At 60.4% G+C, this 57218-nt stretch carries 50 protein-coding genes, 1 tRNA gene, 1 pseudogene and 1 riboswitch (1 of these 53 running past the window's edge); of the genes and pseudogenes, 21 read left to right on the top strand and 31 right to left on the bottom strand.

Annotated features, from left to right (window positions below; genetic code table 11):
• Positions 1-46: 46 nt before the first annotated feature.
• Positions 47-739 (bottom strand): uracil-DNA glycosylase, encoded by a 693-nt coding sequence (gene ung / locus AC4IHP_RS03725; protein WP_460124890.1) that lies wholly within the window; start codon positions 737-739, stop codon positions 47-49.
• Positions 740-871: 132 nt separating this feature from the next.
• On the opposite strand from ung, the gene dspII reads away from it, so the two are divergent.
• Positions 872-1984 carry an enoyl-CoA hydratase/isomerase DspII gene (gene dspII / locus AC4IHP_RS03720; RefSeq protein WP_460124887.1) on the top strand — a complete coding sequence of 371 codons (1113 nt, stop codon included), beginning with the start codon at positions 872-874 and terminating at the stop codon, positions 1982-1984.
• 68 nt (positions 1985-2052) lie between these two features.
• Here the strand turns inward: dspII and AC4IHP_RS03715 are convergent, their stop codons facing one another.
• The 4 genes from AC4IHP_RS03715 to AC4IHP_RS03700 all read right to left on the bottom strand — a co-directional run bounded on the left by AC4IHP_RS03715 (position 2053) and on the right by AC4IHP_RS03700 (position 10287).
• Positions 2053-7584, bottom strand: coding sequence for a calcium-binding protein (locus tag AC4IHP_RS03715; RefSeq protein WP_490830905.1), 5532 nt, complete (start codon positions 7582-7584; stop codon positions 2053-2055).
• A 2-nt stretch (positions 7585-7586) separates the two neighbouring features.
• A complete protein-coding gene (locus AC4IHP_RS03710; protein ID WP_490830904.1) occupies positions 7587-8441 on the bottom strand; it encodes a hypothetical protein in 855 nt (284 codons plus the stop codon).
• 1 nt (position 8442) lies between these two features.
• A complete protein-coding gene (locus AC4IHP_RS03705; protein ID WP_490830903.1) occupies positions 8443-9687 on the bottom strand; it encodes a glycosyltransferase family 4 protein in 1245 nt (414 codons plus the stop codon).
• A 195-nt stretch (positions 9688-9882) separates the two neighbouring features.
• Entirely contained in the window at positions 9883-10287 is a 405-nt protein-coding gene (locus AC4IHP_RS03700; protein ID WP_039760873.1) for a hypothetical protein, read from the bottom strand.
• A 349-nt stretch (positions 10288-10636) separates the two neighbouring features.
• A riboswitch (guanidine-I (ykkC/yxkD leader) is annotated at positions 10637-10737 on the top strand.
• A 63-nt stretch (positions 10738-10800) separates the two neighbouring features.
• Between AC4IHP_RS03700 and AC4IHP_RS03695 the strand changes: the two genes are divergently transcribed.
• The 12 genes from AC4IHP_RS03695 (at position 10801) to AC4IHP_RS03640 (ending at position 24694) form a co-directional block, all read left to right on the top strand.
• The gene (locus tag AC4IHP_RS03695) at positions 10801-11868 is read left to right on the top strand and encodes a putative urea ABC transporter substrate-binding protein (protein WP_490830902.1); all 1068 of its coding nucleotides are present in this window, start codon (positions 10801-10803) and stop codon (positions 11866-11868) included.
• An 18-nt stretch (positions 11869-11886) separates the two neighbouring features.
• On the top strand, positions 11887-12702 hold the full coding sequence (locus AC4IHP_RS03690; RefSeq protein WP_490830901.1) for an ABC transporter permease: 816 nt from the start codon (positions 11887-11889) through the stop codon (positions 12700-12702).
• Entirely contained in the window at positions 12699-13487 is a 789-nt protein-coding gene (locus AC4IHP_RS03685) for an ABC transporter ATP-binding protein (RefSeq protein ID WP_490830900.1), read from the top strand. Before AC4IHP_RS03690 ends, AC4IHP_RS03685 begins: the two co-directional genes overlap by 4 nt.
• 13 nt (positions 13488-13500) lie before the next feature.
• Positions 13501-14226, top strand: a complete 726-nt coding sequence (locus AC4IHP_RS03680; protein WP_490830899.1) for an urea amidolyase associated protein UAAP1 — start codon at positions 13501-13503, stop codon at positions 14224-14226.
• An 11-nt stretch (positions 14227-14237) separates the two neighbouring features.
• The gene (locus tag AC4IHP_RS03675; protein ID WP_130910876.1) at positions 14238-14879 is read left to right on the top strand and encodes an urea amidolyase associated protein UAAP2; all 642 of its coding nucleotides are present in this window, start codon (positions 14238-14240) and stop codon (positions 14877-14879) included.
• Positions 14880-15162: 283 nt separating this feature from the next.
• The gene (gene uca / locus AC4IHP_RS03670) at positions 15163-18810 is read left to right on the top strand and encodes an urea carboxylase (protein WP_490830898.1); all 3648 of its coding nucleotides are present in this window, start codon (positions 15163-15165) and stop codon (positions 18808-18810) included.
• A 25-nt stretch (positions 18811-18835) separates the two neighbouring features.
• A complete protein-coding gene (gene atzF, locus AC4IHP_RS03665) occupies positions 18836-20608 on the top strand; it encodes an allophanate hydrolase (RefSeq protein WP_490830897.1) in 1773 nt (590 codons plus the stop codon).
• A gap of 217 nt (positions 20609-20825) precedes the next feature.
• Positions 20826-22313, top strand: a complete 1488-nt coding sequence (locus AC4IHP_RS03660) for a sensor domain-containing diguanylate cyclase (protein ID WP_490830896.1) — start codon at positions 20826-20828, stop codon at positions 22311-22313.
• Entirely contained in the window at positions 22306-22536 is a 231-nt protein-coding gene (locus tag AC4IHP_RS03655; RefSeq protein ID WP_460124853.1) for a cysteine-rich CWC family protein, read from the top strand. The genes AC4IHP_RS03660 and AC4IHP_RS03655 overlap by 8 nt, the downstream gene beginning before the upstream one ends.
• Positions 22537-22569: 33 nt before the next feature.
• Positions 22570-23262, top strand: a complete 693-nt coding sequence (locus AC4IHP_RS03650) for a pseudouridine synthase (RefSeq protein ID WP_490830895.1) — start codon at positions 22570-22572, stop codon at positions 23260-23262.
• A 316-nt stretch (positions 23263-23578) separates the two neighbouring features.
• Positions 23579-24463 (top strand): alpha/beta fold hydrolase, encoded by an 885-nt coding sequence (locus tag AC4IHP_RS03645; protein ID WP_460124847.1) that lies wholly within the window; start codon positions 23579-23581, stop codon positions 24461-24463.
• A 157-nt stretch (positions 24464-24620) separates the two neighbouring features.
• A tRNA-Gly gene (locus AC4IHP_RS03640) sits at positions 24621-24694 on the top strand.
• Between the two features lie 145 nt (positions 24695-24839).
• On the opposite strand, the gene AC4IHP_RS03635 is transcribed toward AC4IHP_RS03640, so the two are convergent.
• The 3 genes from AC4IHP_RS03635 to tam all read right to left on the bottom strand — a co-directional run bounded on the left by AC4IHP_RS03635 (position 24840) and on the right by tam (position 27637).
• On the bottom strand, positions 24840-26123 hold the full coding sequence (locus tag AC4IHP_RS03635) for a type II toxin-antitoxin system HipA family toxin (RefSeq protein ID WP_490830894.1): 1284 nt from the start codon (positions 26121-26123) through the stop codon (positions 24840-24842).
• Positions 26123-26419, bottom strand: coding sequence for a helix-turn-helix domain-containing protein (locus AC4IHP_RS03630; protein WP_110602078.1), 297 nt, complete (start codon positions 26417-26419; stop codon positions 26123-26125). Before AC4IHP_RS03630 ends, AC4IHP_RS03635 begins: the two co-directional genes overlap by 1 nt.
• Before the next feature lie 387 nt (positions 26420-26806).
• On the bottom strand, positions 26807-27637 hold the full coding sequence (gene tam, locus AC4IHP_RS03625) for a trans-aconitate 2-methyltransferase (protein WP_490830893.1): 831 nt from the start codon (positions 27635-27637) through the stop codon (positions 26807-26809).
• Positions 27638-27733: 96 nt separating this feature from the next.
• On the opposite strand from tam, the gene AC4IHP_RS03620 reads away from it, so the two are divergent.
• Positions 27734-28144: a low affinity iron permease family protein gene (locus AC4IHP_RS03620; RefSeq protein WP_016771301.1), complete on the top strand. Its 411-nt coding sequence runs from the start codon at positions 27734-27736 to the stop codon at positions 28142-28144.
• A 161-nt stretch (positions 28145-28305) separates the two neighbouring features.
• Here the strand turns inward: AC4IHP_RS03620 and AC4IHP_RS03615 are convergent, their stop codons facing one another.
• The 10 genes and pseudogenes from AC4IHP_RS03615 to AC4IHP_RS03570 all read right to left on the bottom strand — a co-directional run bounded on the left by AC4IHP_RS03615 (position 28306) and on the right by AC4IHP_RS03570 (position 38301).
• Positions 28306-28809 carry a DUF4142 domain-containing protein gene (locus AC4IHP_RS03615; RefSeq protein ID WP_122691681.1) on the bottom strand — a complete coding sequence of 168 codons (504 nt, stop codon included), beginning with the start codon at positions 28807-28809 and terminating at the stop codon, positions 28306-28308.
• A gap of 153 nt (positions 28810-28962) precedes the next feature.
• The gene (locus tag AC4IHP_RS03610) at positions 28963-30312 is read right to left on the bottom strand and encodes a sensor domain-containing protein (RefSeq protein WP_490830892.1); all 1350 of its coding nucleotides are present in this window, start codon (positions 30310-30312) and stop codon (positions 28963-28965) included.
• A gap of 76 nt (positions 30313-30388) precedes the next feature.
• Complete coding sequence (locus AC4IHP_RS03605; RefSeq protein WP_490830891.1) at positions 30389-31027, bottom strand: LysE family translocator; 639 nt, start codon at positions 31025-31027, stop codon at positions 30389-30391.
• A 60-nt stretch (positions 31028-31087) separates the two neighbouring features.
• Positions 31088-31219: pseudogene (locus AC4IHP_RS03600) on the bottom strand (glutathione transferase); the annotation flags it as partial.
• Positions 31218-31952 (bottom strand): PA3715 family protein, encoded by a 735-nt coding sequence (locus AC4IHP_RS03595; RefSeq protein ID WP_490830890.1) that lies wholly within the window; start codon positions 31950-31952, stop codon positions 31218-31220. The pseudogene AC4IHP_RS03600 and the gene AC4IHP_RS03595, both read right to left, overlap by 2 nt.
• Before the next feature lie 194 nt (positions 31953-32146).
• Positions 32147-33478, bottom strand: a complete 1332-nt coding sequence (locus tag AC4IHP_RS03590; protein ID WP_083353383.1) for an MFS transporter — start codon at positions 33476-33478, stop codon at positions 32147-32149.
• A 180-nt stretch (positions 33479-33658) separates the two neighbouring features.
• A complete protein-coding gene (locus AC4IHP_RS03585; protein WP_460124811.1) occupies positions 33659-34585 on the bottom strand; it encodes a hydroxymethylglutaryl-CoA lyase in 927 nt (308 codons plus the stop codon).
• Positions 34582-35775 carry a CaiB/BaiF CoA transferase family protein gene (locus AC4IHP_RS03580; protein ID WP_490830889.1) on the bottom strand — a complete coding sequence of 398 codons (1194 nt, stop codon included), beginning with the start codon at positions 35773-35775 and terminating at the stop codon, positions 34582-34584. The genes AC4IHP_RS03585 and AC4IHP_RS03580 overlap by 4 nt, the downstream gene beginning before the upstream one ends.
• 253 nt (positions 35776-36028) lie before the next feature.
• Positions 36029-36934, bottom strand: coding sequence for a LysR family transcriptional regulator (locus AC4IHP_RS03575; protein ID WP_490830888.1), 906 nt, complete (start codon positions 36932-36934; stop codon positions 36029-36031).
• A gap of 62 nt (positions 36935-36996) precedes the next feature.
• Complete coding sequence (locus AC4IHP_RS03570; RefSeq protein WP_490830887.1) at positions 36997-38301, bottom strand: NHL repeat-containing protein; 1305 nt, start codon at positions 38299-38301, stop codon at positions 36997-36999.
• Positions 38302-38520: 219 nt separating this feature from the next.
• Here AC4IHP_RS03570 and AC4IHP_RS03565 point away from each other — a divergent pair, with 219 nt between their 5' ends.
• The gene (locus AC4IHP_RS03565) at positions 38521-39192 is read left to right on the top strand and encodes a hypothetical protein (protein WP_490830886.1); all 672 of its coding nucleotides are present in this window, start codon (positions 38521-38523) and stop codon (positions 39190-39192) included.
• Here the strand turns inward: AC4IHP_RS03565 and yiaY are convergent.
• Positions 39153-40301, bottom strand: coding sequence for an L-threonine dehydrogenase (yiaY, locus tag AC4IHP_RS03560; RefSeq protein WP_460124796.1), 1149 nt, complete (start codon positions 40299-40301; stop codon positions 39153-39155). The two genes, AC4IHP_RS03565 and yiaY, sit on opposite strands and share 40 nt — an antisense overlap.
• 153 nt (positions 40302-40454) lie before the next feature.
• On the opposite strand from yiaY, the gene AC4IHP_RS03555 reads away from it, so the two are divergent.
• The gene (locus tag AC4IHP_RS03555) at positions 40455-41474 is read left to right on the top strand and encodes a DUF4917 family protein (RefSeq protein WP_490830885.1); all 1020 of its coding nucleotides are present in this window, start codon (positions 40455-40457) and stop codon (positions 41472-41474) included.
• A gap of 111 nt (positions 41475-41585) precedes the next feature.
• On the opposite strand, the gene AC4IHP_RS03550 is transcribed toward AC4IHP_RS03555, so the two are convergent.
• The 6 genes from AC4IHP_RS03550 to AC4IHP_RS03525 form a co-directional block, all read right to left on the bottom strand.
• Positions 41586-41930, bottom strand: coding sequence for a YegP family protein (locus tag AC4IHP_RS03550; RefSeq protein ID WP_071174640.1), 345 nt, complete (start codon positions 41928-41930; stop codon positions 41586-41588).
• 80 nt (positions 41931-42010) lie between these two features.
• Positions 42011-42592 carry a DJ-1/PfpI family protein gene (locus AC4IHP_RS03545; RefSeq protein ID WP_490830884.1) on the bottom strand — a complete coding sequence of 194 codons (582 nt, stop codon included), beginning with the start codon at positions 42590-42592 and terminating at the stop codon, positions 42011-42013.
• Between the two features lie 200 nt (positions 42593-42792).
• Complete coding sequence (locus AC4IHP_RS03540) at positions 42793-44019, bottom strand: class I SAM-dependent methyltransferase (protein WP_460124786.1); 1227 nt, start codon at positions 44017-44019, stop codon at positions 42793-42795.
• A gap of 177 nt (positions 44020-44196) precedes the next feature.
• The gene (locus tag AC4IHP_RS03535) at positions 44197-44814 is read right to left on the bottom strand and encodes a TPM domain-containing protein (protein ID WP_056783438.1); all 618 of its coding nucleotides are present in this window, start codon (positions 44812-44814) and stop codon (positions 44197-44199) included.
• 33 nt (positions 44815-44847) lie between these two features.
• Positions 44848-45600: a TPM domain-containing protein gene (locus AC4IHP_RS03530; protein WP_400500187.1), complete on the bottom strand. Its 753-nt coding sequence runs from the start codon at positions 45598-45600 to the stop codon at positions 44848-44850.
• A 13-nt stretch (positions 45601-45613) separates the two neighbouring features.
• Complete coding sequence (locus AC4IHP_RS03525; RefSeq protein ID WP_024011957.1) at positions 45614-46222, bottom strand: LemA family protein; 609 nt, start codon at positions 46220-46222, stop codon at positions 45614-45616.
• 257 nt (positions 46223-46479) lie between these two features.
• On the opposite strand from AC4IHP_RS03525, the gene bglX reads away from it, so the two are divergent.
• Positions 46480-48771, top strand: a complete 2292-nt coding sequence (bglX, locus tag AC4IHP_RS03520; protein WP_490830883.1) for a beta-glucosidase BglX — start codon at positions 46480-46482, stop codon at positions 48769-48771.
• A 140-nt stretch (positions 48772-48911) separates the two neighbouring features.
• Here bglX and AC4IHP_RS03515 read toward each other — a convergent pair whose 3' ends face one another.
• From AC4IHP_RS03515 to AC4IHP_RS03495, 5 genes are all read right to left on the bottom strand, one after another.
• On the bottom strand, positions 48912-50069 hold the full coding sequence (locus AC4IHP_RS03515; RefSeq protein WP_490830882.1) for a phospholipase D-like domain-containing protein: 1158 nt from the start codon (positions 50067-50069) through the stop codon (positions 48912-48914).
• A 1-nt stretch (position 50070) separates the two neighbouring features.
• Positions 50071-50661 (bottom strand): YceI family protein, encoded by a 591-nt coding sequence (locus tag AC4IHP_RS03510; protein ID WP_490830881.1) that lies wholly within the window; start codon positions 50659-50661, stop codon positions 50071-50073.
• 144 nt (positions 50662-50805) lie between these two features.
• Positions 50806-51102 carry an amidase gene (locus AC4IHP_RS03505; RefSeq protein ID WP_490830880.1) on the bottom strand — a complete coding sequence of 99 codons (297 nt, stop codon included), beginning with the start codon at positions 51100-51102 and terminating at the stop codon, positions 50806-50808.
• On the bottom strand, positions 51099-52178 hold the full coding sequence (locus AC4IHP_RS03500) for a serine hydrolase domain-containing protein (RefSeq protein WP_490830879.1): 1080 nt from the start codon (positions 52176-52178) through the stop codon (positions 51099-51101). Before AC4IHP_RS03500 ends, AC4IHP_RS03505 begins: the two co-directional genes overlap by 4 nt.
• Positions 52179-52343: 165 nt before the next feature.
• Complete coding sequence (locus AC4IHP_RS03495) at positions 52344-53222, bottom strand: acyl-CoA dehydrogenase middle domain-containing protein (protein ID WP_490830878.1); 879 nt, start codon at positions 53220-53222, stop codon at positions 52344-52346.
• A gap of 153 nt (positions 53223-53375) precedes the next feature.
• Here AC4IHP_RS03495 and olsB point away from each other — a divergent pair, with 153 nt between their 5' ends.
• On the top strand, positions 53376-54131 hold the full coding sequence (olsB, locus tag AC4IHP_RS03490) for an L-ornithine N(alpha)-acyltransferase (RefSeq protein WP_016771324.1): 756 nt from the start codon (positions 53376-53378) through the stop codon (positions 54129-54131).
• Entirely contained in the window at positions 54131-54925 is a 795-nt protein-coding gene (locus tag AC4IHP_RS03485; RefSeq protein ID WP_460124756.1) for a lysophospholipid acyltransferase family protein, read from the top strand. Before olsB ends, AC4IHP_RS03485 begins: the two co-directional genes overlap by 1 nt.
• A 107-nt stretch (positions 54926-55032) precedes the next feature.
• Here AC4IHP_RS03485 and AC4IHP_RS03480 read toward each other — a convergent pair whose 3' ends face one another.
• Positions 55033-55617, bottom strand: coding sequence for an acyl carrier protein phosphodiesterase (locus AC4IHP_RS03480; protein ID WP_490830877.1), 585 nt, complete (start codon positions 55615-55617; stop codon positions 55033-55035).
• Between the two features lie 168 nt (positions 55618-55785).
• Here AC4IHP_RS03480 and AC4IHP_RS03475 point away from each other — a divergent pair, with 168 nt between their 5' ends.
• Together AC4IHP_RS03475 and AC4IHP_RS03470 are read left to right on the top strand one after the other, a co-directional pair.
• Positions 55786-56088, top strand: coding sequence for an ArsR/SmtB family transcription factor (locus AC4IHP_RS03475; protein WP_016771327.1), 303 nt, complete (start codon positions 55786-55788; stop codon positions 56086-56088).
• Positions 56089-56122: 34 nt separating this feature from the next.
• On the top strand, positions 56123-57218 hold the 5' portion of the coding sequence (locus AC4IHP_RS03470) for an MFS transporter (RefSeq protein ID WP_490830876.1). 71 nt of this gene lie beyond the right edge of the window; only the first 1096 of its 1167 coding nucleotides appear in the window; it begins with the start codon at positions 56123-56125; its stop codon lies off the right edge, out of view.

The raw sequence follows: 57218 nt of genomic DNA, 5'->3' as shown, positions 1-57218 counted from the left end.
CTGTGGGAGCGAGCCTGCTCGCGAAGAAGCCAACCCGGTCGACACATCAAATCGGTGGCAAGCGCCAGTCGATCGGGGTTTCGCCATTCTGTTCGAGAAACTTGTTGGTCCGGCTGAAATGCCCACAGCCCAAAAACCCGCGATAGGCCGACAACGGCGACGGATGCACCGAGGTCAGCACCAGGTGCTTGGTCGCGTCTATCAGTTTCTGCTTACTCTGCGCATGGGCGCCCCAGAGCATGAACACCAGATGCGGCTGCCGTTCGCTGACCACCTCAATGATGCGGTCGGTGAAGTGTTGCCAGCCCTTGTCCTTGTGCGCGTTGGCGTTGGCGCGCTCGACGGTCATGGTGGTGTTGAGCAGCAGCACGCCCTGTTCGGCCCAGCTCTGCAGGTAGCCGTGGTTGGGAATGTCGATATTGAGGTCGCGTTTCAACTCTTTATAGATGTTGACCAGCGACGGCGGCGCCGGCACGCCCGGTTGCACCGAGAAGCACAAACCGTGGGCCTGGCCCGGACCGTGGTACGGGTCCTGGCCGAGGATCACCACTTTCACCTGGTCCAGCGGTGTCGAATTCAGCGCATTGAAAATCATCGGTCCCGGCGGATAGATCTCCTTGCCGGCCGCCCGCTCCTGCTGCAGAAAGCTGCGCAACTCTGCCATGTAAGGCTGGTCGAACTCAGCACGCAGTGCCTCCTTCCAGCTCGGTTCGAGTTTGATACGGTCGTCAGCAGTCATGGTCATTTCCGGCAAAAACAATGGGGCGAACCCTAGGAAAGCCGACCACGCTTGTCAATTGATCTGACGCAGATCCGGCACTTTCCCCCACAGCGATCATACTGATCGCTCAAATTCCTGATCGAGGTCACGATGAATCTGCACTTCGAAGAACTCACCGGCACCGACGGCGCCCGCATCGGCATCGCCAGCCTGGATGCCGAAAAATCGCTGAACGCACTCTCCCTACCGATGATCAATGCGCTCAGCGACAAATTGAACGCCTGGGCCAATGACCCGCAAATCGTCTGCGTACTGCTACGCGGCAACGGCGGCAAAGCCTTCTGCGCCGGTGGCGAGGTGCGCAGCCTGGTCGAAGCCTGCCGCGCTCACCCCGGCGAAGTGCCGCCGTTGGCCGCGCAATTTTTCAGCGCGGAATATCGCCTCGATTACAGTCTGCATACCTATCCGAAACCGCTGATCTGCTGGGGTCACGGTTACGTGCTTGGCGGCGGCATGGGCCTGTTGCAGGGCGCGAGCACGCGGATCGTCACGCCGAGTAGCCGTCTGGCGATGCCGGAAATCACTATTGGACTGTATCCGGACGTCGGCGCCAGTTGGTTTCTCGCCCGATTGCCGGGCAAGCTTGGCTTGTTTCTCGGCCTGACCGGCGCGCACATCAACGGCCGGGATGCGCTGGATCTGGATCTGGCCGACCGTTTCCTGCTCGACGAACAGCAACCGCAATTGATCGAAGGCCTGATGCAATTGAACTGGCAGGAACAGACCGCGATGCAGCTCAACAGCTTGCTCAAGGCCCTGCAGCAGGAGGCTCTTGAACAAATGCCCGAAGCGCAGTGGCTGCCGCGTCGCCAGCAGATCGACGAATTGCTCGACGTCAGCGACGTCACCTGTGCGTGGAAAGCCATCAGCCTGCACCGCGACAGCAGCGATCCGTTGATTGCCCGTGCGGCGAAAACCATGACCGAGGGCTCGCCGCTGACCGCGCATCTGGTCTGGGAACAGATCAGCCGCGCGCGGCACATGTCGCTGGCCGAAGTATTCCAGATGGAATACACCCTGAGCCTCAATTGCTGCCGCCACCCGGAATTCAGCGAAGGCGTGCGCGCGCGTTTGATCGACAAGGATCAGAAGCCGCACTGGCACTGGCCGGATATCAATAACGTGCCGGATGCGGTGGTCGAGGCGCACTTTCATAAAGTCTGGGAGGGGCGGCATCCCTTGGCGGATCTGACCCAGTATTGAGGTGACGCGTGGCCCGCGATGGCAACAGGATTTCCATCGCGGGCCGGCTCAATCGGTCGTCTTGTTACTCAGACATTCAGTTCGTAGAACTCGATTATTTCCATCATCGCCCGCTGCGCTTCATCGTCGCCCTTTATCAAAATATCCTCGACATCCCTCAGTGGCGGAAGCGGGTGCAGACGTTCGGCAATTTGCGTCGCGCTGTAGTCTTGAGTGGTTGTTCCTTCGCTGACTCTTATGAAGCCGATAGCGTTTTTGCCTGCGGCAAAATGCCTGGAAACCCTGATTTTCGGTGCCATGCCGTAATCGACCACGATCACCAGATCATCGCGCTCACGATGAAACTTGAGGTTGTCGATCGTCAGCATGCGCTCGGAAAAATCGATCCCGTCCAGGCCGCCTCCGTTGTTGATGATCACGTCTCTGCCGAGGCCCTCGTATCGGTAGAGATCATTTCCATCCCCGCCCGCCAGCGTGTCATTGCCTGGCCCACCCAGCAGCAGATCATCACCGGGGCCGCCCATGAGCACGTCGTCGCCGTGCATGCCTCGGATCTCCCCCGCGCCGCTTATGGTGTCGTTGCCACGACCGCCTACGATTGGCAGCGCTCGTCCGTCTCGCGAGGAAGTTGAACGGATGGGATGGTTGACGATGACACCCGTACGAAAAGTCTCGGGCGCAGGTCCCAACTGACTCGATTCCAGGAGCTGCTTCAAACTTGCGACCGACCCATCGGCGAACTTTACGAGCTCAATACCTGCGCCCGCAAGTTCACCGTTATGGGGCAAGACGATGCGGACTTTCTGCGTCCCACCCCATTGGATATCGAGCGTCGAATGGAGCATTTTCGCTCTCGGCGGATTGCGGTAAGCCCCGCGATCCGGGTTGGGCTCCAGCTCGACATGGGTGGTCTCTATCAGCGCAGCACCCCAGCTCAATTGCAGTGCATCGCGCCGCGCGCCTGCTGGAAGGACGACCGTGTCCTGATCAATCAATCCGTACTCATCTTTCCAACCCGCTACGCCAATTTCTGCTCGGTGGAAAACAGGATTCAGCACGTCCGCAATCGTGGTGGTTGCTCCGGCATGCGCTTGCACGATGTAGGTGTCGGCGCCGTCTTCGCCGTAGAGCCAGTCATCACCCGAGCCGCTGAGCAGATAGTCGGCGCCCTCGGAGCCCAGCAAGGTATCGTCACCCGCACCTGCGGATAAAAACGCGCCCGGCGTTCTGTCACCGACAGTACCGTAGTCAAGTGGGGAGCCTGCATAAGCGACGATCAGATCGTCTCCCGCGCCGCCGTGGAAAACGTTTTCCACTTCAACGTTGACTCGCCCGCCGGCATCATTGCCATGGACGATTTTGCGTTTGATCGTTTCAGTTGTGACATCCCAGCGAAACGCCTTGGGCACTGTTGCGCCCGAACTGAAGCTTGCCGCCGGATAGACGTACCAGCCTTCAAGCGCGCCGGATTCCTTTCGGTCTTCAACCAATACATCGCTCGTATTGAATGAAAACCCGTTGGCCGAGCCGGATCGATAATAGCGAGGCGCCAAGCCTGAGGAGGCTATCGCTCCCTGGGCTTTCACCTGTTTGTGTTCGACACGGGTTGTGGTGTTCGACTGCCTTTCACTGAACACGGCTTGCCCTGCATCCGCCTTCATCCATGGCGGCGTTTCAAACAGTGCTCCCGCTCCGACGCTGTCCTCGCTCAGCTCGGTGTGAGTGGTGTAACCGGTGTCGGTGGTAGTGATATGACTGCGAACCCAGACGCCTTGCTCATTCAAGGTAAAACCTGTGGCGTGTCTGCGGGCGGAGCGCTTTGACTTGATTTGCGCGAGGAATTCACCGGTCCAGTCGTGCGCTTGAACAGATGCCAACGGGCCTTGCGCCGCAGCGGTTACCTCGTCTGGTTTAACCGGATCCTCAACTTTGCTTTCAGGGGTTGCCGGGGCGGTGACACGTTCTGGTACGGGCGACTCGGGCATCTCTATCAGTGGCAGAGTTTTGCGCAGGACATCTGCGTAATCCAGTACCCCGCCGTCGCTGAAACTGAATGTGGAGTCCTTCCACTTCTCGTGATTCTTTATGAGTATCGCGTCGCCCGTGCCATTGGCCAGTCGCAACACCGTGCCGACGGTAACTTCGATGACGTCGGCCTTCAGGCTTTGCGCGGAAAACCCTGCACCGAACCTGATGATGTTGCGGCCGCCGGCATCGGTGACGATATCCAGGCCGTCGCCAGCGCCGAAATAGTAGATGTCGGCGCCATCCATGCCATCCAGCACGTCAGCACCGGGACCGCCATCAAACACGTTGTCACCGGAATCGCCGCGCAGGTAGTCCGTTCCCTCTCCACCCAGCAATGTGTCGTTGCCGACGCCACCGAGCAACGTGTCGTTACCTGAGCCACCGTCCAGATAATCGGCATTCTGCTCGGCCTCAGCGCTGTTTTCGTAATCGCCGGCCAATATGTCGTCACCCGCGCCGCCGTACAGTGTGTCGGCACCGAAGCCACCCTGTAGCGTATCGTTTCCTTCACCGCCCTGTAGCACGTCATTGTTGCTTCCGCCCGGTTGCAGGTCAGATACGTCGCCATCCAGGAAATCAGCGCCTGCACCCCCCAACAGCGTATCCGCGCCACCCATGCCTCGCAGGGTGTCATCCCCCGCACCGCCATCAAGGAAGTCGTTACCGTGATAGCGAACCGGATGCTCAGAGCTATCGCCAATCAGATCGTCATGGCCTTCGCCGCCGAAGAGCAAGTCATCGCCACCGCCGCCCCGGAGCGTGTCATCGCCGAGGCCACCGTCCAGCAGATCATCGCCAAAAAAATGCGCGGCATCGCCTTCGACGCCGTCCAGTACGCCGTCATCACCCTGCAAAATGTCGTTGCCAGGGCCGCCATACAAAGCGTCGCTGCCACCGTTACCGGCGAGTGAATCATCACCAGTGCCGCCGTCCAGCACATCGTTGCCATGGTGTCTGCTGGGCAGGCCACCGCCCCAATCGAGGTTGTCACCAAGTATCACGTCGTCGCCGCTGCCACCGGCCAGGGTGTCGTTACCTTGATCGCCTTTGAGAAAATCGTCGTCAGCGCCGCCGTCAAGCAGGTCCTCACCCCAGCCGCCGTTGATAATGTCCTTGCCGCCCTGCCCATACAGCACGTCACTACCGCCCTCGGGCGCACTGTTTATCGAGGCCTTTGAATAGACCGCTCGGTGACTGGTCACACCGCGAGCAATCGTGACGGCAGCGCGCTTGACCGACCAACCTTGTTCCAGCGCACCGGTGGTTTCGTCTCCTGACAAGACATCGTCACCAGCACCGCCGATCAAGATATCCCGGTCATTGCCACCGAGCAGAACGTCTCGCGATGCCGTACCGATAAGCAAATCGTCACCTTGTCCGCCGTCGAGCCAGTCTCCGCGATTTGCCTTGCCTTTGGCGTCACCGTCGGCCATGGCCTTTTCGATTGTCGTCTGCTTGTCGCCGAATAACCGATCGTCTCCAGCCTTGCCGAACAATCGATCAGAACCGCCCATGCCAAGAATGACGTCGTCTGCGGCGGAACCGTAAAGTACGTCGGCCTTGTTGCGCTGTTTGACCTTGGGCAGCAGCACCACGTTGCCCAGCTCATCAAAGGAGGGCTGATCACCGGGGACAGTGGGATCGGCGTCTTTCGCTTTCCAGTCGCCCTGAAGCGTCAAATCCGCAGCAGTGAGCGGCTGCCCCTCATATTCAGGGAGGCGGATGCCAAGCATCCCGGGCTGAAAGTTCTTGATGACCACCAGATCGCTCTGGCCATATTTGATGTTGAGGGTGTGTTCAACAAGCGTCAGGGTGATGGACCGATCCTCGGTAGACCAGATATTGCTCAGAGGCGCGCGGCGTTTGAGTTGGGGAATCGGCGCGCCGTTGATCCACAGTTGCCCATCGGCGTTGGCATCAAGAATCTCGTCGAGGCCATCGCCGCTGGCGAATTCATAACGGTCGTTGCCTTCGCCCCCGATCAAGGAATCGTTACCCTTTCCTCCGATCAGAACATCATCACCGGCCATTCCGTACAGCGCATCATTGCCGTCGCCTCCGGTAAGCGAGTCATTGCCGCGACCACCTTCAATGACATCGTGACCGGCCATCCCATCGATGGAGTCATTGCCCTCGCCGCCATACAGATGATCGGCATTTGCGCCACCGGCGAAAGATCGCCCGCCGTCGTCACCGAACATGGCCAGCGGGTTCAGCACTCCGGTGGTCATCGGCGCCTGTTTGCCTGATGCGAGGTCGGAGTAGGAATACTTCTGCAGCGAATGCTCTGCGAACGAGCCCTGGGTTCGGGCAATCAACCGCGCCAGCATCTGCGCACGATCCGCCAGCCACTGTGCGCTGATAAAGCCTTCACCAGTGTGCGGATCGTAAAGCTCGAGGTTGCGGTCGGGATATCCATCGGCTCGTTCTATGACGACTTCACTGAGTTGCTGCAAAGAGTTGCGCAACGCCAGACCGAGCGGCGTCGCCTCGCCTGCCAGTTTTGCCCATGCATTGGCATTGCCGAACTCGCCTATTGTCCGGGTGACGATGCTTTGTGACTGCTCTGGGGAGAATGCCGAGAAGAATGCGTAAGCGTTGCTGACGAAGGTTTCGTTAGTGGTGGGTGTGGCAGCAGAATCGCCAGCGTAAGTGCGCGTGAACATGTCGAGAAATTCGTTCTGGCCGTAGCGCAAGATCAGCTCGACCACGGCGGCAACAGGCGTGCCTTTGACTACATGCTGAATCAGCGGACTCACACTGCCACTGGCCAGCGCAATGTTGATTTGCTCGGGTACGACCGAGAGCAGACTTTGCAGTGGATTGATGCCGAAATTGCTGATCGCCGCTCGCAGGCCGACACTGTAGGAATCGATGGCGAAGAGAATGTTTTTATAGTCGTCGAGCCGGTTGGCTTTTGCCTGAGTCGGTGGGCCGTCATCTTCCGCATCCGGGTCGCCCGCAGAGATCAGTCTCCACGTTTCATAGGGAGGTTTACCGCCCAGCAGGCTGAATCCGACTGTTCCAGACCAACCGGCATTGCGTTTCACGGCGGTATCGTCTTCCCCGCAAACCTCCTTGAACAGTGCCTCGCCAATCGCGCTGGCGTCGATTTCAGCGATCTGGCTGATTGACGGAACCGTCCACGGCGCCAATTGACCGGCAAGAGATCCGTTGATCAGGGTATTGATGAAATTGACGGCAACCTGGTTGGATGAAAGCTGCATCAGGTCTTCGCTGAAGATCCTGTTCAATCTGAGTTCACCTTGCCGCGAGGTGTAACCACGAATCAGGGCCGAGTAGGCACCGTTTCCACCGTTGGCATCAATGGCCACGGCAAGCCAGAGTCTGGCGTTTTTTAGTACTTTTCCAGCCTCTTTATCGGCAGCTGCAACGTCAGAAACTTTTTCACCAATAATGTCGAATAGCTTTTGGTACAGGGGGGCGCAGCTTGCCCCTGCTAATTCCAATGCAATGTACTCCACACCCTCAGAATTTAACGTCATTCCTTTGCAACTATTGGCCGCATTGAAAATTTCCGATTTTTCCATATCGCTGAAAACATAACTCATTGTTACTTCCTTGTAATCACAGAGCGTGAAAGATAATCACTGAGATACTTGAGCATCTCAGGTGCTTCGCGTAATGACGACAGACCAAGACCTACACTACCGTGCCCTCCAGCGAAGTCGAAGTTATCCAGATTGACCATGCAGAAGAAATTCAGCTTGCCGAAATCCAGATTCTCCAATTCAGCCCTACCAAAACTTGCCAGCTTTTTGTCAGTCAGTTGCTCTTCGGAAGCCGGGCGAATCAAGCCGTCACACTTGATCAGCCGAGGGGTTCCGTCTCGCCGCGGCCAACCTGCAATGACAAAATTTCGTACGGATGACACATTTTTGAAGTGCGGTGGCGGAGCGTTAAGCCAAACTTCCAGCCCCGGATAATTCTTTAGTTTCACAATCAACTCATCCGGCCAGTTGACGTGCCGATAACCCCGCTCATGGGGTTCGGTGGTTTCTTTTCTGGTAAAAAGTCCGGCGTTCAATTTATAGAGCCGCCAACTTTTGGGGATCGACTCTGTGCGCTGATCCTGGTACCGGTGCAGCCCCGTCCCGGTCCACCAGAAAAGCCCCTTCAGAGCAATCGCCAGACACGCTTTCTTGTTCACCATCTCAGGCATGCCAACGTAAAACTCAGGGACCAGCGTCTTATCCACATAGGCGCCGCCTAATATCGGCACTTGCTTCATGCTCGCCAGCTTGTTCTGACAAGCTTTCTCGTCTGCCTGGTGAATAGCCGCCGACTCGGCGGATTGCTCTTTGCGGATATAAAATTCAGCTACGCAATAACAGACATAAACAAACAGACCATACTTCAATAACCTTTTAAACCACTTGATCGCCTGCTTACGCGACTTCCTGGACATTTCAAACCTCCCGCTCAAACTGCGGAACGGTTGGTATGTCGCCATGCCCGGACATTGCCCTTTCAAAAATCTCAAAGTACTGGGTCACCCCGGCTTTCACACTGAACCGACCTGCCGTTAACTTCGCAGCCCTGGCAAGAAATTCGTACTCGCCAGACGATTTCAAAACCTTGCTTACACTTCTGGCAATTCCTTGATGGTCAAAGAAATCCACCAATATGCCATTAGCCCCCTCGACAATGACTTCCCTTACCGGAGCCGTATCCGACGCAACAACCACACAACCAGACGCCATCGCCTCCAGTAACGACCACGACAAGACAAACGGATACGTCAAATAGACATGAACTTTCGAACACTGCAGAACCGCTCGATAAGTCTGGTAGGGAAGTTTCCCTGTGAAATGTACGCTGGAGTGATCGAAGCTGACCTCCGCCTCCATCCTGCTGCGCCAATCTGGATACCCGACCGGCTTACTCCCATAACTGACACCATCACCGCCAACCACGATGATCTGCGCATCGGGGCACTCAGCCTGAATAAGCGGGATCGCTCGCATGAAACTGTGAAAGCCGCGATAAGGCTCAAGGTTCCTGGCGACATAGGTAACGATCGGCTGTCCGGCGCTCAGCTCGATTCCATTGGGCAATCTGACTGCTCCCACTTTCGCCAGGTCAGCACGTTGAATCACACCTTCGTGAATGACCCGAATCGCCGACCGGTAAGCGCCCGGAAACAGGCTGCGCTGCCACTGCGTAGGCGCGATTGCGATATCACATTGTTGAAGATTCAACAGATGCAGCGAGTTGAGCACTCGCAGCCGTGACGACTCCCTCGTGGCTCGGCGGAATTCAGGGTCGAACCCGCAGTCGGCGCCCTGCGCTCGATAGTAATACTCGCAATAGTGAATCAGCGGCGTATCCGGATAGACGTCCTTGACGAACAGCGTTTCTCCCCATCCGGGATGAGCCAGAATTACGTCCGGCCGATAACCCGATCGGTTCAGCCTGCTCAGAATTTCAAAAACCTTCTGCCCGTCAATGACCGCTTGTTCGTAGCGGATCAGATAGGGGTGAATATTGCCGGGCGCTCGGCTGATCGCTCGATATCGATGGGTGTTCACCCCGACGACACCCGGCGCCGTGTCCCGGCCTATCGCGACAACCTCATCACCGCGATCCAGCGCCGCCAGCACCACATGACGGAACTGACCGGGACAATTTTGATGAATAACCAGAAGCTTCATAGCGCTGAACGTCCATTTTTCGCCGCTATGAAGCTGAGAATTTCTCGCCTCGTTCGGCATCCACGAACGCTAACAAATGCGACGAAATGAAACTGTAGGACGCTTCCGGGAATGTCTTAGGAGATGGCAAACGTAACCACTTTTGGCCGGGCAAAAAAAGCGGCGCTTGATGCGCCGCTTGTTCGTTGCAGTGATTTACCAGCGATTGCCACGGCCGTTGTAGTCACGGCGACCGCTATGGCGGTCATAGTTGCCGCGACCCCGGTGGTCGTTGTCCCAGCCGCCGCGACGGTGGCCGTCCCAGCGTCCGCGATCATTGCCGTGCCAGCGACGGCTTTCATAGTAACGCGGGGCCGGTTGATAGTGCCGGGGCGCCTGGTAATAACGCGGTTGCTGGTAGTAACGCGGCGCTGGCTGGTAGTAGCGCGGCTGGGTGTAATAGGTGCCGCCGCTGCGGTAATAGGAGCCGCCACCGCTGTAATAGGCCGGTGCGGGTGATGTGTAGACCTCTGACCTGTAGTAGCTGTCTCCATAGGAATAAGGAACGCATCCGCCAAGGGAAAAAAGCATCACGGCAAGCAGTACGATTCGGCGATACATGGCGGCCTCCTGGACCGCGGGTTGGCCACACCAGCGACGCTGGCAGGCGACCGTCATCAATTGAGTGACTGTCGAAGAATCAGACAGCGGTTTCGGAATCTGGTGCGTTCCTGCAACAAGTTGAAACAAGTGATCATGAAATCTCGTTCATCTGCAAATCAGCGACCAGTGAACCGTAAAAGCGCTGCATGACGGTGCAACCGCGCACCACCAAGATGCGCTATCGATCACCACGCCCACCTCGACTCTCCAGCAGATCCCCGCGCCAGAGGCCTCGCCCCGACTTGGCACGTCTCTCGCTTTAGCAAACCCGTGCAGGAGTCATCACAGGTTCGCGGCACCACAATTTGCAATGGCTGACTAGGGTTCCGGCTCGCAATCGCGAGTGGCTGGTCCGAGAGTTGGCGACCTCCAGTTGAGGTTACACGGCGGGACAAAAGCCCGGGAGACAAGCCACCGTTCGCGGTGCCGCGTTGCCTTCCTGTCCGCCCTCGATCAACTGGAGAATCCGCAATGATCCGACTACGTTTCCCCGCCTTGCTCGCCGCCGCGTTCGCCGCGCTCATCAGCACGCAATCTTCCGCTGCCCAGAAAGACCACTTCAGCGTGTGCTGGACGATCTACGCCGGCTGGATGCCATGGGAATACGCCGGCAGCCAGGGCATCGTCGACAAATGGGCGAAGAAATACGGGATCAAGATCGACGTCGTGCAGCTCAACGACTACGTCGAATCGATCAACCAGTACACCGCCGGCCAGTTCGACGGCTGCACCATGACCAACATGGATGCGCTGACCATTCCTGCTGCCGGCGGCGTCGACAGCACCGCGCTGATCGTCAGCGATTTCTCCAACGGCAACGACGGCATTGTGCTCAAAGGCGAAGGTAAAAAAGTCGCCGATCTGAAAGGCATGGACGTCAATCTGGTCGAGCTGTCGGTCTCTCACTACCTGCTGGCTCGCGCGCTGGATTCGGTGGACCTGACCGAGAAAGACCTGAAAGTGGTCAACACCTCCGACGCCGATATTTCTGCTGCCTTCAACACTGATGAAGTCAAAGCAGTGACCACCTGGAACCCGATGCTCTCGGATATCAAGGCCAAACCCGGCGTCACCGAAGTGTTCAATTCCAGCCAGGTCCCCGGCGAGATCATGGACATGATGGTGGTCAACAGCGCCACCCTCAAAGACAACCCGGCACTGGGCAAAGCGCTGACCGGGGCGTGGTTCGAAGTCGTCGCCTTGATGAACGCGAAAACCGCCGCGAGCAAAGCCGCACTGGAACATATGGCCAAGGCCTCGGGTACTGATCTCGCCGGCTTCCAGGCGCAACTGGACACCACAAAACTGTTCGCCACGCCGAGCGAAGCGCTGAATTTCGCCACCAGCAAACAACTGCCGGACACCATGCGCAAGGTCGCCGAATTCTCCTTCGAGCATGGCCTGCTCGGCGAAGGCGCGAAGGATCCGAGCGCGGTCGGCATGTCGTTCGCCAACGGCGTGACCAGCGGCGACACCGCCAACCTCAAGCTGCGTTTCGATCCGACCTACGTGCAGATGGCCGCCGACGCCAAGCTGTAAGCCACGGAGGATTTGGCCATGCGCCTGATCAATCGCCACCCCGATCGCCCGAGTCGCCTGTTGCTGGTGATCCTGCCGTTCGCGCTGGTGCTGTTCGCCTACTTCACAGGCTCGGCCGAGCGCCTGACGGACAACCCCAACGACAAACTACTGCCCAGTGCCGTGCAGATGAGCGACGCGGTAAAACGCCTGGCCTTCAACGCCGACAGCCGCACCGGTGAGTACCTGTTGTGGCAAGACACCGCGTCGAGTCTGCGGCGCTTGGCCATCGGCCTCGGCATCGCGGCGCTGGCGGGTCTTTGCCTCGGTATCGCGGCGGGCACCCTGCCGCTCTTCGGCGCGCCGTTGTCGCCGCTGCTGACGGTGCTATCGATGGTGCCGCCGCTGGCGATCCTGCCGATTCTGTTCATCGTCTTCGGTCTGGGCGAGTTGACGAAAGTCATGCTGATTGTTATCGGCATCACCCCGGCGCTGGCCCGCGATCTGGAACAGCGTGCCCGCGACATTCCGGTCGAACTGCTGATCAAGGCGCAGACCCTCGGCGCCTCGACCTGGACGCTGATGCTGCGCGTGGTCTTGCCGCAGCTGTTGCCACGCTTGCTGATCTCGCTGCGTTTGATGCTCGGTTCGGCGTGGCTGTTCCTGATTGCCGCCGAAGCGATCGCCTCCACCGATGGCCTCGGCTACCGGATCTTTCTGGTGCGGCGCTACCTGGCCATGGATGTGATCCTGCCCTACGTGGTGTGGATCACCCTGCTCGCCTGGCTGATGGACTGGGGCTTGAAACAGCTGACCCAGCGCGCCTTCCCTTGGTACGAGGGGGCGGCGAAATGAGCTTCATCACAGTAAAAAACGTCTGGCAGCAATACGCCGATCAAGTGGTGCTGGAAGGCTTGAACCTGAGCGTCAACGAAGGCGAGTTCTGCACGCTGGTCGGCGCCTCCGGTTGCGGCAAATCGACCTTCCTGCGCCTGCTGCTCGGCCAGGAAACCGCCAGTCGCGGGGAGATTCTGCTCGACGGCCAGCCCTTGGCCAGCGAGCCGGATGCCAGCCGTGGCGTGGTCTTTCAACGCTACTCGGTGTTCCCGCACCTGAGCGTGCTCGACAACGTCGCTCTCGGTCTCGAATTGCCGCGCGCGCCCTTGCTTGGCCGGCTGTTTGGCGGCGCCAAACGCGAGGCGCGCGAGCAGGCTGCTGCGCTGCTGACAAAAGTCGGCCTCGGCCATGCGCTGGACAAATACCCGGCGCAGCTGTCCGGCGGCATGCAGCAACGCTTGGCTATCGCCCAGGCGCTGATCATGAAGCCACGCGTGTTGTTGCTCGACGAGCCGTTCGGCGCGCTCGATCCGGGTATTCGCAAAGACATGCACGCGCTGCTGCTGGAGCTGTGGCGCGAGACGCAACTGACGGTGTTCATGGTCACTCACGACCTGTCCGAAGGTTTCAGCCTTGGCACGCGTCTGCTGGTGTTCGACAAGGTGCGCCTCGACCCGCACGCCCCCGGCGCCTATGGCGCACGCATCACCTACGACATCCCGTTGAACAGCGACCGCCGCGCCCAGCGCGCCGCCGTCGAGGCCCTGCCGCTGCCGCTGGCGGGCACCCTTCGCACTGCTTGAGAGGACTGCTCCAATGACTGATTCAAACCAACTCTTCCCACCCTTCGCTGAAGAACTGCTGCCGGGCGGCGGCCACCGCTCCTTCGTGCTCAAGCGCGGCCAACTACTGCGCATGACCGACTTGCGCGGCGGTGCCAATGTCAGCCTGACCTTGCTCAATGCCAACGAAAAAACCGAGCGGCTGAACCTGCCCGACAGCCTCAAATGCCAGCACACTGCCAAGCTCACCGCCGGCCACTGCCTGTACTCGGACATGGGCCGCGTACTCGCCGCGATCACCGCCGACACCTGCGGTTGGAGCGACAGCCTCGGCGGTGTGCTTTGCGCACAGGAAGTCGCCGAAAAGTACGGTCAGGGCCGCTACCAGGAACTGCGCAACGGCTTCTTTCGCAATGGCACCGACAACCTGCTGGTGGAACTCGGCAAGTGGGGCCTGGGCCTGTCCGATCTGCTGATGACCCTGAATCTGTTCAGTCGCGTGAACGTCGATGAGGCCGGGCGTTTCCACTTCGTCGAAGGCAACTCGAAGGCCGGTGACTACATCGAGTTGTATGCGCCGATGGACACCCTGGTGGTGCTCACCGCCCTGCAACATCCGATGGACCCGTCACCCGAATACGCCCCGAAACCCTTGAAGCTGAGCTGGATGAACGCCGACGCCAGCGTCGCCGAACACTGCCGCACTTCGCGCCCGGAAAACGAGCGCGGCTTCATCAACACCGACCGTTTGTTCGCCTGAGGATCGCAGCCATGTCACTCGCAATCGCCACTTCGCACAAGCAAGCCGACAGCGCGATTTACCGCGCGACCATTCCCGCCGGCGAGCCCTGGCTGATGGAGGTCAAGGCCGGGCAGACCCTGCGCATCCTCGATCTGGAAGGCAATCAGGCGGTCGACACCTTGTTCTACAGCCTCGCCAACCCCAAGGAACGCTACGACGTGCAACGCACCTTGCGCCGGCAGAACAGCGTCTACCTGAGCACCGGCAGTGTGCTGTATTCCAACCTCGGCCAGCCGATGCTGACCATCGTTGCCGACACCTGCGGGCGCCACGACACCCTCGGCGGCGCCTGTGCGCAAGAGAGCAATACCGTGCGCTACGCCCTGGAAAAACGCTACATGCACAGCTGCCGCGACAACTACCTGCGCGCCTGTGCCCACGACGGTCGTCTGGGCAAAAGCGACATCGGGCCGAACATCAATTTCTTCATGAACGTGCCGGTAACGGCGGATGGCGGGCTGACTTTCGAGGACGGTATTTCCGCGCCGGGCAAGTACGTAGATTTGCGCGCGGAGATGGACGTTATTGTGCTGATTTCCAACTGCCCGCAGTTGAACAACCCGTGCAACGCCTACAACCCGACCCCGGCGGAGTTGCTGGTATGGAACTGACCATCAGCCGCTTACGTCGTTGGTTTTTTGCCCTGTGCCAGGCACGTTCCGGGCAGTGCCTGAAATCCACCAGACAACACTGAACCCTGTGGGAGCGAGCCTGCTCGCGAATGCGCCGTGTCATTCAGCATTGATGTGGCTGATCCACCGCCTTCGCGAGCAGGCTCGCTCCCACAGGGGGGTTGTGGTGGGTTTGAGTGAAGTGTGTTTTTTCCATCCGGGACGGCCCGGATGTCTGTCGAAAAACAGCGGGACGGCCCGCTCCCCCTTCAGGGGTTATGCCATGTTCGAAAAAATCCTGATCGCCAACCGTGGCGCGATTGCCTGTCGCATCCTGCGCACGATCAACGTGCTGAAGGCCCAAGGCGTCGCCGTGTATTCCGAAGCCGATGCCGCCAGCCTGCACATCTCCCAGGCCGCTGAAGCGTACAGCCTAGGCGAAGGCGCGGCGTCCGCGACCTATCTGGCGGTCGACAAAATCCTCGCTATTGCCAAACAAAGCGGAGCGACGGCGATTCATCCCGGCTACGGATTTCTCTCTGAGAACGCAGCGTTCGCCGAAGCCTGCGAAGCGCAGGGTATCGCCTTCATCGGGCCGACGGCGGAGCAATTGCGGGTGTTCGGCCTCAAGCACACTGCTCGCGCGTTGGCCAGACAGCACGGCGTACCCATGCTCGAAGGCACCGATCTGCTCGACAGCCTCGATTGCGCGCTGAGCGCCGCCGAAGAGGTCGGCTACCCGGTGATGCTGAAAAGCACCGCTGGCGGCGGTGGCATCGGTATGCGCGTGTGCCGCAGCGCCAGTGAATTGAGCGAGTCGTTCGAAGCCGTGAAACGCCTCGGCCAGAACAACTTCAGCGATGCCGGGGTGTTCATCGAAAAGTACATCGAACGCGCGCGGCATCTGGAAGTGCAGGTATTCGGCGACGGCGGCGGTGAAGTCATCGCTCTCGGCGTGCGCGACTGTTCGGTGCAGCGGCGCAACCAGAAAGTCCTCGAAGAAACCCCGGCGCCGAATCTGCCCGAAGGTATGGCCGATGAGCTGTGCGCAGCGGCGATCAAACTGGCGCAAGCAGTGAATTACCGCAGTGCCGGCACCGTCGAATTCGTCTTCGACAGCGAGGCCCAGCGTTTTTATTTCCTTGAAGTGAACACGCGGTTGCAGGTCGAGCACGGCGTCACCGAACAGGTGTGGGATGTGGATCTGGTGCGCTGGATGATCGAACTGGCCGCTGGTGATCTGCCACCGTTGCGCGAGTTGTATCAGGGTCTGGAACCGCAGGGCCATGCAATTCAGGCACGTCTGTACGCGGAAGATCCGGGGCGTGATTTCCAGCCGAGCCCCGGCCTGCTGACCCCTGTGCAATTCCCGCCAGCCAACGGCGCTGAGTTGCGCATCGACACCTGGGTCGAGGCCGGTGTGGAAATCCCGCCGTATTTCGATCCGATGATTGCCAAGCTCATCGCTTGGGCGCCGAGTCGCGAGCAGGCTCGCGCCCAATTGCATCAGGCGCTGGGCGATAGCCTGCTGTATGGCGTAGAAACCAACCGCGACTACCTGCGGCAGGTTCTGCTCGATACTCCATTCGCCAGCGGTCAGCCGTGGACCCGTTGCCTGGAAAATCTGCTCTATCGCGCCAACACTTTCGAAGTGCTCAGCGCCGGCACGCAGACCAGCGTGCAGGACTATCCCGGCCGCCTCGGTTACTGGGCGGTCGGCGTGCCACCCTCCGGGCCTATGGACAGCCGAGCGCTGCGTTTGGGCAATCGTCTGCTCGGCAATGAACAAGGCGCCGCCGCGCTGGAAATCACCATGAGCGGGCCGATCCTGCGTTTCAATTGTGATGCCGTGGTCGCGGTCACTGGCGCGCCGATTGTCCTGACGCTTGACGCTGAACCGGTGCCGATGAACACCGCGCTGCTGATTCCGGCCGGCGCGACATTGCAGTTGGGCAGTATCAGTGGCGCCGGCGCGCGCAGTTATCTGTGCCTGCGCGGCGGCGTGCAGGTGCCGGATTATCTGGGCAGCAAAAGTACCTTCACCCTCGGCCAGTTCGGCGGCCATGGCGGTCGCGCGTTGAGGGCCGGGGATGTCTTGCATGTGCCGGCATTGACCGAGCGCAGCGCCGGCCAGCAACTGGCCGAACAGCACATCACTGCGCTGCCGAGCGTGCGCCAGATCCGGGTGATCTATGGCCCGCACGGCGCGCCGGAATACTTCAGCGAAAACTACATCGCCACGTTCTTCACGACCCAGTGGGAAGTGCACTTCAACTCCAGCCGCACCGGCGTGCGCCTGATCGGGCCGAAGCCTGAGTGGGTGCGTGAGGATGGCGGTGAAGCGGGTCTGCATCCGTCGAACATTCATGACAATCCGTATGCGATTGGCGCGGTGGATTTCACTGGCGACATGCCGGTGATCCTCGGCCCGGATGGCCCGAGCCTGGGTGGGTTTGTCTGCCCGGTGACGGTGATCGAAGCGGATCTGTGGCAGCTGGGGCAGCTCAAGGCGGGCGATAAGATTCAGTTCATTCCCGTCGACCTCGGCACCGCCCGCGATCTCGCCCTGAAATGGGATCTCCCCTGTGGGAGCGAGCCTGCTCGCGAAAGCGTCGGCCCGGACAAATCGCTATTGACTGACACGGCCTCTTCGCGAGCAGGCTCGCTCCCACAGGGTTTGATGTCGCCTGTGGTGTTGGCGTTGGGTCAAGGCGATCAGCGACTGGTTGCACGGGTTTCTGGCGACACTCATTTACTGCTGGAAATCGGCGAGCCCGAGCTTGATCTGGTCCTGCGCTTTCGCGCCCACGCGCTGATGCAGGCGCTGGAAAGCCAAGCCCTGCAAGGCGTGATCGACCTCACCCCGGGCATTCGCTCGCTGCAAGTGCACTACCAGCCGGAGCAACTGCCGCTGGCCGATCTGCTCGGCATCGTCGCTGGCGAATGGGACGCGGTGTGCGCCGCCAAGGACTTGCAGGTGCCGTCGCGCATCGTGCACTTGCCGCTGTCGTGGGACGACCCGGCGTGCCAGTTGGCGATCGAGAAATACATGACCACCGTGCGCAAGGACGCGCCGTGGTGCCCGAGCAATCTGGAGTTCATCCGGCGCATCAACGACCTGCCGAACCTCGACGAAGTGCAGCGCACGGTGTTCGATGCGAGCTATCTGGTGATGGGCCTTGGCGACGTTTACCTCGGCGCACCGGTGGCCACGCCGCTCGACCCGCGTCATCGTCTGGTGACCACCAAGTACAACCCGGCACGCACCTGGACCGCCGAGAATTCGGTGGGCATCGGTGGCGCCTACCTGTGCGTGTACGGCATGGAAGGCCCGGGCGGTTATCAGTTTGTCGGGCGCACCCTGCAGATGTGGAACCGCTATCGCGAAGTCGCCGCGTTCGACGGCAAACCGTGGCTGCTGCGCTTCTTCGATCAGATCCGTTTCTACCCGGTCAGCGCCGAAGAACTGCTGCGCATCCGCCGCGATTTCCCCCTGGGGCGCTTCGATCTGAACATCGAACACAGCCAGCTCAACCTCGCCGACTATCAGGCATTTCTCAGTCAGGAAGCCGAGGGCATCAGCGCTTTCCGTGCGCAGCAACACGGCGCGTTCAAGGCTGAACGCGAGCGCTGGATCGCCAGCGGCCAGGCGCATTTCGACAGCGAAGAAGCCGTGCCTGATGCCAGCGAAGAAGCACCGCTGCAAAGCGGTGAACACAGCGTCGACAGCCACATCGCCGGCAATCTCTGGCAGGTGCAGGTCGCGGCCGGCCAGCGCGTCGCGGCGGGCGATGTGCTGGTGATTCTCGAGTCGATGAAGATGGAAATCCCTGTGCTCGCGCCGCTGGCCGGCGTGGTGCGAGAGATCCGCGTGCAACCCGGTTCGGCGGTGCGCGCCGGACAACGGGTGGTGGTGCTGGAACTCGACTGAAGCCATTTTTTATAAGGATCAACCGATGAATCTGCAACTCGATGCTCTGCGCCAGGCCTATCGCAATGGCGACACCACACCGCGCCAACTGCTGCTGCAATTGCGCGAAAAAGCCGCTGCGCTGAATCCCGACTATCACTTGTTCATTCACTTGCTCAGCGTCGATGAACTGGAGCCGTACCTGGCCGCCCTCGACAGTCGTGACCTCGACAGTTTGCCGCTGTATGGCGTGCCATTCGCGATCAAAGACAACATCGATCTGGCCGGCATTCCCACCACCGCTGCGTGCCCGGCGTTTGCCTATGTGCCGCAACAGTCGGCGACCATCGTCGAGCAGCTATTGGCGCTAGGGGCGATTCCGCTGGGCAAGACCAATCTTGATCAGTTTGCCACCGGTCTCAATGGCAGCCGCTCGCCTTATGGTGCGTGCCCGAACAGCGTTCTGCCCGAATATCCGTCCGGGGGTTCCAGCGCGGGTTCATCCTTGGCAGTAGCGTTGGGTGTGGCCAGTTTCGCGTTAGGCACCGACACCGCCGGCTCGGGGCGGGTGCCGGCGGCGTTGAACAATCTGGTCGGTCTGAAGGCGAGCAAGGGCCTGATTTCCACCGCTGGCGTGCTGCCCGCGTGCCGCACGCTGGATTGCGTGACCACTTTCACCGCCACTGCGCGCGAGGCCAGCCAGTTGTTGGCGTTGACAGCCAAACATGATCCTCGCGATGAATACAGCCGACGCAACCCGGCATGGAACGACGGCTCGGCATTCGGCGCGCCACGGCCGTTTCGCTTCGGCGTGCCACGGGCGCAGGACCTTGAATTTTTCGGCTGCAACGAGGGACCACAGTTGTTCGCAGCGGCCATTGAACGGCTCAAGGCTTTGGGGGGCGAGGCAGTCGAATTCGATCTGTCGCCGTTTCTCGAAGCAGCGCGTCTGCTCTACGACGGGCCGTGGGTCGCCGAGCGTTACAGCGTCGCCGGTGAGCTGATGGAGCAGAACCCCGAAGCAGTGCTGCCAGTGATCCGAGCGGTGCTGGCCAAGGCTCCGGCAGTGACCGGCGTGCAGACCTTTCGCGCGCAATATCGATTGCAGGCGCTGAAGGCCCTCTGCGACGAGGCCCTGGAAAATCTCGACTGCGTACTGACACCGACCATCGGCCGTCCAGTGACCCTGGCCGAGCTTGAGGCCGAGCCGGTGCTGCGCAATTCTGAACTCGGCTATTACACCAATTTCATGAACCTGCTCGACTACGCCGCCGTCGCCGTGCCGACCGCGTTCATGAGCAACGGTTTGCCGTGGGGCGTGACGCTGTTCGGGCGGGTGTTTACCGATCAATATCTGTTGAGCGTGGCCGATGCCTTGCAGCGCCAACAAGACAGCACCCTGCCAGCTTCGACGAACGCTGCGCGCAATGACCGCGCTCGATTGGTGGTCTGTGGTGCGCATCTGCAAGGGCTGGCGCTGAACTGGCAACTGACCCAGCGCGGCGGGCGCTGGCTGGAAACCACGTTCAGCTCGCCGGACTATCGATTGCACGCCCTCGCTGGCGGCCCGCCAGTTCGGCCGGGGATGGTGCGGGTCAAAGACGGCGGCGTGGCGATTGCCGTAGAGGTGTGGGAATTGCCGAGCAGCGAATTGGGCTCGTTTCTGACCGGAATTCCGGCGCCGCTGGGTTTGGGCAAGGTGCAACTGGCGGATGGGCGCTGGGAGAGCGGGTTTATTTGCGAAGCGTATGGGCTGGAGGGTGCGGTGGATATCAGCCATTTGGGGGGATGGCGGGCATACCTCAAAACCCTGGCCTGAATCTGTCGCCCTGTGGGAGCGAGCCTGCTCGCGAATGCGGTATGTCATTCAACATTGATGTGGCTGACTCACCGCCTTCGCGAGCAGGCTCGCTCCCACAGGTTCTGGCGCACCACTCCCGAATAAAAGAACGACCATTCACGCCGCACAGGGAGCAGTTATTTGCGCGCAGTGCCACTAGAATGCATCCCATCGGGCCACTGCCAACGGATCTGCCATGCCGCTTCGTTCTCCCTTGTACTCGCAACGTTCACTGGTGCTCACCCTCGTCGCCCTGCTTGGCGCAGGCTTCCTCGCCACCTCGCTGTTGAGCTATTTCGCCTCCCGCGCGTCGATCCGCGACAACATCGTCAACACCGAACTGCCGCTGACGTCCGACACGGTCTATTCGGAAATCCAGAAAGACCTGGTCCGGCCGATCCTGATTTCCTCGATGATGTCCCGTGACACGTTCATGCGCGACTGGGTGGTCAATGGCGAGCAGAATCCCGAGCAGATGACCCGTTACCTCGATGAGGTCATGACCCATTACGGCGCCTACACGGCGTTTTTCGTCTCCAATGCCACGCTCACCTACTACCACGCCAAAGGCGTGCTCAAGCAGGTCAAGGTCGATGAGCCGCGCGACACCTGGTACTTCCGCGTGCGCGACATGCAGGACCCGTACGAGATCAACGTCGACCCGGATCTGGCCAACAAGGACAACCTGACGTTCTTCATCAACTACAAGGTCTACGACTACCACAACCGCTTCATCGGGGCGGCGGGCGTGGGCCTGACCGTGGACGCAGTGATCAAGCTGATCGACAAGTATCAACAGCGCTATCAGCGCAGCGTGTACTTCGTCGACACCTTCGGCCGCCTCGTATTGACCGGTGCCGAGGGTGGCCCGGAAGGCGCGCACATCGGCCAGAGCCTTGGCGAACTGGAAAGCATGAAAAGTCTGGTCAGCCAGTTGCCCAAGCCACACAGCGGCAGCTACGAATATTCCACCCACGGCCAGGGGCATTTTCTCAACGTGCGGTTTATCCCCGAGCTGAACTGGTACCTGTTCGTCGATAAACGCGAGGACGGCGCGCTGAGTGAGATCCGCCAATCGCTGTATCTCAATCTGCTGATCTGCCTGCTGGTGACGTTGATCGTGCTGGCGCTGCTCAATCGGGTGATCAAACGCTTCCAGGCAAAAATTCAGGCGCACGCCACCCTCGACAGCCTCACCGAACTGCCGAACCGACGCGGCTTCGACATTCTCGCCGCGCAAGCGCTGCACGAGGCCCAACGGGAAACCAAGCCGCTGACCGCGTTGTTGCTCGACCTCGACCACTTCAAAGCGTTGAACGACACTTACGGCCACATGGCCGGCGATCAGGTGTTGATCGGTTTCGCCCGCGACCTGCAAAGTTGCCTGCGTCACGCCGATATCGTCTGCCGCTGGGGCGGTGAAGAGTTCATCGTTCTGTTGAAAGACACCGACGGCGAGACCGGGCAGAAAATCGCCGAGAAAATCCGTCAACACGTCGAGCAACACGAATATGCCTACGACGGCCACAGCCTGCATCTGACCGTGAGCATCGGCGCCACCACCGTGCAACGCGATGACACCTTGCACACTCTGCTGTCGCGGGCCGATCATGCGATGTACCGCGCCAAGCAATCCGGGCGCAACCGCACCTGCATGGAAATGCCGCACTCGACTTATGCCTGATCTCGACGTCAAACCCGACCACTGCCCGGCCTGCGGTGCCCGCAACGATTGCAGCCTCGCCGACCCGCGCACCGCCGACCGCGAATGCTGGTGCTACGGCGTGAGCATCGACCCGGCGGTGCTCGACGCGCTGCCAGCCGAGTTGCGCAATCAAGCCTGCCTGTGCCCGCGTTGCGCGCAGGTTGAAACGCAACTGCAAGCAGCCCGGCGGCCGATCCCGTAAGATGCGCGCCCCTTTGTCTGTTGAATCCTGAGCATGCGCGTCGACCGTTTCCTCAGCAATCTGCCTCGTTACAACCGCCAGCAGGTGCGCCTGTTGCTGGTGGAAAAGCGCGTGCGGATTGACGGAGAAGTCGTCAGCGACCCGCACAGTGAGGTGCTGGAATTCAGCCGGGTCGAAGTCGACGATGAGGTGCTGCAAAGCGGCAAACCGGCGCGCTATTTCATGCTGCACAAACCGCCGGGCTGCGTCAGCGCCACCCGCGATCCGCAGCATGCGACCGTGCTCGACCTGCTCGACGAACCGCACAAGGACGATCTGCACATCGCCGGGCGTCTGGATTTCAACACCACCGGGCTGCTGCTGATCACCAATGACGGCGCCTGGTCGCGGCGCCTGACGCAGCCGCAAACCAAACTGGCGAAGGTCTATTACGTCGAAACCGAACAGGACATCGACCCGAGCTACGCGCTGAAATTTGCCGAGGGCATCTACTTCGCCTTCGAAGATCTGACCACGCAACCGGCACAGCTTGAGCTGCTCGGCCCACGCTCGGCGCGGCTGAGCATCGTTGAAGGCCGCTACCATCAGGTCAAGCGCATGTTTGGCTTTTTCAACAACAAAGTCCTGCGCCTGCACCGCGAATCCATCGGCGAACTGGCTCTCGATCACGCGCTAAAACCGGGCGAGTACCGCGCTTTGCGCACCGAAGAGATTCATTTGTTCTAAGCCGCCGACCGCTCAGCCGAAGTTGTCGAACAATTCGCCGACGGCACTTGCGTGATCCTGAGTCCCCTGCTTGAATCAGGACGTCGGCCGAAATGTGACCGATGAGTCACCACATACTTCCAAGAAACTTTTTGTCGGTCGTCTGCCCTCAAGGGCCGCGCCTCAGCCGGCAATCTGCCCGCCAATAACAACACCCGTCGACCTGCCGTACCGGATCGACATGGGCCAGCAAATTCCAGGCGTATGCCTACCTGTCACAAAGCTCGTGCAATCTCGATTGCGCGCATACCCGCTTGCTTGCCAGGAGTCTTATGACATGAGGCCAGAAATCGCTGTGCTGGATATACAGGGTCAGTATCGGGTTTACACGGAGTTCTATCGCGCAGACGCCGCAGAAAAGACCATCATTCTGGTCAACGGCTCGATGGCCACGACTGCGTCGTTTGCACAGACCGTGAAAAACCTGCATCCGCAATTCAACGTGGTCTGCTACGACCAGCCCTACGCGGGCCGGTCAAAAGCCCACAACCGGCATGAGAAACCTCTGACGAAGGAAGTCGAAGGGCAGATTCTGCTGGAGCTGATCGATCACTTCGCCGCCGAACACGTGCTGTCGTTCTCCTGGGGCGGCGCCGCCACCCTCGTCGCCCTCGCCCAGCAACCGCGGCGCATCGAAAAAGCCGTGATCAGCTCGTTCTCACCGGTGATCAATGCGCACATGCTCGATTATCTCGAGCGTGGTGTCGATTACCTCGGCAGCCGCGACGGCGACCGGGTCGGCCATCTGGTCAACAACACCATCGGCAAACACCTGCCGTCGCTGTTCAAGCGTTTCAACTATCGCCACGTCAGCAGCCTCGCCGAGCATGAATACGGACAGATGCATTTTCATATCAACGACGTGCTGCACAGCGACCGGCAGTGCTATCTGAATGCGGCGAAAAAGATCAACGTGCCGGTGCTGTTTCTGAACGGCGAATGGGACGAATACACCGCCGCCGAGGATGCGCGACTGTTCGGCAACCACGTTGCCCACAGCAGCTTCACCACCCTGCAAGCCACCGGACACTTTCTCGACATGGAGCACAAGGCCGCCTGCCGCGACAGCCAGAACGCCCTGCTCGGCTTTCTGAAACCTGCGCCGCAAGCCAGCCGAACGCGCTACTCGTTTGTGCAGGATCAACATGCCCTGGCCATTTGAAACAGCGTCATCGCGGGCAAGGCTGCAAGCTTGAAGTGCCTTTCACACCGGCGCAGTCCTTGTTCGCGATCGACCGATCTCTGCGTGGCAAAGCCCTCCCAGAGAAAAGAAAACTTCAAATCCGTGGCCGAGTCTGGTACAAAGTCAGCCGCTCTGAGCGGGTATAGTTTAGTGGTAGAACGAAAGCTTCCCAAGCTTTAGATGAGGGTTCGATTCCCTCTACCCGCTCCACCGAATATTGATCTCGCGTTGTGTTGTCTGACGGGGGATGCAGAAATGAAAAACCGGCCTTGATAGCCGGTTTTTTTGTGTCTGGAAGTTGAAGCGTGCTGGCGGTGAAGACTTCCGGAAAATTGCTGATCCCCTCCTCCCCGGATTACTTCTCGAAATCCTGATGCAGCCTCGCCAGTACATTGAAGATCGGCTCCCCGGCTTTATGCGGGACATTCAATCGAGTGAATACCTTGTGCCAGTCGGCGAGCGCAGCGAGAGTACGCTCGATGTATTCCTCGGCCTTGAGGTATTTGTAATCCTTGCAGATCTCCATGATTCGCTTGCGCGTAGGCGTGCCGGGAGTGCGGCCACCGAAGTCAGTGGTGTGCTCGCCCATGGCGTTTGCGAAGGTCAGGTCGTATGCCGGGGACAGCGTCCAGGTTTCTTTCTCGCCTTTTTTTTCAGGATTGTGGCAGAGAAAGGCAAAGTTCTTCGCATGGTCGTCATGGTTGTGAGACAGCGCATTGAAGATCATCAACCTGGCCATCTTTTCCACTTCGACGGAGCTTCTGGTCAACACCTGAGTGAGCTTGAGCAGGTTCGGGTAGTCGATGGATGACAATGCGCGGTAGTCCGCGTACATGAGCGCCGAGACGGTCATCATGTGAATCTTGCGCTCGCCGTCGCGGTCGAAGCGCTTGGTTGCGAAGAAACGCTCAACCTCGCCGCCAGGCATCTGCACATCCAGAAGATTCGATTCAGCCATGGTCACTCCGGCGGCACGAGCCATCTCGGCATAGGCGAGTTCGATGCCGCCGGTTTCAATCGGTTCGTACAATGCCCTGAACTTCACGATCCAATGTGCATAGCCCTCGGGCAGGGCATCGAAGGCCGACATTGCGTGTTTTTTGTCGGCAGACAGCGCCACGATTGCCTTCGGACGTGCGCCCCCCGGTGAGCCACCGGCCAGTCGCAATTTGGTAAGCACCGCAGGGGTCTCACCCTCTTGAACTTCGATTGAAGCTTCGTAGAGTTGGCAAATATCCAAAGGGCCTGTGAGCTCTGTTTTTTCCGCCTTCGGCTGATATTCAAACGCACCCATACTGCGCTCGCCCATATAAGCAAGGCGATCAAGCGCTGTGAGGGTAAGGTGAGTTCCGTCACCGAAGGTGCTGTCGAAATATCGATCCATCAGCAGCATGCCCCAGCCGTCAGGCAGTGAATCGGCGAACGGTCCGTGTAGCCCTTCGAAGAGGCTGGTGTTCCTGGCCAACTGGGGCTTTTCGTCCCAAGCCATTGTCAGCGGCGAAAGATTGTAGCCAGTGGCAAGCCAACCCGGATCGTAAGCGAAGTAAATCCCCCGGCCCGCGACTCTGACCAGCTCACCAACCTTGGCGCCCTCTTTCAAAACATTCAGCGCTTCTGTGTGTTTGAAAGGCTTGATCATCAGCGCATCCCTCTCTTGCGCCTGGCATTCTTCAGCTCATCCAGCGAGCTCGGTTGCTCTGGTTTGAACAGCTTGGTCACAGCGTTGAGTTCATCAAGCGCAGTGGCTATCAGGATCAAAGCCTCCAACGTCACGAGCCCGGTCGCTTCGAATCGCTTGATGGTGGATTCGGAAACCCCCGCCTTTTCTGCGAGCGTCTTGCGGGAAAGGTTTTTGGAGAGCCGCAGGATTTTGGCGTTTTCTCCGACATTTCTGGCGATCTCAGCCGGCGAGTGAAGCAAATGCATGAATGACATGGCAAACCCTTCAAGGCTTAATTGGTCTCTATGGAGCCATTGTAGATCGTTATGCCGGATTACGGATCATTTATGAACCATTGTGAGAAAATTCATATGACCCATACATGCTTTGCAATTCAATGTTGAACGCCCGCTCGCAAAGCACATTCATGATTGCCCCTCCACTCAGTAACGACCAGTATCTCCCATATCGGGAGGAGGTATGGATGCGGATAATTGCAAGAGCGACGCTAAGACAATTTTGGGAAAGCACACCAGCTCATGCTGCCGTCGAGCAAGGCGGCTTCGTGGAGTTTTTTCGAATCGAGGGACCGACCGGGTTGCGTTCTAGAGATGCGCCGACCTGAGAGAACGTGGCGAACTCAAGACTCTTGGAGGCGTCACTCAGCGGGTCGCAACAATGAACAAACGTGGAAACGGCAACAGCACTGAGCCGTCAGCCAAGGCCGGATAAGCCTTGGCAACTTCCGCCAGATACTGCTGCAGATACTGCGCCCGCTCCTCCTCGGTCAACGGGCTCAGAAACGGAATCAAACCACTGCCCTTGAACCACTCAACTACACCCGCAGCCCCATCCCGAAGCTGGTGGTGATAGGTGGTACGCCACACATCGACCCGCGTGCAGTGCGGACGGAGGATCGAGAAATACTCGCTGGCAGTTGCCATGTCAGTACGCTGTCCCGCAGCGCCTGCAAGCTTGCTTGCCCACGGACCGTGCGCGGCGACTTCACGCATCAAGCGGTGGGACGGTTCGTTGAGGTTGTCCGGCATCTGGATCGCCAGGCTGCCACCACCTGAAAGCTTGCTCGCCAAGGCTGGCAGCAACGAAGCGTGATCAGGCACCCATTGCAAAACCGCGTTGGCGAAGATCACATCGAACGGGCCTTCGTCGGCCCACTTGTCGATCTCGGCCACCTCGAACTGCACGTCGGGCAAGCGCTTGCGCGCGGCGGCAATCATGTCCGCCGAACTGTCGAGGCCACTGACGCTCGCATCGGGAAACCGCTGCACCAGCAATTCGGTGGAATTGCCCGGTCCGCAACCAATGTCCACCACCGTCCGGGCCTGCGCCGTGGGTATCGCCGACAACAGATCACGGGCCGGGCGGGTGCGTTCATCTTCGAAAGCGACGTATTGCTTGGCAGACCAACTCATTGCGTTCTCCTGTCGGGGGGTTCTGGCGACTGCGGCACGATACCGCGATCCGCGCGGCACGCCTTCCCTACCAAAGTACTGCGCCAAACTTGTAAAAAGAATTTTCAGCCCAGCGCCGATGTCTGAATTTCAAGCTCCCAAAACAAGGACTCCATCATGAAATTCGCAAAAATTGCCCAAAAACTCGCCCTGTGGGCCGGTAGCCCGAAGACGTTCATGGGGGCGTTGATCCTGATCGGGTTGTGGGGGTTGAGCGGGCCGATTTTTGGTTACAACGACACCTGGCAGCTGATCATCAATACCTCGACGACGATCATCACGTTCCTCATGGTGTTCCTGATTCAGAACACACAGAACCGCGATACCGACATTCTGCACTTGAAACTGGATGAACTGCTGCGAGTGAACAAGGAAGCGCAGAACGCGATGCTCGGGCTGGAGGCGCTGGACTTGAAGCAGCTTGAAGCGCTGCGCCGGCATTACCGCGCGCTGGGTGAAAATCAGGTGTTCGATCTAGAGGGGCTCGGTGACAAGAGCAAGCCTAAGCAGGATTTGAATGAGTGCTGAGCAAGTAAACACACCCTGTGGGAGCGAGCCTGCTCGCGAAGACGGAGGCTCAGTCAAACATCATTGACTGACACACCGCTTTCGCGAGCAGGCTCGCTCCCACAAAGGAAACATCGCATTTCAACTACAGGCTTCGGCCGCGCTGCAACAATAAGGCGAAGTTAGCGACTGGCCTGCAACGCGCGGGCCTTCTCCAGATGGCTTTGCAGCTTCGGCAAAGTCTCATCGGCAAACGCTTTGATTTCCGGCACGTCGGTGGTCTGTGCCTGTTGCTCGATCTGGGTGATGGCCTCTTCGGTCGCCTTGACCTGACTGGCGGCGTAGGCCTGATCAAAAGTCGCGCCGTCCTTCACTTCCGGCATCAACTCTTTGGCCTTGTCAGCGAGCTCTTCGCGAGGTGCGACCGGCAGGTCGAGCTTCTTGGCGATCTTCGCCAAATGCTGGTTGGCTGTGGTGCGGTCGTTGATGACGACGATGGTGTAATCCTTGACCTCTTTGGATTCGGTCTTGCCGTGGGCCAGACGGCTGGCTTCGATGTCGGCCATGCCTTTGGCGGAGGCATCGTTGATAAATTCGGCAGGCGACTGGGCGAACGCAGTGCTGGCGCACAGGCCCAGCAGAGTCGCAAAACTGGCATTACGTAAACGGGTGGCCATCCGGCTCATGGTCGCGCCCTCCTTCGTTGAAAATTCAAGCGGGCCGTGATTCGCCCGCTGCTCAAATAGTCGCGGCGGACAATTGTCCGCCTCAGTTAGGAATGCTTTGGCGTTCAAAGGTTTAGAAAATCTGCCGGGACCGCGACGAACGGTTCGCTCGCCTCAGATGCCCAAGGCCCGATGATTCAGGCGTTTGGCCGCATACATCGCTTGATCGGCATGCCGGAACAGTTGCTGTTCTTCTTCACCGTGTTCAGGAAAACGCGCCACGCCGATGCTCGGTTCGATACGCAGGTCATGGCCGTCGAGGCGCATCGGCTGCGCCAGCACCTGACGGATTTTTCCCGCGACGCTGTCGGCATCTTCGGCGGCATGCACGCTATGCAACAGCACGACAAATTCATCGCCACCGATACGCGCCACGGTGTCGGTTTCACGCACGCAGCCCTTCAGTCGGTTGGCCACGGTTTGCAGGAGCATGTCACCGACAGCATGGCCATGGGTGTCGTTGACCTGTTTGAAGCGATCCAGATCGACATACAGCAGCGCCATGTGTCCGTGCACGGTTCGCGCATGGACCAGCGCAGCCCTGAGCCGATCACGCAGCAGTTCGCGGTTGGGCAGTTGCGTCAGTTGATCGTATTGCGCCATGCGCTTGAGCCGCGCATGCAGTTGCTGTCGTTCGATGGCCGTGGCGACTTGTGCGCAGACGTATTGCAGCAGTTCCTTGTCCTGCTCGGTGTAGCGTTCGCCGCCAGCGAGGCTTTTGACGATCAAGGCGCCGATGGTGCCGTTTTTTGAGCTCAGCGGTACGCCGAGCCAGCAAGGCGCATTCTGCTCCGCCACCAGCGCAGCGAAGTCGGGCGTGGCATCGGCGCTGTCCGGGGTCAGCAACATTGGCTGGCCGCTGCGGATCACTTGCGCGCAAAGCCGTCCGATGACGGAGCCGGGCTGCTCGGGCTGCAGTTCGTGATCGTCGACGTGATAGGGAAAGTTCAGCTGCGCGCAGTGTTCGTCGTACAGCGCCACGGAAAAATTCAGCGCCGGCAGCCACTCGCCAATGAGCAAATGGACGCGTTTGAACAGCGCCAGCAAATCTTCCGCCGCGTGCGCCGCTTCGGAAATCGCGTACAACGCCGCTTGCCGCGACTCAGCCTGCTTGCGGTCGGTGATATCGCGGGCGACGGCGATGCGCAGTTGGTCGACTTCCGACCAGCGCGCCGACCAGGAAATATGCGCGACGCTGCCGTCCTTGCGCAGGTAGCGGTTCTCGAAATTGTGCTTCGGGTCGCCGCCCATTATTTCGCCCGCGGCCGCGAGGGTGCGCTGGCGATCGGCCGGGTGCACCAGCTCGATCATCGAGCGGCCGATCAGTTCGTCAGGCGTGTAGCCGAAAATCCGCTCGCAGGCAGCGCTGACAAAAACGAAACGACCCTGCTTGTCGACCGCGCAAACGGCGTCCAGCAACAGGTCCATGTAGCTCGCCAGCGGCGCAGGGTTGGGGCTTTCCATGGTTCTACGGGGTGTCCGCGCAGTGCAGCGGTTTCAATCGTCCATGATCGTGGATTGCGAGTCTCTGCTCACAGCCTCAGGCCTTGTTCGGCAACAGCCCCGGCAACGCGTGCATCAACGCGTTGATGGCGAAGCCGATAAACATCACGCCGCATAAACGCGTGATGAGCAGCTCATGCCGCTGATACACCATGCGCACTCGCTGTGCGCCGACCACGCCGATGAGGATAGCGTAGGCCAGGGCGCCGCCGATGAAACTCAGGGCGATCAGTGCAGGTAGCATCGACCAGTTGAGCAGTTCGGCGCGGCTCGACAACAGCGCCGTAAAGGTCGCCACCGCCACCGGATAGGCCTTGGGATTGGTCAGGCCGAAGACGATGCCGTGCCAGAACGGCTGCCGCGCCGCCCCCTGCGCCTCGTCGCCGCTGCGGCGCTGGGCACGCACCGCACGCCAGCCGAGCCAGAACAGGTAAACCGCGCTGAGCACGCCGAGTACATCGAACGCGGTGCTACCGATTTCCCGCGCACCGACAATCGCCACCAGCGCGGTGCTGCACCAGATCACATCGCCGAGCAGATGCCCACACAGAAAACCCGCCCCGGCGCGCCGACCATGGGCCGCGCCAATCCCGAACACCGCCAGCACGCCCGGCCCGGGCGTGATCCCGTAGATGAAACCCGAAGCCAGAACGGCCAACAGCAATGATGGAGTCATGAGAAACCTGCAAGCGCCAGAACACGTGGCGGCCAGTCTATATCAGAGGATCACGGCGGATCACTGCGCGTCGTGAAAACGCATGCAGGGGTACGGTTTCTGGCGACATGCGTCTAGCCGCGATTGCAAATCGCCGACATGGACCTCGAGCTTGTGCCCGTCAGGATCGAGAAAGTAGAACGACGCGCCTTCAATAGCCTCTCAGATTTGCGGGCACGAAATATTGCTGTCCGTCATAGCGCAACGTAGTCAGCACCGGCTTTTCGTGGGTGGTCTTCGACTCGCAGGTGTCGGGTGAACCTTCACCGACCAGGCCCGTGGTGACTGAGCGGACAATGATATCGGCGTAACCATGGGAACTGGTTTTGCCCATCTCAAGCGTACGCACCGTCTCCGAGCGCTCTCCGGCGCAATTGCCGTCCCACTCGCCACTGAAGCTGTAGGCGACCAAACGATCCAGCACCGGGCGCAGTTTGTCGCCCTCTTTCACGTAGAGCGACAGCAGGTTTTCATCCAGCGGATTGACGCGCGACGAACCTTTGAAATGGGCGCGTACGCCGAAGGCACGCAGGTCTGGCGTGAGTTTATAACGCGCCGTATCCAGCTCCAGACTCTCCAGCGCGATGGCATCGGAGAGAAACGCCGACCGCTGATGATAGGTCGCCAGCGGGTTGGAGTTGCCGGCCGTGACGACGGCCAGATCCAGATCGTATGAACCCACCCTGCCGTCCTGGCCATAGACCGGATCGGGCACGAACGTCGATAGCGCGGTAATCGTCAGCGACGAATAAGCCGGCCATTCCTTGCACAAAGAAAAGTCCGCTTCGCCACTGACCGCAGGCGGCGTGCAATCGGCCCACGCCTGCCCAGCCATCACCCCCCCGCAGAGCGCTACTGCGCTGATCCAAATGGACTTCATTGTCAATTCCCGCTCCTTGATGACATTTGCAGTCGCGCACTATCCCTTTCTGCATCGGAGGATTCAACAGATCTGGCCAGCGAATCTTCTCATGTGTCTGAAGTCGGAATTCGCGAGCAGGCTCGCTCCCACAGGAAAGCCGCATTCCAAATGTGGGAGCGAGCCTGCTCGCGAAGGCGTCATCGCCGACGCCGCAGATCTCAATACTTGTCCAGCGTTCGCAATTTCTGCGGCAAGCCCCACAGCAACAACGCTGCCGCAATCAGCGCGGCGACGCCGATGACGTACAGCGCCGGCGTGGTGCTGCCGGTGAGGTCCTTGATGCGTCCGACCATGACCGGGCTGACGATCCCGCCGAACTGCCCCAGGGTATTGATCACCGCGATCCCGCCTGCCGCCCCGGCACCGGCGCCTGCCAGCAACTTCGGTGGCAGGGTCCAGAAGCTCGGAATCGAAGCGATGATGCCCGCGCCGAGCAGGCCGAGCGCGACGATCAGGAAGGTCGTGTGGCTGGCGAAGATTCCCGCGCTGAAAAAGCCGATCGCGCCGACGATCACCAGCCCGGCGACAAACTTGCGCCGTTCACCGGTGGCGTCCGACAAACGCCCGATCACCACCATGCTGATCGCCCCGCAGATGTACGGAATGGCGGTCAGCAGGCCAATCATCACCGGGCTTTCGGTGCCGGCGCTGCGGATCAATTGCGGCGCCCAGAAATTCAGACCGTAGGACGCGACCTGAATCAGGAAGTAGATCAAACCCAACGTCAGGAACCCCGGTATTTTCAGCGCCGCGAGCAATGAGCCGCCGCTCTTGTGTGGCTCGTGATGGGCGATGCGGCTGGAGAGCAACTTCTTCTCGTCAGCAGTCAGCCAGTGCGCATCCTCGATGCGGTCCTTGAGCTGCGTCAGCACCAGAAAACCCAGCGCGATGCACGGCACGCCTCCGAGCAGGAACAACCAGTGCCAGCCGCGCATCTGCAACACGCCATCGAGGTGTTGCAACACCAGCCCCGAGAACGGCGCGCCGACCAGCCCGGCAAACGCCGAGGCAAGAAACAGCATCGAGGTGATGCGGCCACGGAAGTGCTGCGGAAACCACAGGGTCAAGTAATACAGCACGCCCGGAGCAAAGCCGGCTTCCATCGCGCCGATGACGAAGCGCAGCGCATAGAACTGCCATTCGCTGTTGACGAAGACCATCGCCGCCGTCGCCACGCCCCAGGACATCATGATCCGCGCAATCCAGCGCCGTGCGCCGACCTTGTACAGCATCATGTTGCTCGGCACTTCGAACAGCACGTAACCGACTACGAACAGCCCGGCGCCCAAGCCATACGCGGTATCGCTCAGGCTCAGGTCGGTCTGCAGCTGGAATTTGGCAAAGCTGATGTTGATGCGGTCGAAAAAGGCGAACAGGTAGCAGACCATGATCAGCGGCATCAGGCGCCAGGCGACTTTGCTGACCAGGGCTTTTTCGGCGTCGTGATCGACGGACGGACTTACGCCCGCCTCCATTACGTTGAGGCTCATAGATTTTCTCCAGGCGGACTGCCGGGGGCGTCCGATTGTTTTTGTTGTCTGGTGGTACTGCTGAATGCTTTTGAACTGTGGGAGCGAGCCTGCTCGCGAATGCGCCAGATCAGTCGATACCGATGTTGAATGACACACCGCGTTCGCGAGCAGGCTCGCTCCCACAAGGGTTTTGTATCTTCAGGTGGGCATCGGATGCAGATCGCAGTTGCGCCCGGCCTTGGCCAGTTGGCCGGGGACGTCGTGGCCTAACAGCGTCGGCAAGCCGCGCGAGAGTTTCAACAACAGCGGCAAATCGATCCCGGTGGGAATGCCGACTTCAGCGCACAGGTTCACCAGGTCTTCAGTGCAGATGTTGCCCGACGCACCCGGCGCAAACGGACAGCCACCGAGGCCACCCAACGCCGCATCGAAGCGCCGCGCACCGGCCTCGTAAGCGGCCAGCACATTGCACAGCCCAAGGCCTCGGGTGTTATGGAAATGCAGGGTCAGATCGGCCGGCGAAACCCGCTGTAAAACGCGCCGCACCAAGCGATCGACCTGACGCGGATTGGCCATGCCGGTGGTGTCGGCGAGGCTGATGCCCTGGATGCCGAGTTCCTGATAGGCGTCAACGATCTGCAGCACACGATCCTCATCGATCCGGCCTTCGAACGGACAACCGAACGTGGTGGCGATGCTGCCGTTGAGGCGCACGCCCGATCCGCTGACAAACGCGACGATGTCAGCGAACGCGGCCAGCGACTCCTCGCAACGCATGCGCATATTGGCCAGGTTGTGCGTCTGGCTGGCGGACATCACCAGGTTCAACTCATCGGCATTCGCCGCCAGTGCCCGTTGTGCGCCTTTGAGGTTGGGGATCAACGCCACGTAAATCACCCCTGGCTGACGCTGAATGCCGTTGAACACCTGCTCGCCGTCACGCAGGGCCGGAATGGCTTTGGGCGAGACGAACGAGCCGGCCTCGATGCGGCTGAATCCGGCCTGTGACAATTGATTGATCAGGGCGATCTTGTCAGCGGTCTCCACCCACGTCGGCTCGATCTGCAAACCGTCGCGGGGCGAAACTTCCTGGACGACCAGGGTTTGCGAATAGTCTGTGATCATTGCACCACCCCCTGGCCTTTCAGGCGTTCGATGTCGAGTTCAGTCAGGCCAAGATTGGCGAGAATCGCGTCGGTGTGCTGGCCCAGTTTCGGCCCGGACCAATTCACCCCGCCGGGGGTTTCCGAGAGTTTGGGAACGATGCCGGGCATTTTCACCGTTGCGCCGCCGGGCAACTCGGCATTGAGCAGCATGTCCCGCGCCTGATAGTGCGGATCGGCGACGATGTCAGCCACCGAGTAGATGCGCCCGGCCGGCACTTCGGCAGCTTCGAGAGCAGCCAGGACTTCGTCGATCGGCAGGCTGCTGGTCCAGTGCGTAATGGCGGCATCAAGCAAGCCGCTCTTCGCCGCGCGGCCGTCGTTGTGGGCGAATTCTTCTGCGTCGGCCAAATCAGCGCGGCCAATGGTGTGCATCAGGCGCTTGTAGATCGGGTCGCTGTTACCGGCGATCACCACGTAGGCGCCGTCGGCGGTGAGGTAGGTATTGGAGGGTGCGATGCCCGGCAAGGCGCCGCCGCTGCGTTCGCGGACATGGCCGAGCATGTCGTATTCCGGTACCAGACTTTCCATGACGTTGAACACACTTTCGGCCAGCGACACATCGACAATCTGCCCGCCGCCCTGCCCGGTCTTGACCCGCAGCAGCGACATCAATGCGCCGATCACCGCGTGCAGCGAGGCCAGCGAATCGCCAAGGCTGACGCCAACCCGCGCCGGCGGCGAACCGGGGCTGCCGGTGGTGTAGCGAATGCCGCCCATGGCTTCGCCAATCGCGCCGAAACCGGGACGGTCGCGGTAAGGGCCGGTCTGGCCGTAGCCAGAGATACGCACCAGGGTCAGGTTCGGATTCAGTGCATGTAGCACGTCCCAACCCAGGCCGAGTTTTTCCAGCGCACCTGGGCGCAGGTTTTCGATGATCACGTCGGCGTCACCGGCCAGTTGCTTGACCAGTTCGATGCCTTCAGCGGATTTGAGGTTGAGTGCCAGGGATTTCTTGTTGCGCGATTGCAGGTACCACCACAGCGAAGTGCCCTCGTGCAGCTTGCGCCATTTGCGCAGCGGGTCGCCCTGGCCCATGGCTTCGATCTTGATCACTTCGGCGCCGAACTCGGCGAGCATGCGCGCGGCAAACGGCGCGGCGATCAGGGTGCCGATCTCGATCACTTTGATCGCACTCAAAGGGGCAGTCATCGCGGGGTACCTCTTGTTCTTGGAATATGCCGCCAAGGCTAGAGGAACGATGATTGGCGAATCCAGCCGTCTCTCGGCAACGGGCGTTCGCGAAATGCGAATGCTCCACTGTGATTGCGTGGTGAATTCAGGCCCGCCTTCGCGAGCAGGCTCGCTCCCACAAGGTTCTGTAGTGGTTTCAGATTCTGTGTCCACACAAGTTCAATGTGGGAGCGAGCCTGCTCGCGAAGAGGCCATCAGCTGCAACGCAGATCTACCGCCCGCGCAAATGCTCAAACAACATCCGGCTCACCGGCGACAACCCCGCTTCATCGCGCACCACCACAATCAGCGCGCGATCCGACCACGCATCGGTGAGCGGCACCGCGCGCAACCCCAGTGCCTGACCAAATAACTCATAGGCTCGCTGCGGCAGAATGCCGATGCCCATGTTCGCCTGGACCATCCGGCAGACCGCATCAAATCCCGGCACATGAATGCGAATGCGCAAGACTTTGCCCGCCTGCCGCGCCGCCGCATGGGTACGCATGTTGATCGAACTGGCTGCGTGCAAGCCGACGTAGTCGCTGTCCAGGGTTTCACTGAAAGCCACCGATCCGCACATCGCCAACGGATGCTCGGGCAGCATCACCACCACCAGTTTGTCCTGCCGGTACAGCACGCTGTGCAGACCTTTGGTGTCGCTGTCGTCGGAACAAATGCCGAGGTCCGCAACGCCGTCGAGCACGCCTTGAATCACCCCGGCGCTGGGCCGTTCTTCAAGGTCGGTCTTGACCTGCGGATGCTGCGCGGAGAAGTCGCGCAAGTCTTCGGGCAGGAACTGAATGATCGCCGACAGATTGGCCAGCATGCGCACGTAACCGCGCACACCGTGGCTGTGCTCACCGAGTTCCAAGCCCATTTTTTCCACGTTGAAGAGCATCTGCCGCGCATGGTGCAGCAGGGTTTCACCGGCCGGGGTGAGGATCATGCCTTTGGCCTGACGCACGAACAGAGCAATGCCCAGCGCCTCCTCCAATTCCATCAGGCGCTTGCTCGCCGCCGACACCGCGATGGCTTCGCGCGCAGCCGCACGGGTCAGCGTGCCTTCCTCGTGGACGGCGACGAACAGTTGCAGAGTGATCAGGTCGAGACGGCGGATCAGGCTTTTTTGCAGCATGGTGGGCTCGAAGACAAGGTTCATCCGAGCCGGCAGGATAGCCCGGTTTTACCTCTGGCTGCTCAGTTGCCCATGCTGGCGCGCCGTTTTGTGACAGGTGCGGTCAGCAAGCGGACCAATTGTGCGCTGTCGTCTCTGCGCCCCAATACCAGGACTGAAGAGCCTTGCAGGCAGGCGTCGATGGCTGACCATGAAACGTCTCTCGCGCCCTCGACATCAAACGAATCATCCACTGCGCCATCGACCAGGAAGCCTCCCGTCAACAAGCCTCGTGCGCTGCCCGAGGTCTGTCCGACCGCAACGATCCGTTTACCGGCGATGTCATCCAGCGCCAACCCTGCTTGCCAACCTCTCAGGTCGAGTTCATGCGCCGCCGGGGTGATGACAGGATTATTGAACGCATCATCCATTTGGCCGGCGTAGGTAATCCCACTGATGAACGCATGTTGCAGTTTCCTGCCTTGCGTTGACTCGACTGCCGAACCGAGCAGAAGCAGGCGCTGCGCCGTTTGCACAGCGATGTCGGTCACGTTGCTTTCGAGCGGCTTGCCATCACGCTGAAGATTCAATAACAGTACCCCCTTGTCGCCGAACGCTTCTGCAACTTTCCCGCTGTGGTCGAACGCCATGACCAATCCCTGATTGGTGATTTCGGTTTTGCCATGCAGCAGAATCAGTCCATCGTCGAGCTGGATGATCCCGGACAGCGAAATGGCCACCCCTGGCAGCGCCACGGGCAGCCAACCGTCGCTGGCGAAAGACAAATCGTCCGAGCCATCGAGATTGAACCGCGTCAACAAGCCACTACCCTTTTGCGCGGTCATGAACAGCAGCCTGTCCGGCTGCACAAGCTGCGGATCGGATTTCGCCAGCAGCAGTCGCCCATGTGTGGCACCGAACAGGGAAGGAATACGCATGGGCACAATCCGGTAGCCATTCCTGTCGCCGCCGAACTCGATGTCCGGCGAGCCATCGGGCAAAAACCGCGCGATGACTTGCTGGTATTCAAGCGTCTTGTCTTTGACGACGCCAATCACGGCGCACATCCAGATCCGCCCTGGCGCATCCACGATCAACTGCCCGCCTTGCGTGAGCGAGCCTGTGCCGAACTGGCCGCTGAGATATCCGCCTTCGCCGAAAGCCGGATCCGGATTTCCATCGGCATCCAGCCGCGCCAGGCCGTAGTACGAATGGCCCGATTGCTCGACGGTAGCGCTGACCATGATCTGCCCCGAAGGAGTGATCGCCACGCCTTTGGCAATGGTCTTGCCCGCTCCGGGAAATTTCAGCGCTCGCATACCAAAGAGAGCATCCAGCTCCCCGGCTGACTGCGCATCTGTGGGCAATGGCGCGGTGGGTTCCGACATGTTCGCATTCTCCTCAAGAGATCGCCGTCGATCCCCTCGTTGCGAGCATTCGACCCGAAGAATTCGCGCCGGACAACTGACATAAATGACAGTCTTTTAGAACAAAACGAAATTATCCGCTGTGTAAAAAAGACTGAATGACTGGTAGTTCTTACAGGTTCGAATTCAGGCCCGTCATGCCAACCTCAGCGTTCAAATCAGCCATGGACGAGAAGCATGATGAGCACTCGCGACGAGCAAATTTCACAACCGGGCCCGACCATCACTTATCCCGAGGAAGCCAGTGCGACAGGACCTGCGACTCTGTTGCTCGGCAGCGGCATACCCAATGCTCAGGTGCAAGTGTGGAATACGGAAAACACCCATTTGCTCGGTGCAGGACAGGTCAGCACAAACGGACGATGGGCGTTCAGCATCAACGGCGTCCAGGCCCCAGGCCAACACAGGATTCACGCCCACCAGACGTATGCAGGCATCACGTCCGAATGGAGCGACGTGCGCGGATATGAGGTGCGACTGCGGCCCGAGATCGACGTCCCGGTCGTTGTCGAACCGATTGAGGACGCGCAGGTCGATACGCCTCTGATGTTTTCAGGAGATGTCACACGAGCCGAGGGTTTCGTCAGTATTTTCGATCTGGACACTGGCCTGGAGATTGCCAGAGCAGCGGTCGAAAGTGACCGGCAATGGCAAACCCCGGCAGCACACTCCTTGGCGGTCGGGCAGTACCGTATATCCGCCGTCCACAACATCGCCGGCCAGATTTCAGATTGGGGCCGTGTGCGCACCTTTACCGTGCTCGCAGTAGCAAGCGAAGGCTTGTTCGACTTCGCTCGCCTGCGCACCTTCATTCAAAACGCGTTGCGGAAAATTTCCTCGATCTGGCGCTGATCCGCCGCCCGTGGATTGGTCAGTCCGCAGGCGTCCTTCAAGGCGTTGGCGGCGAGTACCGGGATGTCGCTGAGCCTGGCGCCCAGCTCGCGCAGTCCGCCGGGAATCTCGACATCTTTAGCCAGACTGCGAATGGCATTGATCGCCGCTTGCGCGCCTTCTTCCGCGCTGAAGCCGCGAATATCCGCGCCCATGGCGTGGGCGACGTCCCTGAGTCGATCAGCACAGACCTGCGCATTGAAACTCTGCACATGCGGCAACAGCACGGCATTGCAGACGCCGTGAGGCAAGTCGTAGTAGCCGCCGAGTTGATGCGCCATGGCGTGGACAAATCCGAGCGAGGCGTTGTTGAACGCCATGCCGGCGAGAAACTGCGCGTAAGCCATGTTCTCCCGCGCCACCAGGTCGCTGCCGTCGCGCACCGCCAGACGCAGGTTGCTGCTGATCAGGCTCATCGCCTTCAACGCGCAGGCATCGGTGATCGGGTTCGCGGCGGTCGAGACGTAGGCTTCGATGGCGTGGGTCAGCGCGTCCATGCCGGTGGCGGCGGTCAGGCCTTTGGGCATCGCGACCATCAGTTCCGGATCGTTGACCGACAGCAGCGGCGTGACGTTGCGGTCGACGATGGCCATTTTCACATGGCGCGATTCGTCGGTGATGATGCAGAAGCGAGTCATCTCGCTGGCAGTACCGGCGGTGGTATTGATCGCGACCAGAGGCAATTGCGGCTTGCTCGAGCGGTCGACGCCCTCGTAGTCGCCGATCCGCCCGCCATTGGTCGCGCACAGGGCGATGCCTTTGGCGCAATCGTGCGGCGAGCCGCCGCCCAGCGACACGATGAAATCGCAACGGCTCTCCTTCAACAACCCCAGACCTGATTCGACATTGGCTGTGCTGGGGTTGGGTTTGGCGCCATCGAAGATCACCGAATCGATGTCCTGCATCGCCAGTTTCTCGGCGATCATCGCCGCCACGCCAGCCTTGGCCAGCCCGCTGTCGGTGACAATCAATGCCTTGTGAAAACCGTAATTGCGAATGGCGAGCATGGCTTCGTCGAGGCAGCCGCTGCCCATGATATTGACCGCCGGAATAAAGAAGGTGCTGCTCATCGTGTGTCTCCTGACTGGAGCCGGATCGACTGCCTCGATTCGGCGGTGCACACAGGATCGACCGATCGGTCACGAGTAATGTTGATCTGGCTCAATGTCCGCTCGTGATAAAGTCGCCGTCCATCTGCCCTTTGTTTTGAGACCGCCCACGCAATGACCGATTTTCTCAATGTCGACGCCACCCTCGAAGACTGGAACGCCTTGCGCGCCGCGAACGATTTCCAGGGTTTGCTGGTGGGCAATGGCGCCAGCCGCGCGGTATGGGATGACTTCGGCTACGACTCGCTGTTCGAAAACGCTCGTACGGTCGAAGAGAAACCGTTGAGCCCATCGGAACTGGCGGTATTCGACGCGCTGCAAACCCGCAGCTTCGAGCAAGTGCTGGGCGCCCTGAAAACCACCAGCCGGGTCAACAAGGCTTTGGCGGTCAGTTCGGCCGCGCCGCGCAATCGCTATTACGCGGTCAAGGAAGCGCTGATCAACACCGTGCACGCGGTGCACATTCCGTGGCGGCTGGTGCAGCCTTCGACACTGACGGTGCTCAATGCAGAACTGGCGCGCTATCACACGGTGTTCACCACCAACTACGACCTGCTCAATTACTGGGCGCTGCAACACCCGGGCGAGGCCATCGACGACCTGTTCAACGGTGCGGACGCGAGTTTCGATCTGAGCCAGAGCACCACCGACAAACCGCGCCTGCTGTATCTGCACGGTGGTCTGCATCTGGTGCGCAATCAGGACGGCACCGCACGCAAACTGACCTCGACCGAGGGCACCCTGCTCGGCAGCTTCGCCATCAACAACACGATCAAGACCCTGGACGACGTGCCGCTGTTCGTCACCGAAGGGCCTAGCGCCGACAAGCTCAAGACCATTCGCAGCTCGGATTATCTGTCGTTCTGCTACGAGCAGTTACTGGCTCATGGCGGCAGCCTGTGCATCTTCGGCCACGCGCTGGGCGAGCAGGATGCGCACCTGGTGCGCGCGTTGCGCCTGGCCCGACCGAAATGCGTGGCGATCTCGATCTACCCACGCAGCGCCGCGTTCATCCAGCATCAGAAACGTCACTACGCCAAGGTGTTTGAAGGCACCGGGGTTGAGTTGCGGTTCTTTGATGCCAAGAGCCATGCGCTGGGTGATCCGAAATTGTCGGTACCGGTTGAGGTTTGAAGCAAGATCAAAAGATCGCAGCCTTCGGCAGCTCCTACATGGAGATGCATTCCAGGTGTAGGAGCTGCCGAAGGCTGCGATCTTTTGATTTCAAAGGCTCATGCCCTGAGCTCAGAGGACAGGCAGGGTCTTGTCCTTGATGGTTTTCGTTGGGCCGTTGGCCTTGACGCTGGCGATGCCCTTGTCACACGCGCCATCCGATGAGTACGACTCGCTGCTGCCGATGACCTGGTGATTGGCCGCCTTGAGATTGAAGTAGGGATGGCCATCCTTGGTCGATTTTTTCTCGTAGCGCTCGTCCAGCGGGCTGTTGGCCTGCACCGAAGCGATGCCGCCGTCGGCGCCGGCGCGGGTGCTGTAGAGCTCGCTGGTCAGAATCGTTTCGGCGTTAGCCGCTTTCAGCACGAACCTGAATTGGCCGTTGCTGCTTTTGCTCACTTCGTACCATCCGGACATGTCTGTTTCTCCTGGGGGCGATTGAGAGATTTCGCGCTTCAGAGTAAAGACCAGCACCCCCGGTCTGTCGCCTGCCCCGACTACAAAGTGATTTTCGTACCGAGCAGACCGAGGAACCCGGCCAGCCATTTCGGATGCGCCGGCCAGGCCGGAGCGCTGGCCAGATTGCCCTGAACATGGCCGTCGGTCACCGGAATGTCGATGTAGGTGCCGCCCGCCAAACGAACTTCCGGAGCGCAGGCCGGATACGCGCTGCACTCGCGCCCCTCGAGCACACCCGCCGCCGCGAGCAGTTGCGCGCCATGGCAGACCGCTGCGATGGGCTTGCCGGCGTTGTCGAACGCGCGCACCAGTTCGAGGACTTTTTCGTTCAGCCGCAGGTATTCCGGAGCACGACCGCCGGGGATCAGCAGCGCGTCGTAATCGGCTTCACTGGCCTTGGCGAAGTCGAAATTGAGCGCGAACAAATGACCGGGTTTTTCGCTGTAGGTCTGATCGCCTTCGAAATCATGAATCGCCGTGCGCACGGTGCTGCCGGCGGACTTGTCCGGGCACACGGCGTGAACCGTGTGGCCGACCATCTGCAGGGCCTGGAACGGCACCATCACTTCGTAGTCTTCGACGTAATCGCCGACCAGCATCAGGATTTTTTTCGCGGCCATGGGAAAACTCCTCGGGGAAAGGTCTGGGAGTATTCAAGGTAGACCGTATCCAAGGGTTGCGGTAATTCCAGGCTTACTACGCTCGATCGCGATAAATGTAGGAGCCGCCGAAGGCTGCGATCTTTTGATCTTGCATTTAAATAACCAGGATCAAAAGATCGCAGCCTTCGGCAGCTCCTACAGGGGTGTATTTCTGGCTATCAGGCGAGGAAACCGTCGGCGCGCAGCAGGGTTTCCAGGCAATGTTCGCTGATGTGGTAGAAGGCCTTGAGCTCTGCGATCTTCGTCAACAATTGCGCTGGGTTAACCGGCTCGGCGCGTTTCACCGCGAGAATCATCTTGTTCTTGTTGGTGTGTTCCAGCGAGATGAACTCGAAGACCTTGGTCTCGTAACCACAGGCTTCGAGGAACAGTGCACGCAAGCTGTCGGTGACCATTTCCGCCTGCTGGCCAAGGTGCAAGCCATATTGCAGCATCGGCTTGAGCAGCGCCGGGCTCTGGATCTGCAGGCGGATCTGTTTGTGGCAGCACGGCGAGCACATGATGATCGACGCACCCGAGCGGATGCCGGTGTGGATCGCGTAATCGGTGGCGATGTCACAGGCATGCAGGGCGATCATCACGTCCAGTTCGCTCGGCGCCACTGTGCGCACGTCACCGCACTTGAACACCAGCCCCGGATGCTCGAGCTTCGTCGCAGCGGCGTTGCACAGGCTGACCATTTCTTCGCGCAGCTCGACGCCGGTGACTTCGCCCTCGGCCTTCAGCGTGTTGCGCAGGTAGTCGTGAATGGCGAACGTCAGGTAGCCCTTGCCCGAACCGAAATCGGCGACCCGCACCGGTTTGTCCAGCGCCAGCGGCGACGACGTCAGGGCATGGCTGAACACTTCGATGAACTTGTTGATCTGCTTCCACTTGCGCGACATCGCCGGGATCAGCTCGTGTTGCGCATTGGTCACGCCGAGGTCTTTGAGGAACGGGCGGCTCAACTCCAGGAAACGGTTTTTCTCGCGGTTATGCTCGGCAGACGGCGCTTCGCGCAATTGCTGAGGCTTGCTCTTGAACAGCGAACTCTTGCCCTTTTTGCTGTATTCCAGCTGAGCTTCGTCAGTCAGCGCCAGTAAATGTGCATTTTTGAACGAGGTCGGCAGCAGACCGCCGATCAGCGCCACGCCCTCGTCAAGCGGCAGGTTCTTGGTGATGTCGCGGGTCTTGTAGCGATAAACGAAGGACAGGCACGGCTGCGCCTTGACCGTCACCGGTTTGATGATGACCCTTTGCAGATCCGCCTCTTCACCGACGTACTTGGCCAGCACCAGTTTGATGAAACCGCTGTCGTCGAGGCTGGTTTGCAGCAGCTCGATGAACTGGGCGTGGTGATCGGCGGCCGGTTTGGCGGACGGCGCGGAAGAAGCGGAAACGGACATGGACAAGCGGCCTCGGACGGGCGGAATCGGGAATGGCGGGTATTTTAGGGGGGATGGGGTTTGGGGACACGTGCTTATTTACCGAACGGCGAAAATCAAAAGATCGCAGCCTTCGGCAGCTCCTACAATTGGAATGCATTCTCCTGTAGGAGCTGCCGAAGGCTGCGAGCTTTAGATCTACCCCAACACCACCAACCGATTCGGCAACTCGTTCCTCACCTGCGTCACCGGCACATGCACCTTCAACAACTCACCACACGCCTCCACGCACGTGACAAACCCTTCAAGCGTGCGGCCTTCGCGGACCTGTTCGGTAAACGCCGCGACAATCGCGTCCCAGTTGCTGTTGTCCAGCCGTTTGGAAATCCCCTCGTCCACAAGAATCTCCACATAGCGCTCAGCCTCGCAGACAAAAATCAGCATGCCGGTGCTGCCCACGGTGTGGTGCAGGTTCTGTTCGAGAAACTGCCGCCGCGCCAGGTTGGAGGCGCGCCAGTGGCGCACGCGGCGCGGGACCAGATGCGTGGTGATTTTCGGCAGACGAAACAGCAGACACAGGACGATGAACATGCCCCATTGCACCAGCAGCAGGCTGCGCAGCGTCAGCCAGCCGGTGAGGTAGTGGACGATGCCCGGTAACACCAGCGCCAGCAGGCTGGCCCAGAGCAGCGGGATGTACGCGTAATCGTCGGCGCGGGCAGCGAGCACCGTGACCAGTTCGGCGTCGGTGTCGCGTTCGACCCGGGCGATGGCCTCGGCGACTTTGCGTTGTTCGTGTTCAGTCAGTAATGCCATGTCGAAAAGTGCCTGCTCATTATTCTTTTGATCTCACCAGCCGCCGGACGAACCGCCGCCGCCGAAACTGCCCCCGCCACCGCTGAAGCCGCCACCGCCACCGCCGCCGAATCCGCCGCCACCGCCAAAGCCGCCCCCTCCTCCGGAGCCGCCCCGGCCGGCAGGCAGGATACCGAGCATCTGGCAGACAAACACCGTCAGGATGAACAACATCACCAGAAACATGAACAGCGCCGGGTGCCGCGAGATGAAATCATCCGCCGGGTCGCCGCTGGATTCGTACACGGTGGACGGTTCGTCCAGCGGATTGCCACCGAGCACTACCAGCATCGCCGCGACGCCGTCGCTGATGCCTTTGCTGAAGTTGCCGGCCTTGAACGCCGGCGTAATGACCTGATGAATGATCACCGACGACTGCGCATCGGTCAGGCGATCTTCCAGGCCATAGCCGACCTCAATGCGCAGTTTGCGCTCGTCACGGGCGACGATCAGCAAGGCGCCGTTGTTCTTGTCCTTCTGACCGATGCCCCAGTGCCGACCGAGCTGAACGCCGAAATCCTCGATGGTGGTGCCCTGCAGATCCGGCAGCGTGACCACCACCAACTGCTCGCCGGTGGCCTGTTCGTGGGCCTGCAATTGCTGGCTCAGTTGCGCGCGAATCGATGGCTCGAGCATCTGCGCCTGATCGACCACGCGCCCGCTCAGCGGCGGAAACGACAGTTCGGCCCGGGCGCTGACGGCGAACAGCCACAGCATCAGCACCAGGCCCAGTTTCAACACACGCATGGACGACCTCGAGTCAGAATTTCACTTCCGGGGCTTTTTCCGCGCCGGGCGTGGTGGCTTCGAAGGTCTCGCGCATCGGCAGATCGCTGTACATCACGCTGTGCCACAGGCGACCGGGGAAGGTACGGATCTCGGTGTTGTACTTTTGCACCGCCAGAATGAAATCGCGACGGGCCACGGCAATGCGGTTTTCCGTGCCTTCGAGTTGCGATTGCAGAGCGAGGAAGTTCTGGTTGGCCTTCAGATCCGGGTAGCGCTCGGAGACCACCATCAAACGGCTCAACGCGCCGGTCAGTTGATCCTGCGCCTGCTGGAACTGCTTGAGCTTCTCGGGATTGTCGAGGGTGCTGGCATCGACCTGAATCGAGGTCGCCTTGGCTCGCGCCTCAATCACTGCGGTCAGGGTTTCCTGTTCGTGGGCCGCGTAGCCCTTCACTGTTTCCACCAGATTGGGGATCAGGTCAGCACGGCGCTGGTACTGGTTCTGCACCTGGCCCCAGGCGGCTTTGGCCTGTTCGTCGAGGGTCGGGATATTGTTGATGCCGCACGCGGTCAACAGCGTGGCGAACACCAGCAACGTGGCGATCTGTAGCCGTGAACGGGAGGTTGAGCTGATATTCATTACAGTGATGCTCCATGACACATTTGATTTAAAAACCGAGCGCTGGGCATTCCCGGCCAGCGGTTGGGGCATAATCGGCGCCGCCACTGGCATGCGACGGGTTAATCGGCTAAAAAGTGCCCTTCGCGTTCACGTTGCCGATGTCGGCTGCGGTTTTCCGGCTCAGGTTTTGCGCCGGCACCCGAACAACAATAGTCGCTCCCTACATTTTGGCTGGCCGGTGTTGCATCACCGTTTGGGCCCTTGAGAAAAAATTCATGAAGAAGCTGTGTTTGCTGGGTCTGTTCGTCAGCCTGGCCAGTCATCAGGTACTGGCCGCCACGACCCCAGTACCTCTGGAGAACAAGGACGCTTTCATCAGCAACCTGATGAAACAAATGACCCTCGACGAGAAGATCGGCCAGTTGCGCCTGATCAGCATCGGCCCGGAAATGCCCCGCGAGCTGATCCGCAAGGAAATCGCCGGCGGCAACATCGGCGGCACGTTCAACTCGATCACCCGCGCGGAAAACCGTCCGATGCAGGACGCGGCCATGCGCAGTCGCCTGAAGATTCCGATGTTTTTCGCGTACGACGTGATCCACGGTCACCGTACGATTTTCCCGATTCCGCTGGCCCTCGCGTCGAGCTGGGACATGGACGCCATCGGCCAGTCCGGGCGCGTTGCGGCTAAAGAAGCCGCTGCCGACAGCCTCGACATCACCTTCGCGCCAATGGTGGATATCTCCCGCGATCCACGCTGGGGCCGTAGCTCCGAAGGCTTCGGTGAAGATACCTACCTGACCTCGCGCATCGCCAAAGTCATGGTCAAGGCCTATCAGGGCGAGACTCCGAGCGCCGCCGACAGCATCATGGCCAGCGTCAAGCACTTCGCCCTGTACGGTGCGGTCGAGGGCGGTCGCGACTACAACACCGTCGACATGAGCCCGGTGAAGATGTACCAGGATTACCTGCCGCCCTACCGCGCCGCGATCGATGCCGGCGCTGGCGGTGTGATGGTGGCGTTGAACTCGATCAACGGCATTCCGGCCACGGCCAACACCTGGTTGATGAATGATCTGCTGCGCAAGGACTGGGGCTTCAAAGGCCTGGCAGTCAGCGATCACGGCGCGATTTTCGAACTGATCAAGCACGGCGTCGCCCGCGACGGTCGCGAAGCGGCGAAGCTGGCGATCAAGGCCGGCATCGACATGAGCATGAACGACACCCTCTACGGCAAAGAGCTGCCGGGGCTGCTCAAGTCCGGCGAGATCGAGCAGAAAGACATCGATAACGCCGTGCGCGAAGTGCTCGCAGCCAAGTACGACATGGGCCTGTTCAAGGACCCGTACCTGCGCATCGGCAAGGCCGAGGATGACCCGGCCGACACCTACGCCGAGAGCCGCCTGCACCGTGCCGAGGCCCGCGAAGTGGCGCGGCGCAGTCTGGTGCTGCTGAAGAACCACGACGAAACCCTGCCGCTGAACAAAGACGCGAAAATTGCGCTGGTCGGCCCGCTGGCCAAGGCGCCGATCGACATGATGGGCAGTTGGGCCGCCGCCGGGCGCCCGGCACAATCGGTCACCCTGTTCGACGGCATGAGTTCGGTAATCGGCGACAAGGCCAACCTGATCTACGCCCGTGGCGCCAACATTACGGGCGACAAGAAGGTCCTCGACTACCTGAACTTCCTCAACTTCGATGCCCCGGAAGTGGTCGATGACCCGCGCCCGGCCAGCGTGCTGATCGACGAAGCGGTGAAAGCGGCGAAGGATGCAGATGTGATCGTCGCGGCTGTCGGCGAGTCCCGTGGCATGTCCCACGAATCCTCTAGCCGCACTGACCTGAACATCCCGGAAACCCAGCGCGAGCTGATCCGCGCGTTGAAAGCCACCGGCAAACCGCTGGTACTGGTGTTGATGAACGGCCGTCCGCTGACCATCCTTGAAGAGAACCAGTCGGCTGACGCGATTCTGGAAACCTGGTTCAGCGGCACCGAGGGCGGCAACGCCATTGCCGACGTGCTGTTCGGCGACTACAACCCGTCGGGCAAACTGCCGGTGACCTTCCCGCGTTCCGTGGGCCAGATCCCGACGTACTACAACCACCTGAGCATTGGCCGGCCGTTCACGCCGGGCAAACCGGGCAACTACACCTCGCAGTATTTCGATGACACCACCGGCCCGCTGTTTCCGTTCGGTTATGGCCTGAGCTACACCACCTTCGCCCTGAGCGATATGGCGCTGTCATCGACCACCCTGAACGCCAGCGGCAAGCTCGACGCCAGTGTCATGGTCAAGAACACCGGCAAGCGTGACGGCGAAACCGTGGTGCAGTTGTACATCCAGGACGTCACCGGTTCGATGATCCGCCCGGTGAAAGAGCTGAAGAACTTCCAGAAGATCATGCTCAAGGCCGGCGAACAGAAAGTCGTGCACTTCACCATCACCGAGGAAGACCTGAAGTTCTACAACGCCCAGCTCAAATACGCAGCCGAGCCCGGCAAATTCAACGTGCAGATCGGCCTGGATTCGCAGGCGGTGACGCAGCAGAGCTTTGAACTGCTGTAACAGCAGCAACACTGCAAAACACTGTGGGAGCGAGCCTGCTCGCGAAAGCGATCATTCAGACAAAAAATTGCTGAATGACACACCGCTTTCGCGAGCAGGCTCGCTCCCACATTGGATTCAGGGTGTATTCAAAATCGTGGTTATCCGCGTCGATCGAGAATATTCACCACCAACCGGTCCACCCAGCCCCACACCCGCTGCTTGACCCGCCGCCACAAAGGCCGGCGCTGCCATTCCTCCAGACTCACCAGTTGACTCAAGCCGAAATCCTTCACAAAACTCGCCTCCACCGCTGCCGTCAACGTCGGGTCCAGCGCTTCCAGATTCGCCTCCAGATTGAAACGCAGATTCCAGTGATCGAAGTTGCACGAACCGATGCTTACCCATTCGTCGACCAGAACCATTTTCAGGTGCAGGAAGCACGGCTGGTATTCGAAGATCTGCACGCCGGCCTTGAGCAGGCGCGGGTAGTAGCGATGCCCGGCGTAGCGCACTGACGGGTGATCGGTGCGCGGCCCGGTCAGCAGCAGCCGCACATCGACCCCGCGTGCGGCGGCTTTGCGCAGCGAGCGGCGGATTTGCCAGGTGGGCAGAAAGTACGGCGTGGCCATCCAGATGCGTTGCTGGCCGCTGCTCAAGGCGCGGAACAGTGACTGCAGAATGTCACGGTGCTGGCGGGCGTCGGCGTAAGCCACGCGGCCCATGCCCTCGCCCTTGTCTGGTACGCGGGGCAGACGCGGCAAACCGAAATGCGCGGCCGGGCGCCAGGCGCGGCGGTAACGGTTGGCGATCCACTGGCGATCAAACAGCAATTGCCAATCGATCACCAATGGGCCGCTGATCTCGACCATCACCTCGTGCCACTCGCTGACATCATGGCCCGGCGTCCAGAATTCATCGGTCACGCCGGTGCCGCCGACCACTGCCAGGCATTGGTCGACCAGCAGCAATTTACGGTGGTCGCGATAGAAGTTGCCGACCCAGCGCCGCCAGCTCAGGCGATTGTAGAAACGCAGCTCGACCCCGGCCTGCGTCAGGCGCTGGCGCAGATGCAGCGTGAACGCGAGGCTGCCGTAATCATCGAACAGGCAACGCACGCGCACGCCGCGCTCGGCTGCCGCGACCAGCGCCTGGACGATGGCTTCGGCGCAGGCGCCGGCCTCGACCAGATACAGCTCCAGTTCGATTTGCTCTTTTGCCCCGGCAATGTGCTCGAGCATGCGCGGAAAGAACTGCGGGCCGTCGATCAACAGTTCGAAACGGTTGCCGTCACGCCAGGGGAACACCGCACCGCGCATGTCAGCGCGCCGTGAAAATCAGCACCGCACCCACCGGCACCGACAGACTGATCGCCGACAGATCGGCGAGTTTGCGCAGGCTTTCCAGACCCGGCGCCAGATCGAAATCCTCGGCATTGATCACCAGCGGTTCCAGCGTGACGACTTGAAAGCGCCGATCATCCAGACGCGTGGCGAGCAACTCGGCCGGGTATTCGTGCTGCTTGCCGTGCAGGCTGACGGTCAGCGGCAGGCGCAATTCCAACTGCGCGCCGGGCGCCAGATCGTTGATCGGGCGCAAGTCGATCTGGGTGGTGATGGTCGCTGCAGGGAATTGCTCGATCTGGAACAGCTCCTTGCGCATGCGCTCATCACGCAGCGGAATGCCGCTGCTGATCGATTCGAGCTCGACTTCAACTTCGGCGCGACCGTTGGGATCGACTTTGCCGTGCAGTACCAGAAAGCGCTGCACTTCCGAAACGCTGGCATTTTTGGTGCTGACAAACGATAGCCGCGACGACTCGCCGTCCAGATACCAATTGGCCTGGGCCGGCAGTGCAGCGGCGGTCAACAGCAGACTGGCGAAGGTTGTATAGAGGGAGCGGTTGAACATTGAACACTCGTGGGGGCGATAAACCTGCACGAACCTTAACCGCCCTTGGGTTTATTGCAACATCAAGATCAAAAGATCGCAGCCTTCGGCAGCTCCTACAGGGGAACGCATTCCAAAGTAGGAGCTGCCGAAGGCTGCGATCTTTCAAGGCTGTAAGCGACAGCCCTGGCGTTCGCTCAGCCACTGCGCGCTGTTTCTGCGGCCCATGCCGCTGACGGTGATGGTTTTGCTCGATGGATCATCGGTAAAACCGCTGGTTGGCAGCCATTGTTTCACATAGCCACGGCAATACCCGGCGTCGTTGTTCATCACATAACTACACGAGCAATATTCCTTGGCGGTGTAGGCGCTGATGATGTCCGGGAAAGCCCAGAGGTTTTCCCGTTCATACCAACCCCAACCGAGCAGCACGGCCAACAGCAACAATACAAACCGCCTCATGGCCGCACCGCCTGCAACACGCGCTTGAGCAATTCGTTGTGCTTATAGCTGCCATCGCGATCATCGGCGTAACGCACGATCACCAGTTTCTCGCTGGGCATCACATACAGCGCCTGGCCCCAGTGGCCGAGGGCGGCAAAGGTGTCGGGTGGGGCGTCGGGCCAAGGTGATGGTGCGCCATCGACAGGGCGATTGAGCCACCAATGGCCGCCGGGTACAGCTTCGTCCTGCTGCGCCTTGTAGCCGGCAAACGGTGTGAGGTTGAACGCGAGCCAGTCCTCGGGCAGCAACTGTCGATCGTTCCAGCGCCCGCCGCGCGCCATCAGCAGACCGACCCGCGCCAGATCTCGCGCAGAGAGATAGGCATAGGACGAGGCGACGAAAGTGCCGCTGGCATCGCTTTCCCACACGGCGTGGCGAATGCCCAACGGCTCGAACAATGCTGTCCACGGATAATCGGCATAACGCTCTGCACCGACCATGGTTTTCAGGGCGGCGGCGAGCAGATTGCTGTCACCGCTGGAATAGCGGAATGCCTGACCCGCTGCGGCGTAGGCGTCGTGGTCTGCAGTGAACGCGGCCATGTCGCGATGGCCCCGCGTGTAGAGCATCGCCACCACCGAAGATTTCAGCGGCGCGTATTCGTAGTCCTCCTGCCAATCGAGACCGGAGGCCCAGTTGAGCAGATGGCCGAGGGTGATCGCCGGGTGTTTGTCCAGCGCCGGGTAGAACTTCAGCGCCGGATCGTCGAGTTTGAACCGGCCTTCGCCGTAGGCCACGCCGAGGAGCGTGGCCAGCAGACTTTTGCTGATCGACCAGGTCAGGTGCGGAGTCTGTGCAGTGGTCGGAGCGGCGTAGCGTTCGTAGACAATCTGGCCGTCGCGGATGATCAGCAACGCGTCGGTGCGGATGCCTTCGCGGTTCGTGTCGTTGCGGGGCGCGAAGGCGTAGTTTTCCAGTGCTTCGACAGCCGGGCCGGTGATCTGCGGGGCGATGGGCCATTGCTCGCCGGGCCATTGTTCGGCGCGGACGGTGAGGCTGATCAGCAGCAGGAACAGGGACAGGCCTTTGAACATGGTGGGCGCTCTGGGAATGAACCTGTCGAGACTAGTCGGGGTTTATGACAGATGTATGGTGATTTTGAGGCCGCCTTCGCGAGCAGGCTCGCTCCCACAGTTTGATCGCATTTCAATTGAAGAATACCGTCCCTGTGGGAGCGAGCCTGCTCGCGAAGGGGCCGCTCAGGTCGTCGCCAAAGCCTTGGCCAACCGCTTGGCCCTCGCCCCCGCAGCCAACTGCATCACGCCCTTGTCCCGCTGCCACATCTGCGCCCACTCCGCCGGGCCATTGCCCAGCGCCTCATCAACCTCCCGCGCCAGCGCTTCAAATTGCGCAAACAACCCGCCCAGCACTACATGCCCCGCCGGATTGTTCGGCGCTTGCCGGCTGGCCTCGGCACACCCGGCCAACAGCGCCAGCAAACGCAATTGCAAGGTCTGCGGCCAGTCGCTTTCCTGGCCGACGCCGTACAACCACGCGGTCATGGCGCTGAGCACGTAGACATCCTCAAGACTGCGAAACGGTTTGACATAGGCGTCCCAGCCGTCGCCGGCGAGCAGTTCGCACAGGGCGCCGTCAAGGTGCAGGCGGCCGTGGCTAATGTCCGGCATCAGCGGCAACGCCGGCAGCTTTTCCACCTTCACCCCGGGCTCGCCGGGATAAACCACCGCCAGACTCAGGCGCGGTGTTGCGCCGGGCTCTTCACTGCGCGCAGCCACCAGCAGCCAATCCGCCGCGTCGCCTGCGGTGACGAAATCCTTGCGTCCGCTCAGGCGCAAATCTTTCAGCCGCGTTTGCATGTCGGCCGGGCGCAGGCTGCGCTGTTCCGTCGCGCATAAGGCGCCGAGGCTCAGCGGCGCGCTCGGCCACAACATGCGCAGCGCCGCCTGATAACCGACCAGAAACGCCAGCCCCGGCGTCGCCATCCGCCGCCCGCCGGCCACCGCCAATTCGAACGGCGTGACGTTGCCCAGCGTCTGCAACAGCGTCGCAAAGCCCTCGGCCAAATCGGCAACGGCGGGCAGGCGTTCACGGTGGTGCAGCAGATCTGGCCAGGGCATGGGCGCCTCCTTGTGGGCTGTCATATAAGCATCACCGAACGTTCATGGCGATGACACCGGGGCTACATAGCCTGACTTTGCACAACACGGCTGCATAAAGAAAGTCGATCGGCTGCAACCCACGACGGGTTAAAGGCCCGTACGGAGATTCACATGACGCAAATCGCCCGCATCAGCGACACCGGCAATGAACGCCGCCTGCAAGCCGAACGCCTGATCGGCGCCGAAGCCTTGCAGCAAGCCCAGGCCCTGCGCTTCGCCGTCTTCAGCGGCGAATTCAACGCCAAACTCAAAGGCGCCGAACTGGGTCTGGACATGGATGATTATGATGTTCACTGCAGCCACATCGGCGTGCGTGATCTGAACACCGGGCGTCTGGTCGCCACCACGCGTCTGCTCGATCACACCGCTGCCAGCAGCCTCGGCAAGTTCTACAGCGAAGAAGAATTCAGCTTGCATGGTTTGGCGCATCTGCAAGGCCCGATCCTGGAAATCGGCCGCACCTGCGTCGATCCGGCGTACCGCAACGGCGGCACCATCGCCGTGCTCTGGGGCGAATTGGCCGAAGTGCTCAATCAGGGCGGCTACAGCTACCTGATGGGCTGCGCGAGCATCCCGATGCAGGACGGCGGCATTCAGGCCCACGCGATCATGCAGCGTTTGCGCGAACGTTATCTGTGCACCGAACACTTGCGCGCCGAGCCGAAAAACCCGTTGCCGACGCTGGATATCCCGTCCAACGTCATCGCCGAAATGCCACCGCTGCTCAAGGCCTACATGCGCCTCGGTGCGAAGATCTGCGGCGAGCCGTGCTGGGACGAAGACTTCCAGGTCGCCGACGTGTTCATCCTGCTCAAGCGCGACGAACTCTGCCCGCGCTACGCCAAGCACTTCAAGGCGGCCGTGTAATGAGCCGGTTGCGGGTGTACGCGCGAATCGCGCGAGTGCTGCTGGTGGTGACGCTCGGGCTGACCATGGCCAGCGTCTTCGGCGTGTTCGAACGCCTCGGTCTGGCCCACTCGATGGAGCGGCGGCAGCGCTGGTCGCGTTTTTTCATGGCGCGGCTGAGCAATGCCCTGCCCTTTCGCGTGAGCGTCCATGGCGAGCTGCCGAAACAGCCGATGCTGTGGGTCAGCAATCACGTGTCGTGGACCGATATTCCGTTGCTGGGCATGCTCACGCCGCTGTCGTTTCTGTCCAAGGCCGAAGTGCGCACCTGGCCGGTGGCCGGCTGGCTCGCAGCCAAGGCCGGCAGCCTGTTCATCCGCCGTGGGTCGGGCGACAGCCAGTTGATCCGCAAACAGATGACCCGCCATCTGCAAACCGAACATGCGCTATTGATGTTCCCCGAAGGCACCACCACCGATGGCCGTTCGCTGCGCACCTTCCATGGTCGGCTGCTGTCGGCGGCGATCGATTCCGAGGTGATGCTGCAACCGGTGGCGATCCGTTATCTGCGTGACGGCGAAATCGACACGCTCGCACCGTTCATTGGCGACGATGATTTGCTCTCGCACCTGATGCGCCTGTTCAGCCATGACTGCGGCGACGTCGAAGTGCATCTGCTCAAGCCGATCGCCTGTCAGGGCCGCGAGCGCGCGGCGCTGGCGTTCGAAGCGCAGCAGGCGGTGCAGAAGGTGTTGTTTGGCGAGGTCGCAAAACCTGCAGAACCGCGCCGCACAGGCAACCTGATAGCCGCCTGAACCAATACAGATCCCCTGTGGGAGCGAGCCTGCTCGCGAAGGCGGCATGTCATTCAGCATCTATATTGGCTGATACACCGCATTCGCGAGCAGGCTCGCTCCCACATTCAGATCTTCAGGGGTTCGGAGTTTTGGGCAAAATCCTGCAATTGCGGGTAGAACAGGCTGAAGTCTTCACTCAACGGTTCATACAAGCGTCGCAACTCCCGCATCGCTCCCGCCAATTCCTCAGGCCTGGTCAGCCGTCGTGAGATCCCGCGCAACACCTGCTCCAGCACCTCAAACTCGCGATACGAGCCCAGCCAGTCGTTGGCGACCATGTGCGGGGCGATCTTCGCCAGCCGTTCCGGCAATTGCCGTTCGCGGGACAGCACCTGATAGACGTCTGCGGTGAACTGCTCCAGCGGTCGGTCGGCGTACAGCGTCCAGTCCCGCGCCAGGCAGTGATCGAAAAACACATCGAGGACGATTCCGGCATACCGTCGCCGCGTTTCGCTGAAGCGCCCCAAAGCAATGTCGACCAGTGGATGGCGATCGGTGAAGGCGTCGATCCGCCGATGCAGCGTAATCGCCGCCTCCACTTCCGGGTCGAACTGGCCTTGCAGCCGACCTTTGACGAAGTCGCCATACAGGCTGCCGAGTAACTGACCGGGGCGCTGGCCGCCGAGATGCAAATGCGCGAGATAGTTCATGGGCGCAGCTTAGCACTGCGGCGACTGATCCATCACGCTCATATCGTTATAACCCGATATAGCGATTTATGCGCTCGTCAGACCGAATTCATATTGGTATATCGCGATCCAACGATTTAAAGTTCGCTCCATCGCGATATATCGCCACTGCCCCCACGAGCCCAAGCCATGAACCTCGACCTCGACGAAATAATAAAAGCCCTGGCGCACCCAGTACGGCGAGACATCCTCAACTGGCTGAAAGACCCGAAAGGCGAATTCCCCGAGCAGTTGCACAACCACGAATACGGTATTTGCGCCGGGCAGATCGATCAGCGTTGCGGCCTGTCGCAATCGACCGTGTCGGCGCACCTGGCGACGTTGCAACGGGCCGGGCTGATCAGCAGCCAGAAGGCCGGGCAGTGGCATTTTTTCAAACGTAACGAGGACGTCATCCAGGCGTTTCTCAGCACCCTCAGTAAAGAGCTCTGACCCTTAACGTCAGCCAGCCGACAAGGAAACCTGCATGCCCCTTTCGCTTCTCATCCTCGCCCTGAGCGCCTTCGCCATCGGCACCACCGAATTCGTCATCATGGGCCTGCTGCCCGACGTGGCGGCGGATCTCGGTGTGTCGATTCCCGGCGCCGGCTGGCTGGTCACCGGTTACGCCCTGGGCGTGGCCATCGGTGCACCGTTCATGGCGCTGGCCACCGCCAGGTTGCCGCGCAAGGCAGCGCTGGTGGCGTTGATGGGCATCTTCATTGTCGGCAACCTGCTCTGCGCCATCGCCAGCGACTACAACGTGCTGATGTTTGCCCGGGTGGTCACCGCACTGTGTCACGGTGCGTTCTTCGGCATCGGTTCGGTGGTGGCGGCCAATCTGGTCGCGCCAAACAAACGTGCCTCGGCGGTCGCCTTGATGTTCACCGGTCTGACTCTGGCCAACGTTCTGGGCGTGCCGCTGGGCACCGCATTGGGTCAGGAAGCCGGCTGGCGTTCGACCTTCTGGGCGGTGACCGTAATTGGTGTGATTGCGCTGATCGGCCTGATCCGCTTCCTGCCGGCCAAGCGTGACGAAGAGAAACTCGACATGCGCGCCGAACTGGCCGCCCTAAAAGGTGCCGGCATCTGGCTGTCGCTGAGCATGACCGCGCTGTTCGCCGCGTCGGTGTTCACCCTGTTCACCTATGTTGCGCCGCTGCTCGGTGAAATCACCGGCGTGTCGCCGCGTGGCGTGACCTGGACGCTGATGCTCATCGGCCTCGGTCTGACCGTCGGCAACATCATCGGCGGCAAACTCGCCGACAAAGGCATGGCCGCCACGCTGATTGGCGTGTTCATCGCCATGGCGGTGGTGTCCACGGTGTTGAGCTGGACCAGCGTTGCGCTGATCCCGACTGAAATCACCCTGTTCCTCTGGGCCACCGCGTGTTTCGCCGCTGTGCCGGCGCTGCAGGTCAACGTGGTGACCTTCGGCAAGGCTGCACCGAACCTGGTATCGACCCTGAACATCGGCGCCTTCAACGTTGGCAACGCCCTCGGCGCCTGGGTCGGCGGCAGCGTCATCGCCCACGGCTACGGCCTGACCAGCGTGCCTCTGGCCGCCGCCGCGCTGGCTGTGC

The sequence above is a fragment of the Pseudomonas sp. UF-293 genome (genome assembly GCF_058245595.1).
This window is presented reverse-complemented; position numbering and strand designations above follow the sequence as displayed.

Bases quoted from the DNA above. Each gene is read 5' to 3' on its own strand.
- ung (WP_460124890.1), bottom strand. From the start codon at position 739: ATGACTGCTGACGACCGTATCAAACTCGAACCGAGCTGGAAGGAGGCA.
- dspII (WP_460124887.1), top strand. From the start codon at position 872: ATGAATCTGCACTTCGAAGAACTCACCGGCACCGACGGCGCCCGCATC.
- AC4IHP_RS03715 (WP_490830905.1), bottom strand. From the start codon at position 7,584: ATGAGTTATGTTTTCAGCGATATGGAAAAATCGGAAATTTTCAATGCG.
- AC4IHP_RS03710 (WP_490830904.1), bottom strand. From the start codon at position 8,441: ATGTCCAGGAAGTCGCGTAAGCAGGCGATCAAGTGGTTTAAAAGGTTA.
- AC4IHP_RS03705 (WP_490830903.1), bottom strand. From the start codon at position 9,687: ATGAAGCTTCTGGTTATTCATCAAAATTGTCCCGGTCAGTTCCGTCAT.
- AC4IHP_RS03700 (WP_039760873.1), bottom strand. From the start codon at position 10,287: ATGTATCGCCGAATCGTACTGCTTGCCGTGATGCTTTTTTCCCTTGGC.
- AC4IHP_RS03695 (WP_490830902.1), top strand. From the start codon at position 10,801: ATGATCCGACTACGTTTCCCCGCCTTGCTCGCCGCCGCGTTCGCCGCG.
- AC4IHP_RS03690 (WP_490830901.1), top strand. From the start codon at position 11,887: ATGCGCCTGATCAATCGCCACCCCGATCGCCCGAGTCGCCTGTTGCTG.
- AC4IHP_RS03685 (WP_490830900.1), top strand. From the start codon at position 12,699: ATGAGCTTCATCACAGTAAAAAACGTCTGGCAGCAATACGCCGATCAA.
- AC4IHP_RS03680 (WP_490830899.1), top strand. From the start codon at position 13,501: ATGACTGATTCAAACCAACTCTTCCCACCCTTCGCTGAAGAACTGCTG.
- AC4IHP_RS03675 (WP_130910876.1), top strand. From the start codon at position 14,238: ATGTCACTCGCAATCGCCACTTCGCACAAGCAAGCCGACAGCGCGATT.
- uca (WP_490830898.1), top strand. From the start codon at position 15,163: ATGTTCGAAAAAATCCTGATCGCCAACCGTGGCGCGATTGCCTGTCGC.
- atzF (WP_490830897.1), top strand. From the start codon at position 18,836: ATGAATCTGCAACTCGATGCTCTGCGCCAGGCCTATCGCAATGGCGAC.
- AC4IHP_RS03660 (WP_490830896.1), top strand. From the start codon at position 20,826: ATGCCGCTTCGTTCTCCCTTGTACTCGCAACGTTCACTGGTGCTCACC.
- AC4IHP_RS03655 (WP_460124853.1), top strand. From the start codon at position 22,306: ATGCCTGATCTCGACGTCAAACCCGACCACTGCCCGGCCTGCGGTGCC.
- AC4IHP_RS03650 (WP_490830895.1), top strand. From the start codon at position 22,570: ATGCGCGTCGACCGTTTCCTCAGCAATCTGCCTCGTTACAACCGCCAG.
- AC4IHP_RS03645 (WP_460124847.1), top strand. From the start codon at position 23,579: ATGAGGCCAGAAATCGCTGTGCTGGATATACAGGGTCAGTATCGGGTT.
- AC4IHP_RS03635 (WP_490830894.1), bottom strand. From the start codon at position 26,123: ATGATCAAGCCTTTCAAACACACAGAAGCGCTGAATGTTTTGAAAGAG.
- AC4IHP_RS03630 (WP_110602078.1), bottom strand. From the start codon at position 26,419: ATGTCATTCATGCATTTGCTTCACTCGCCGGCTGAGATCGCCAGAAAT.
- AC4IHP_RS03620 (WP_016771301.1), top strand. From the start codon at position 27,734: ATGAAATTCGCAAAAATTGCCCAAAAACTCGCCCTGTGGGCCGGTAGC.
- AC4IHP_RS03615 (WP_122691681.1), bottom strand. From the start codon at position 28,809: ATGAGCCGGATGGCCACCCGTTTACGTAATGCCAGTTTTGCGACTCTG.
- AC4IHP_RS03610 (WP_490830892.1), bottom strand. From the start codon at position 30,312: ATGGAAAGCCCCAACCCTGCGCCGCTGGCGAGCTACATGGACCTGTTG.
- AC4IHP_RS03605 (WP_490830891.1), bottom strand. From the start codon at position 31,027: ATGACTCCATCATTGCTGTTGGCCGTTCTGGCTTCGGGTTTCATCTAC.
- AC4IHP_RS03590 (WP_083353383.1), bottom strand. From the start codon at position 33,478: ATGAGCCTCAACGTAATGGAGGCGGGCGTAAGTCCGTCCGTCGATCAC.
- AC4IHP_RS03585 (WP_460124811.1), bottom strand. From the start codon at position 34,585: ATGATCACAGACTATTCGCAAACCCTGGTCGTCCAGGAAGTTTCGCCC.
- AC4IHP_RS03580 (WP_490830889.1), bottom strand. From the start codon at position 35,775: ATGACTGCCCCTTTGAGTGCGATCAAAGTGATCGAGATCGGCACCCTG.
- AC4IHP_RS03575 (WP_490830888.1), bottom strand. From the start codon at position 36,934: ATGCTGCAAAAAAGCCTGATCCGCCGTCTCGACCTGATCACTCTGCAA.
- AC4IHP_RS03570 (WP_490830887.1), bottom strand. From the start codon at position 38,301: ATGTCGGAACCCACCGCGCCATTGCCCACAGATGCGCAGTCAGCCGGG.
- AC4IHP_RS03565 (WP_490830886.1), top strand. From the start codon at position 38,521: ATGAGCACTCGCGACGAGCAAATTTCACAACCGGGCCCGACCATCACT.
- yiaY (WP_460124796.1), bottom strand. From the start codon at position 40,301: ATGAGCAGCACCTTCTTTATTCCGGCGGTCAATATCATGGGCAGCGGC.
- AC4IHP_RS03555 (WP_490830885.1), top strand. From the start codon at position 40,455: ATGACCGATTTTCTCAATGTCGACGCCACCCTCGAAGACTGGAACGCC.
- AC4IHP_RS03550 (WP_071174640.1), bottom strand. From the start codon at position 41,930: ATGTCCGGATGGTACGAAGTGAGCAAAAGCAGCAACGGCCAATTCAGG.
- AC4IHP_RS03545 (WP_490830884.1), bottom strand. From the start codon at position 42,592: ATGGCCGCGAAAAAAATCCTGATGCTGGTCGGCGATTACGTCGAAGAC.
- AC4IHP_RS03540 (WP_460124786.1), bottom strand. From the start codon at position 44,019: ATGTCCGTTTCCGCTTCTTCCGCGCCGTCCGCCAAACCGGCCGCCGAT.
- AC4IHP_RS03535 (WP_056783438.1), bottom strand. From the start codon at position 44,814: ATGGCATTACTGACTGAACACGAACAACGCAAAGTCGCCGAGGCCATC.
- AC4IHP_RS03530 (WP_400500187.1), bottom strand. From the start codon at position 45,600: ATGCGTGTGTTGAAACTGGGCCTGGTGCTGATGCTGTGGCTGTTCGCC.
- AC4IHP_RS03525 (WP_024011957.1), bottom strand. From the start codon at position 46,222: ATGAATATCAGCTCAACCTCCCGTTCACGGCTACAGATCGCCACGTTG.
- bglX (WP_490830883.1), top strand. From the start codon at position 46,480: ATGAAGAAGCTGTGTTTGCTGGGTCTGTTCGTCAGCCTGGCCAGTCAT.
- AC4IHP_RS03515 (WP_490830882.1), bottom strand. From the start codon at position 50,069: ATGCGCGGTGCGGTGTTCCCCTGGCGTGACGGCAACCGTTTCGAACTG.
- AC4IHP_RS03510 (WP_490830881.1), bottom strand. From the start codon at position 50,661: ATGTTCAACCGCTCCCTCTATACAACCTTCGCCAGTCTGCTGTTGACC.
- AC4IHP_RS03505 (WP_490830880.1), bottom strand. From the start codon at position 51,102: ATGAGGCGGTTTGTATTGTTGCTGTTGGCCGTGCTGCTCGGTTGGGGT.
- AC4IHP_RS03500 (WP_490830879.1), bottom strand. From the start codon at position 52,178: ATGTTCAAAGGCCTGTCCCTGTTCCTGCTGCTGATCAGCCTCACCGTC.
- AC4IHP_RS03495 (WP_490830878.1), bottom strand. From the start codon at position 53,222: ATGCCCTGGCCAGATCTGCTGCACCACCGTGAACGCCTGCCCGCCGTT.
- olsB (WP_016771324.1), top strand. From the start codon at position 53,376: ATGACGCAAATCGCCCGCATCAGCGACACCGGCAATGAACGCCGCCTG.
- AC4IHP_RS03485 (WP_460124756.1), top strand. From the start codon at position 54,131: ATGAGCCGGTTGCGGGTGTACGCGCGAATCGCGCGAGTGCTGCTGGTG.
- AC4IHP_RS03480 (WP_490830877.1), bottom strand. From the start codon at position 55,617: ATGAACTATCTCGCGCATTTGCATCTCGGCGGCCAGCGCCCCGGTCAG.
- AC4IHP_RS03475 (WP_016771327.1), top strand. From the start codon at position 55,786: ATGAACCTCGACCTCGACGAAATAATAAAAGCCCTGGCGCACCCAGTA.